This is a genomic window from Methylorubrum sp. GM97, assembly GCF_024347855.1.
GTDB classification, from domain to species: Bacteria; Pseudomonadota; Alphaproteobacteria; order Rhizobiales; family Beijerinckiaceae; genus Methylobacterium; species Methylobacterium extorquens.
Genome location: NZ_AP025942.1, coordinates 4,145,152 through 4,202,098 on the forward strand (window position 1 = coordinate 4,145,152; position 56,947 = coordinate 4,202,098).

General features: G+C 69.9%; 41 protein-coding genes, 2 tRNA genes and 6 pseudogenes (2 of these 49 running past the window's edge). 23 read left to right on the top strand and 26 right to left on the bottom strand.

The window, feature by feature from the left end; all coding sequences use genetic code 11:
- The 9 genes and pseudogenes from MSPGM_RS19410 to arsH all read right to left on the bottom strand — a co-directional run.
- A protein-coding gene (locus MSPGM_RS19410; RefSeq protein WP_050772682.1) for an efflux RND transporter periplasmic adaptor subunit crosses the window boundary here: on the bottom strand, positions 1–1,127 show its 5' portion. It extends 190 nt beyond the left edge of the window; 1,127 of the gene's 1,317 nt are visible here — the first part of the coding sequence; its start codon is at positions 1,125–1,127; its stop codon lies beyond the left edge, outside the window.
- Positions 1,120–4,349, bottom strand: a pseudogene (locus MSPGM_RS19415) (efflux RND transporter permease subunit). The gene MSPGM_RS19410 and the pseudogene MSPGM_RS19415 overlap by 8 nt, the downstream one beginning before the upstream one ends.
- 312 nt (positions 4,350–4,661) lie before the next feature.
- Positions 4,662–6,038 carry an NTP/NDP exchange transporter gene (locus MSPGM_RS19420; RefSeq protein WP_003605074.1) on the bottom strand — a complete coding sequence of 459 codons (1,377 nt, stop codon included), beginning with the start codon at positions 6,036–6,038 and terminating at the stop codon, positions 4,662–4,664.
- The gene (locus MSPGM_RS19425) at positions 6,035–6,772 is read right to left on the bottom strand and encodes an NADPH-dependent F420 reductase (protein WP_261925896.1); all 738 of its coding nucleotides are present in this window, start codon (positions 6,770–6,772) and stop codon (positions 6,035–6,037) included. Before MSPGM_RS19425 ends, MSPGM_RS19420 begins: the two co-directional genes overlap by 4 nt.
- Positions 6,762–7,691: an aldo/keto reductase gene (locus MSPGM_RS19430; protein WP_015857307.1), complete on the bottom strand. Its 930-nt coding sequence runs from the start codon at positions 7,689–7,691 to the stop codon at positions 6,762–6,764. Before MSPGM_RS19430 ends, MSPGM_RS19425 begins: the two co-directional genes overlap by 11 nt.
- A 72-nt stretch (positions 7,692–7,763) precedes the next feature.
- Complete coding sequence (gene rsmD / locus MSPGM_RS19435) at positions 7,764–8,318, bottom strand: 16S rRNA (guanine(966)-N(2))-methyltransferase RsmD (RefSeq protein ID WP_015857308.1); 555 nt, start codon at positions 8,316–8,318, stop codon at positions 7,764–7,766.
- A gap of 12 nt (positions 8,319–8,330) precedes the next feature.
- Positions 8,331–10,338, bottom strand: a pseudogene (locus MSPGM_RS25395) (pseudouridine synthase).
- Between the two features lie 90 nt (positions 10,339–10,428).
- Entirely contained in the window at positions 10,429–10,605 is a 177-nt protein-coding gene (locus MSPGM_RS19450; protein ID WP_003607421.1) for a DUF1328 domain-containing protein, read from the bottom strand.
- Between the two features lie 167 nt (positions 10,606–10,772).
- Positions 10,773–11,540, bottom strand: a complete 768-nt coding sequence (gene arsH, locus MSPGM_RS19455) for an arsenical resistance protein ArsH (RefSeq protein WP_209688324.1) — start codon at positions 11,538–11,540, stop codon at positions 10,773–10,775.
- Positions 11,541–11,590: 50 nt separating this feature from the next.
- Here arsH and MSPGM_RS19460 point away from each other — a divergent pair, with 50 nt between their 5' ends.
- From MSPGM_RS19460 to arsB, 3 genes are read left to right on the top strand one after another with little or no spacing between them, the layout of a single operon-like run.
- On the top strand, positions 11,591–11,950 hold the full coding sequence (locus MSPGM_RS19460) for an ArsR/SmtB family transcription factor (protein WP_003604271.1): 360 nt from the start codon (positions 11,591–11,593) through the stop codon (positions 11,948–11,950).
- On the top strand, positions 11,943–12,380 hold the full coding sequence (gene arsC, locus MSPGM_RS19465; protein ID WP_003604268.1) for an arsenate reductase (glutaredoxin): 438 nt from the start codon (positions 11,943–11,945) through the stop codon (positions 12,378–12,380). Before MSPGM_RS19460 ends, arsC begins: the two co-directional genes overlap by 8 nt.
- Positions 12,381–12,389: 9 nt before the next feature.
- Entirely contained in the window at positions 12,390–13,466 is a 1,077-nt protein-coding gene (gene arsB, locus MSPGM_RS19470) for an ACR3 family arsenite efflux transporter (protein WP_003604266.1), read from the top strand.
- Positions 13,467–13,655: 189 nt separating this feature from the next.
- On the opposite strand, the gene MSPGM_RS19475 is transcribed toward arsB, so the two are convergent.
- Positions 13,656–15,758, bottom strand: a complete 2,103-nt coding sequence (locus tag MSPGM_RS19475; protein WP_015857311.1) for a putative bifunctional diguanylate cyclase/phosphodiesterase — start codon at positions 15,756–15,758, stop codon at positions 13,656–13,658.
- A gap of 314 nt (positions 15,759–16,072) precedes the next feature.
- Between MSPGM_RS19475 and MSPGM_RS19480 the strand changes: the two genes are divergently transcribed.
- Positions 16,073–16,990 carry an alpha/beta fold hydrolase gene (locus tag MSPGM_RS19480; protein WP_003604262.1) on the top strand — a complete coding sequence of 306 codons (918 nt, stop codon included), beginning with the start codon at positions 16,073–16,075 and terminating at the stop codon, positions 16,988–16,990.
- Positions 16,991–16,994: 4 nt separating this feature from the next.
- Here the strand turns inward: MSPGM_RS19480 and MSPGM_RS19485 are convergent, their stop codons facing one another.
- The 3 genes from MSPGM_RS19485 to purD form a co-directional block, all read right to left on the bottom strand.
- Positions 16,995–17,696, bottom strand: a complete 702-nt coding sequence (locus MSPGM_RS19485; RefSeq protein WP_003604261.1) for an SDR family NAD(P)-dependent oxidoreductase — start codon at positions 17,694–17,696, stop codon at positions 16,995–16,997.
- 91 nt (positions 17,697–17,787) lie between these two features.
- The gene (locus tag MSPGM_RS19490) at positions 17,788–18,231 is read right to left on the bottom strand and encodes a nucleoside deaminase (RefSeq protein WP_003604259.1); all 444 of its coding nucleotides are present in this window, start codon (positions 18,229–18,231) and stop codon (positions 17,788–17,790) included.
- Positions 18,232–18,244: 13 nt separating this feature from the next.
- A complete protein-coding gene (gene purD / locus MSPGM_RS19495) occupies positions 18,245–19,552 on the bottom strand; it encodes a phosphoribosylamine--glycine ligase (protein WP_003604258.1) in 1,308 nt (435 codons plus the stop codon).
- A gap of 83 nt (positions 19,553–19,635) precedes the next feature.
- Here purD and MSPGM_RS19500 point away from each other — a divergent pair, with 83 nt between their 5' ends.
- From MSPGM_RS19500 to MSPGM_RS19520, 5 genes and pseudogenes are all read left to right on the top strand, one after another.
- The gene (locus MSPGM_RS19500; protein WP_003604256.1) at positions 19,636–20,373 is read left to right on the top strand and encodes a hypothetical protein; all 738 of its coding nucleotides are present in this window, start codon (positions 19,636–19,638) and stop codon (positions 20,371–20,373) included.
- Between the two features lie 77 nt (positions 20,374–20,450).
- On the top strand, positions 20,451–20,675 hold the full coding sequence (locus MSPGM_RS19505) for a hypothetical protein (RefSeq protein WP_003604254.1): 225 nt from the start codon (positions 20,451–20,453) through the stop codon (positions 20,673–20,675).
- 217 nt (positions 20,676–20,892) lie between these two features.
- Positions 20,893–22,463 (top strand): annotated as a pseudogene (gene xseA / locus MSPGM_RS19510) (exodeoxyribonuclease VII large subunit).
- Between the two features lie 145 nt (positions 22,464–22,608).
- Positions 22,609–22,836, top strand: coding sequence for a DUF4170 domain-containing protein (locus MSPGM_RS19515; protein WP_003599504.1), 228 nt, complete (start codon positions 22,609–22,611; stop codon positions 22,834–22,836).
- 167 nt (positions 22,837–23,003) lie between these two features.
- Positions 23,004–23,948: a ribose-phosphate pyrophosphokinase gene (locus MSPGM_RS19520; protein ID WP_003599505.1), complete on the top strand. Its 945-nt coding sequence runs from the start codon at positions 23,004–23,006 to the stop codon at positions 23,946–23,948.
- A 124-nt stretch (positions 23,949–24,072) separates the two neighbouring features.
- Here the strand turns inward: MSPGM_RS19520 and greA are convergent, their stop codons facing one another.
- From greA to MSPGM_RS19535, 3 genes and pseudogenes are all read right to left on the bottom strand, one after another.
- Complete coding sequence (greA, locus tag MSPGM_RS19525) at positions 24,073–24,537, bottom strand: transcription elongation factor GreA (RefSeq protein ID WP_003599506.1); 465 nt, start codon at positions 24,535–24,537, stop codon at positions 24,073–24,075.
- Positions 24,538–24,557: 20 nt separating this feature from the next.
- Positions 24,558–25,555 (bottom strand): annotated as a pseudogene (locus MSPGM_RS19530) (MDR family oxidoreductase).
- 105 nt (positions 25,556–25,660) lie between these two features.
- A complete protein-coding gene (locus tag MSPGM_RS19535) occupies positions 25,661–26,260 on the bottom strand; it encodes a hypothetical protein (protein WP_003599508.1) in 600 nt (199 codons plus the stop codon).
- Positions 26,261–26,738: 478 nt separating this feature from the next.
- Between MSPGM_RS19535 and fdxA the strand changes: the two genes are divergently transcribed.
- The 3 genes from fdxA to MSPGM_RS19550 all read left to right on the top strand — a co-directional run bounded on the left by fdxA (position 26,739) and on the right by MSPGM_RS19550 (position 29,342).
- Positions 26,739–27,077 (top strand): ferredoxin FdxA, encoded by a 339-nt coding sequence (fdxA, locus tag MSPGM_RS19540; RefSeq protein ID WP_003599509.1) that lies wholly within the window; start codon positions 26,739–26,741, stop codon positions 27,075–27,077.
- Between the two features lie 519 nt (positions 27,078–27,596).
- Positions 27,597–28,187, top strand: a complete 591-nt coding sequence (locus tag MSPGM_RS19545) for a CarD family transcriptional regulator (RefSeq protein ID WP_003599510.1) — start codon at positions 27,597–27,599, stop codon at positions 28,185–28,187.
- 282 nt (positions 28,188–28,469) lie between these two features.
- Positions 28,470–29,342, top strand: coding sequence for an RNA polymerase factor sigma-32 (locus MSPGM_RS19550; RefSeq protein WP_003599511.1), 873 nt, complete (start codon positions 28,470–28,472; stop codon positions 29,340–29,342).
- Between the two features lie 451 nt (positions 29,343–29,793).
- On the opposite strand, the pseudogene MSPGM_RS25540 reads toward MSPGM_RS19550, so the two are convergent.
- Positions 29,794–30,023 (bottom strand): annotated as a pseudogene (locus MSPGM_RS25540) (IS5/IS1182 family transposase); the annotation flags it as partial.
- Positions 30,024–30,424: 401 nt separating this feature from the next.
- Between MSPGM_RS25540 and MSPGM_RS19560 the strand changes: the two are divergent.
- The 4 genes from MSPGM_RS19560 (at position 30,425) to MSPGM_RS19575 (ending at position 31,696) form a co-directional block, all read left to right on the top strand.
- Positions 30,425–30,501 (top strand) — tRNA-Pro (locus tag MSPGM_RS19560).
- Positions 30,502–30,547: 46 nt separating this feature from the next.
- A tRNA-Arg gene (locus MSPGM_RS19565) sits at positions 30,548–30,624 on the top strand.
- Between the two features lie 575 nt (positions 30,625–31,199).
- Entirely contained in the window at positions 31,200–31,364 is a 165-nt protein-coding gene (locus tag MSPGM_RS19570; RefSeq protein ID WP_015857315.1) for a hypothetical protein, read from the top strand.
- Between the two features lie 80 nt (positions 31,365–31,444).
- Complete coding sequence (locus MSPGM_RS19575) at positions 31,445–31,696, top strand: UDP-N-acetyl glucosamine 2-epimerase (RefSeq protein WP_015857316.1); 252 nt, start codon at positions 31,445–31,447, stop codon at positions 31,694–31,696.
- A gap of 78 nt (positions 31,697–31,774) precedes the next feature.
- Here the strand turns inward: MSPGM_RS19575 and trmFO are convergent, their stop codons facing one another.
- Complete coding sequence (trmFO, locus tag MSPGM_RS19580; protein WP_043707097.1) at positions 31,775–33,199, bottom strand: methylenetetrahydrofolate--tRNA-(uracil(54)-C(5))-methyltransferase (FADH(2)-oxidizing) TrmFO; 1,425 nt, start codon at positions 33,197–33,199, stop codon at positions 31,775–31,777.
- 292 nt (positions 33,200–33,491) lie between these two features.
- On the opposite strand from trmFO, the gene MSPGM_RS19585 reads away from it, so the two are divergent.
- Positions 33,492–35,114 (top strand): calcium-binding protein, encoded by a 1,623-nt coding sequence (locus MSPGM_RS19585; protein WP_003599550.1) that lies wholly within the window; start codon positions 33,492–33,494, stop codon positions 35,112–35,114.
- 38 nt (positions 35,115–35,152) lie between these two features.
- Here the strand turns inward: MSPGM_RS19585 and MSPGM_RS19590 are convergent, their stop codons facing one another.
- Complete coding sequence (locus MSPGM_RS19590) at positions 35,153–36,127, bottom strand: S1C family serine protease (protein ID WP_003599551.1); 975 nt, start codon at positions 36,125–36,127, stop codon at positions 35,153–35,155.
- A 440-nt stretch (positions 36,128–36,567) separates the two neighbouring features.
- On the opposite strand from MSPGM_RS19590, the gene MSPGM_RS19595 reads away from it, so the two are divergent.
- Both MSPGM_RS19595 and MSPGM_RS19600 read left to right on the top strand, forming a co-directional pair.
- The gene (locus MSPGM_RS19595) at positions 36,568–37,122 is read left to right on the top strand and encodes a sigma-70 family RNA polymerase sigma factor (protein ID WP_003599554.1); all 555 of its coding nucleotides are present in this window, start codon (positions 36,568–36,570) and stop codon (positions 37,120–37,122) included.
- On the top strand, positions 37,119–37,898 hold the full coding sequence (locus tag MSPGM_RS19600; RefSeq protein ID WP_012255078.1) for an anti-sigma factor domain-containing protein: 780 nt from the start codon (positions 37,119–37,121) through the stop codon (positions 37,896–37,898). Before MSPGM_RS19595 ends, MSPGM_RS19600 begins: the two co-directional genes overlap by 4 nt.
- A 166-nt stretch (positions 37,899–38,064) precedes the next feature.
- Here the strand turns inward: MSPGM_RS19600 and MSPGM_RS19605 are convergent, their stop codons facing one another.
- Positions 38,065–39,006 carry a transporter gene (locus tag MSPGM_RS19605; protein ID WP_015952163.1) on the bottom strand — a complete coding sequence of 314 codons (942 nt, stop codon included), beginning with the start codon at positions 39,004–39,006 and terminating at the stop codon, positions 38,065–38,067.
- A gap of 553 nt (positions 39,007–39,559) precedes the next feature.
- Positions 39,560–42,649, bottom strand: coding sequence for an excinuclease ABC subunit UvrA (gene uvrA, locus MSPGM_RS19610; RefSeq protein ID WP_015857318.1), 3,090 nt, complete (start codon positions 42,647–42,649; stop codon positions 39,560–39,562).
- 420 nt (positions 42,650–43,069) lie between these two features.
- Here uvrA and MSPGM_RS19615 point away from each other — a divergent pair, with 420 nt between their 5' ends.
- Positions 43,070–44,128, top strand: a complete 1,059-nt coding sequence (locus tag MSPGM_RS19615) for a methyl-accepting chemotaxis protein (protein ID WP_015857319.1) — start codon at positions 43,070–43,072, stop codon at positions 44,126–44,128.
- Positions 44,129–44,290: 162 nt separating this feature from the next.
- A complete protein-coding gene (locus MSPGM_RS19620) occupies positions 44,291–46,330 on the top strand; it encodes a methyl-accepting chemotaxis protein (RefSeq protein ID WP_015857320.1) in 2,040 nt (679 codons plus the stop codon).
- 119 nt (positions 46,331–46,449) lie between these two features.
- Here the strand turns inward: MSPGM_RS19620 and MSPGM_RS19625 are convergent, their stop codons facing one another.
- Complete coding sequence (locus MSPGM_RS19625) at positions 46,450–47,655, bottom strand: efflux RND transporter periplasmic adaptor subunit (protein ID WP_003603778.1); 1,206 nt, start codon at positions 47,653–47,655, stop codon at positions 46,450–46,452.
- A 154-nt stretch (positions 47,656–47,809) separates the two neighbouring features.
- Here MSPGM_RS19625 and MSPGM_RS19630 point away from each other — a divergent pair, with 154 nt between their 5' ends.
- A complete protein-coding gene (locus MSPGM_RS19630) occupies positions 47,810–50,989 on the top strand; it encodes an efflux RND transporter permease subunit (protein WP_261925898.1) in 3,180 nt (1,059 codons plus the stop codon).
- Between the two features lie 10 nt (positions 50,990–50,999).
- Here the strand turns inward: MSPGM_RS19630 and MSPGM_RS19635 are convergent, their stop codons facing one another.
- The 4 genes and pseudogenes from MSPGM_RS19635 to MSPGM_RS19650 all read right to left on the bottom strand — a co-directional run bounded on the left by MSPGM_RS19635 (position 51,000) and on the right by MSPGM_RS19650 (position 56,390).
- A complete protein-coding gene (locus MSPGM_RS19635; RefSeq protein ID WP_015857322.1) occupies positions 51,000–51,401 on the bottom strand; it encodes a response regulator in 402 nt (133 codons plus the stop codon).
- Positions 51,402–51,505: 104 nt separating this feature from the next.
- Positions 51,506–54,298, bottom strand: a complete 2,793-nt coding sequence (locus MSPGM_RS19640; protein ID WP_209688322.1) for a PAS domain S-box protein — start codon at positions 54,296–54,298, stop codon at positions 51,506–51,508.
- Positions 54,299–54,523: 225 nt separating this feature from the next.
- Positions 54,524–55,284: pseudogene (locus MSPGM_RS19645) on the bottom strand (Crp/Fnr family transcriptional regulator).
- Positions 55,285–55,538: 254 nt separating this feature from the next.
- Positions 55,539–56,390, bottom strand: coding sequence for a GH25 family lysozyme (locus MSPGM_RS19650; protein WP_003603787.1), 852 nt, complete (start codon positions 56,388–56,390; stop codon positions 55,539–55,541).
- Positions 56,391–56,586: 196 nt separating this feature from the next.
- Between MSPGM_RS19650 and MSPGM_RS19655 the strand changes: the two genes are divergently transcribed.
- On the top strand, positions 56,587–56,947 hold the 5' portion of the coding sequence (locus MSPGM_RS19655; protein WP_015857324.1) for a DUF488 family protein. It continues 92 nt past the right edge of the window; the window shows 361 of its 453 coding nt (coding positions 1–361); its start codon is at positions 56,587–56,589; the stop codon falls past the right edge of the window.

Genomic DNA, 56,947 nt, shown 5'->3' on the forward strand with positions numbered 1-56,947 from the left:
CTGGCGACGGCCACGCGGGTGCCGGACTGGTTGAACACCAGGGCCTCGGCCGGAACCGCCACCGTGGCGCCGCCGGTGCGGGGGATCGCCAGGGTCACGTAGACGTAGAGGCCCGGCCGCAGGGTGAGGTCGGGGTTCGGCACATCGACCTGCGTCGTCAGGGTGCGCGAGGAGGCGAGCAACGCCACCGAACTGCGCTCGACCACGCCGGCGAAGCTGCGGTCGGGCATCTGCGGCACCTTGATCTGGGCCGCGATGCCGGGCTGTACGCCCACCGCCGCGTTCTGCGGCACGTTGACCGAGATGCGCAGCACGTCGTCCCGGTCCATCGACAGGAGCGGCGAGCCTGAGCCGGCATCGGCCTGGACGAGGTCGCCGACATCGACGTTGCGGGTGGTGATCACGCCGTCGAAGGGGGCGGTGACGACCTCGAAGCCGGTCAGCGCCTTGAGCCGCCCCACGGTCGCCTGCTGCGCCTTGATGTTGGCCTGAGCCACCTTCACGTCGGCCTCCGCCGAGGCGAGGTTCGCCTGCTGCGCCAGCACGCCGGCCTGGGTGTTGTCGGCGTTCTGCTTCGAGGCCCAGCCCTGGCCGGCAAGCGTCGAGGTACGCGAGTTGGTGGCCTGGGCGAGGTTCGTGTTGGCCTTGGCCTGATCGACCATGGCCCGGGCCCGCAGGAGCTGGGCCTCGAGCTGCCCGAGCTGCGCCTCGGCTTGCGCGAGTTGCTGGTCGAGATCCGGGGCGGCGATGCGCAGGAGCACGTCGCCCTTCTTCACCCGCGAACCGAGATCGACGTGGCGCTCGGCGATGTATCCGGTGGCGCGGGGATAGATCCGCGCGGTGGCGAAGGGCTCGGTCTGGCCCGGCAGGGTCAGCTCGATCGGCCCGTCGAGGCGCTTGGCCTCCTCGGTGCGCACTTTCGGCACGAACTCCATCTGCCGGGCCCGCGTCGACTCGGCCCGGGCCGCCCGCTGCCAGTGACTGTGGCCGCCATAGGCCAGCAGGCCGAGCGCGATCAGCCCGGCCCACACGAAGCCGCCCTTGCCCGGCGGCGGCGGGATTTTCTTGTCCTCGCCGTCGGTCACGGGCGAATCCTCCGGTCGGATCGGACGGGCGTCATCAGACATAATCCTCGAGCGGCTTGGCCTCGCCCCGCCGCAGCAGGCTGTACAGGAACGGCACGAACAGCAGGGTCGAGGGCGTGCCGAGCGCGATGCCGCCCATCACCGCGCGCGCCAGGGCCGCGTTCTGCTCGCCGCCCTCGCCGGTGCCGAGCGCCATCGGCACGAGGCCCAAGAACATTGCGCTCGCGGTCATCAGCACCGGCCGCAGCCGCGTCTCGCCCGCGACGATGGCCGCCTCACGGGCCGAACAGCCCGTCGCCTCCCGGTGTTCCTTGGCGAAGGTGACGAGCAGGATCGAGTTGGCCGAGGCGATGCCCACCGACATGATCGCCCCGAATAGCGAGGGGATCGAGAAGGCGGTGCCGGTGATGAACAGGCTCGCGACGATGCCGCAGAAGGCGACCGGCAGGGCGGCCAGCACCACGAAGGGGTCGCCCCAGCTCTGATAGTTCACCGCCATCAGGAGGTAGACGGCGACGACCGCGATGCCGAGGCCGATGCCGAGCCGGAAGAAGGCGGCGCGCATGTTCTCGATCTGCCCGCGCACGGAGATCTTGTCCGGCGCCGGCAGGGTCTTCTGCTCCTCGGCAACGATCCGATCGATATCCCGGGCGACCGCGCCGAGGTCGCGGTCCTGCACCGCGGCGTAGACGTTGAAGGTCGGCTGCGTGTTGACGTGGTTGATCACCGTCTGCGTCGGCTGGCGGGTGATCGTGGCGATGCTCGACAGCAGCGTCAGCGCGCCGGGCCCGCTGCCGGCATTGGCGCGGGCAAAGAGCGGGGTGTTCTGCAGGGCGGTGAGCGAGGCGTTGCGGTATTCCGGCGTCTGGACCCAGAGCTGGTAGGGGATGCCGGTCTTCGGGTCGGTCCAGAAGTTCGGGTTCACCTGGAAGGAGCCCGACAGCGAGACGTTGAGGCTTTGCGCCACCTGCTGCTGGGTCAGGCCGAGTTCGGAGGCGAGCCGCCGGTCGACATCGACGAAGAATTGCGGCTGATCGACGATCTGATGCAGGTGCACATCGACGAGGCCGGGCGTCTCCTTCAACCGCGCCTCGATGCGCCGGGCGGCGGCCAGATCCTTCACCGTGTTGCGGCCCGAGACCTGCACGTCGATCTGCGCGATCACGCCGAAATTGAGGATCTGCGTGATGATGTCGGAGGGCTGGAAATAGACGATCATGTCGGGGAAGCGCTCGCGCAAGCGTTCGCGCAGGCGGCGCTGGTACTCGGCGACCGGGCCGTGCTCGTCCTTCAGGTCGATGAGCATCTGCCCGTCGTTGTAGGAGACGAACGAGCCGTCGGAGAAGGCGAAGTTATAGTTGTTCGAGGGCAGGCCGATATTGTCGAGGATCTGGTCGATCTCGTCCTCGGGGATCACCTCGCGCACCACCTTTTCGACCTCGGCGAAGGTCTGCTCGGCGGTCTCGATGCGCATCCCCGGCCGGGTGCGCAGGTGCATCGTCATCTGGCTCGATTCGACCTGTGGGAAGTAGTCCTGCCCCGTGAAGACGAAGAGCCCGCCGGTGCCGGCAAACAGCAGGACGACGCCGGTCACCGTCGCGACCGGGTGGCGTAGAACCGCGTGGAGCAGCCCGACATAGCCGCGGTGGAACCGGTCGAACCGCGCCTCGAAGCCGCGGCGGAAGGCGCCGGCCAGCCGGAAGACGGGGGAGAGCAGCCAGACAAGCGCCCGCTCGATCCGGCCGCGGCGCGGGGCGTCCGCTTCGCCGCCGTGGTGCTGGAGGTATTCGCGCGCTACCAGCACGTCGATCATCACCGGCACGAGCGTGCGGGTGAGGAGGTAGGAGGTCAGCATTGCGAACACGACCGCGAGCGCCTGCGGCGTGAACAGATATTTCGGCGTGTCGGTGAGTGCGAAGACCGAGACGAAGGCGGCGCAGATCGACAGCGTCGAGATCAGCGCCGGCTTGGCGATGCCCGCGGCACCCTCGACCACGGCGTTGCGGAACGGCTTGCCCTCCTCGAACAGGCGGTAGGTGTTCTCGATCGCCACCGTCACGTCGTCGACGAGGATGCCGACCGCGAGCGCCAGCCCGCCCAGCGTCATCACGTTGATAGTGTGACCGAGTGCGGCCAGCAGCGCCAGCGAGGTCATCAGGCAGAGCGGGATCGAGACGAGCACGATCAGGGTCGAGCGCCACGAGCCGAGGAACAGCAGGATGGTCAGGCCCGTCAGCGCGGCGGCGATGACGGCTTCGTGCCAGACGCCCTCGATCGCGTTCGACACGAAGACCGACTGGTCGAAGAGCGGCTTGATCTCCATGCCCTCGGGGCCGCCGCGCGGATGTCGGGGAGCGCCGCCTTGACGTTGTTGACCACATCCAGCGTCGAGGCGGTGCCGTTCTTCAACACCCGCATCAGCACCGACGCGGCGCCGTCGGCCCGCACCACGTTGACCTGCGGCGGGCCGCCGTCGCGGACATAGGCCACGTCGCGCACCAGCACCGGCTGGCCGTTGACCACCTTGATCGGGATCTCGTTGAGCGCCGCGATCGCGTCCGGCGTCGCGTTCATCTGCACCGGGTATTGCTGCTCTCCGATCTTGGCGAGGCCCGAGGGGATCGTCAGGTTCTGCGAGGTCACCGCGTTGGTGACCTCCAGCGGCGTCATCCCGAGCGCTTGGAGCGCGTGCAGGTCGAGATCGACCATGACTTGGCGCGGCGCGCCACCGAAGGGGGAGGGCAGGGTCGAGCCCGGCACCTGGGTCAGGCGCTGGCGGATGCGGTACTGGGCGTAGTCGTAGACCTTGTTGAGGCTGTCCTTGGCCGAGGTCAGCGCGAGCTGGATCACCGGCACCGAGGAGGCGGAGAAGCGCACGATCACGGGCGGCTGCACGCCCGGCGGCATCAGCGCGCGGATCGAGTTCGTGGAGGAGACGACCTGGGCGATGGCCAGATCGATGCTGACGCTCTGGTCGAAGTAGATCTTCATCACCGACGTGCCCTGGAGGCTCGTCGATTCCATTCGGGCGATGTTGTTGACGTTGTTGGAGATTCCGAACTCGGAATAGGTCGTAATCCGCTTCTCCATCTCCGGCGCGGACAGGCCCGTATAGGTCCAGACCACGACGACGACGGGGATATCGACCGCCGGCAGCACGTCCTTGGGGGTGACGACGATGGCGCTGACGCCGCCGAGCATCATCAGCACCGCGAGGACATAGGTCGTGATGCGGAACTTGAGGGCGTACTGGACGAGTCCCATGAATCTCCGGTGAAGTTGGATCTCCGGTGGATGTCCGGTCAGAGTGCCTCACGAAACGCCCGGTCGCCGACGGCCCTTAGCCTGGCCATGCCGACGGGAATTTTGTGAGAGGCACGAAGCCTTGGCCCGAGCCATGGCGCGGGATGATCCCACGAATACCGCACGGCGACTGTTTCTGTTCTATGTCCGATTGTCGCCGACAACATGCGCGCGCTGCGATGCCGCATCGCCGCCTGTCCCCGTTGTCGAGGTGCACCGCATCCGCCCGAAGCGACAGGGTTAAACTGAAAACAACTTTTGCAACAATTGACCTCAGGCCGGGCGCGGTGGCGATGGCGCCGGATTGTCGTCTGCTTGTGCCGCCAGCTGTGCCGCCTCTTGCTGTGCCGTGTCTTGCCGCCGCGCCTGCGCCCGGCCGAGCCAGAGCGCGTTGAGGAGCCACGCCGCCGAGAGCGGCACCGCCACCACCGCTGCGGCGTGGCCGCCGAAGCCGAGCGCGGCCAGCCCCGCATGGGACCACGCGCCGACCTGATCGCCGAGGCGGTAGACCACGGTGTCGATGAAGCTCTTCGCCTTGTAGCGGTCCTCGCGCGGCACCACCGTGAACAGCACTTCGCGCACGGGCCGGGCGATGGCGAAGTTGCCGGCCCGGCGCAGCACGTAGATCACCACCACCGAGGCGACGCTCGGCGAGAGCGCGAGCGCGGCGAACCCGACGATGCTTGCCGCCGGCAGCAGCGCCAGCGTCACCCCGACGCCGAGCCAGCGCGTGATGCGCCCGGTGAGGAAGAGCTGCACGCCGAGCGTCAGGGCGTTCACGGCGAGATCGACATTGGCGAAGAAGGCCGTCTGCGCCCCCCGGCTGGGGAAGTTGTTCTTGGCCACCGCCGCCTGCTCGAAATACAGGAAGGTCGCGGTGATCGAGAACAGCGCCAGGAACAGCGCGATATTGAGGAGGTAGGGCGAGGCGAAGGTCCGCCGGATGCCGGCCCAGATGTCGCCGCCGATCACCTCGCCCGCCCGCGAATCCTCCGGCACCTCGTGGAGGCGCCCGATCAGGCGGGCGAGGCCGCGCATGGCGAAGACCGCCGCCTCCAGGAGCACGGCGGCGGCGATGAGCAGCGCCCAGGTCGGTACGTCGCGCGCGAGCGTCGCCGTCACCGCCGAGCCGCAGATCGCGCCGAGCGTGGCGCCGGCCGCGATGAACCCGAACAGGCGCTTGCCCTGTTCCGTCGAGAACACGTCCACCACCGTGGCCCAGAAGATCGAGACCACGAACAGATTGAAGATCGAGAGCCAGACGAAGAAGGCTCGGCCCACCCAGACCGCGGCTTCACCTTCCGTAAGCGCGATCAGGGCGGAAAAAATCAGGATGTTGAGGATGAAGAAGCGGTAGGTCAGGGGCACGAAGCGCGCCCGCGGCAGGCGCTTGACCAGCCAGGCGAAGGGCAGGTTCAGCGCCAGCATGCCGATCAGCGTCGCCAGGAAAAGCCAGGGCAGGTTTTCCAGGCCGCCCGCCACGCCCATCTGGTCGCGGATCGGGCGCAGCACGTAGTAGCTCGCGAGCAGCGCGAAGATGTAGGCCCAGGACCATGCCAGCGCCGGGCCCTCGCCCGGCCTCACATCGACGAGGCGGGCGAGGCGGTCAGAGAGCGAAAAGCCCGACGAAGAGGCCGGGGCCTCGCTCAAGGCTTCACCCCGAGCTTCTGCTTCAGCTCCGGCGCCGAGAGGTCGTGCCCGAAGCCGGGCGAGCCCATGGCGAAGGTATCGGCCGCCTTCAGCTCGCCGACCACGACGGGGTCGAAGCCGGCATCCGAGACCAGGGTGCGGGCGGTCTCCAGCGCCTTCGGGTCGTTGCCGGCGATCGGCACGGCCATGCGCGGCTCGGGCCGGCCGGCATTCTTCTGGAAGATCTTGTAGTTGGCCGCATTGAAGGCGCGCACCACGTGGGCGCCGGCCAGATACTTGGCCGAGACCGCACCGATGCCGTCGCGCTCGACCTCGTCGGCGACGGCCCCGTCGCGGGCCTTCACCGCGTTGCCGGCATCGATCACGACCTTGTTCTTGAGCGCCGCGGCGTTCTCACGCCCCAGCTCCGGATAGGCCTTGTAGGGCACCGCGATCAGCACGGCGTTGCCGAAGGCCATCGCCTCCGCCGGCGTGCCGGCCCGCGCCTTGGGCCCGAGTTCCTCGACGAGCGGCTTCAGCTCCTCGGGGTGGCGGGAGGCGAAGAACACCTCGTAGCCCGCCTTGATCCAGAGGCGGCCGAGCGTGCCGCCGATATTGCCCGCCCCGATGATGCCGATTTTCTTGGTCGTTTCGGACTGCGCGAAAGCGGGCAGGGCAGGAAGCAGAAGCATGCCGGCCAGCAGAGCCAGCACCCCACGCCGAACGGAAGAAATCTCAAAACAATCAGACCGCATCGATGAAGGCCTCCATCTTGCGCCGCTCGGCGGCGTCCGGCAGCCGCCCGGTCGCGGCGGCGAGGTTGTCCTCGACGTAACTCGCCTTGGCCATGCCCGGGATCGGGCAGGTCACGGCCTCGTTGGCGAGGACGTATTTGAGGAAGAACTGCGCCCAGCTCTTGCAGCCGAATTCGGCGGCGAACGCGGGCAGGGGCTTGTCCTTCACCGCCTTGAACAGGCGGTCGCGGCCGAAGGGCACGTTGACCATCACCGCCACGCCGCGCTCAACGGCCAGCGGCAGGACGCGTTCGGCCGCCGCCCGGCTGTCGAGGGCGTAGTTCACCTGCACGAAGTCGAGCTTTTCCCGCTTCATCACCGTCTCGAGCTCGGGGAACTGCTCGTCGCGCCAGACCGTGACGCCGACATAACGGATCCGGCCCTGCTCCTTGAGGGCGCGCAGGACCGCGAGGTTCACTTCCGTGTCGACGAGGTTGTGCACGGCGATGAGATCGATCTTGTCCGTGCGCAGGCGCTGGAACGAGCGCTCGGTCTCGGCCTGCGCCGCCTCCCGGCCGCGGGCCGCGACCTTGGTGGCGAGAAAGATCTTTTCGCGCAGGCCCTCAAGGATCAGGCCGAGCACGTCCTCGGCGGTGCCGTAGCTCGGGGCGGTGTCGATCACCCGGCCGCCGAGCGCGACGAAGCGCTCGACCGCCTCGCGCAAGGGCGCGGTCGCCTCGGGCGTCGGCGCCACCTCGTAGCGGCGCGAGGTGCCGATGCCCATGGCCGGCAACCGCTCACCGGAGGAGGGGATCGGCCGGGTGATCAGGGCGTCGGCGGCGCGGGCCGGGCGCAGCAGGGCCGGCGCGAAGCCCGCTCCGGCGGTGAGGGCTGCGCCCTGCAACAGGGTTCGGCGGGAAAGCGGCGGGACGGGCGGCATGGAGGCGGGCTCCTCTCGCGGACGGGCGTGGCCCGAGCGAGATAGGGCGACCTCACGGCGCGGGCGAAGGGCTCAACCCGCAAAGCGACCGAAGGTCACCGTCGTCTCGCCGTAGCTGCGCCGCTCCAGTTCCTCGAAACCCGGTGGCAGGACCGCGCCAGCCTCGGCGGCCTCCTCGACGAGGACCAGCGCGCCGGGGCTGAGCCAACCGCCCCCGGCCGCCGCCGTGAGAGCCGCGGGTGCAAGGTTCTTCCGGTAGGGCGGATCGCAGAAGACCAGCGTCGCGGGCCGGTCCAGGGCAGGTCCAAGCCGGGTCGCGTCGCGCGGGATCAGCCGGGCGCGGTCCTCGCAGCCAAGGGCGGCGATTGCGGCGCGGATCAGGGTGCCGGCCTGGCGCCCCTCGTCCACGAAGAGCGCGCGGGCCGCGCCACGGGACAGCGCCTCGAAGCCGAGGGCGCCGGTGCCCGCGAACAGGTCGAGCACCACCGCATCCTCGACCGCGTCGTCGTAGGCGTGGGCGAGCACGTTGAACAGGGCCTCGCGCAGGCGGTCGGAAGTCGGGCGGATGCCCTCCGCCTTCGGTCCGACCAGCCTGCGCCCGCGCCATTCGCCACCGACGATCCGCACGCGGGAAGCCCCTTAGCCCTCGCCGCGCGGCGGACGGCTCGGACGTCCGCCCCCGCGCGGTCCCGGCTTGCCGCCACCACCGGGACGTCCCCCGGGGCACCGCCGGGCTTGCCGCCGGGACGTCCGCCCGGGCGCCCACCGGGCCGGCCGCCGCCACCGGGCTTGAAGTCGCCCCGCGGGCCGCCTTTCGCGCCACCCTTGAAATCGCCCCTGGCGCCGTCGCGGTCACCGCCCTTGAAGCCGGGCTTGCCGCCAAAGCTCTTGCCTGCACCACCACCGGGCCCCTTGCCGGGGCCCTTGCGGAAGGCGGGACGATCGGACGCCTCGGCGCTGCGCGGGGGCGGGCCGGCCGCTCGCCCTCGGCGGCACGGGGCCGGTCGCGCGGGGGGCCGCGACGCTCGGGCGGGCGCCCTTCGCTCGGCCGCTCGCGGCGGGGTGCGCCCTCGCCGCGCTCACGGGAGTCACCATGGAAGTCACGCTGAGGCCGGCCCTCGCTCCGCTCGCGCGGTGGACGCCCCTCGAAATCGGACGGACGCTCGCGGGGCGGCCCGCGCCGCTCGGCCGGTGCGGCCTCCCCGGCCTCACGGCGGCGGGGACGGGCATCGCCCGCGGGTGCGCCGCGACGGAACTCGTCCCGGCCCGGCCGCTCGTCGCGGGCGCGGTTCTCGCGCGGTCCCTCGCTGCGCGGCCTGTCATCGCGCGGCCGATCTTGGCCTGGCCGATCCTGGCGCGGCCTGTCTTCGCGCGCCCTGTCGCGGGGCGCGGACCGCTCCTCCTCGTTGCGGAAGCGGACCCGGCGATGCGGCTCGGGTGCGGGCTTCTCGGGCGAGGGCTGAAGCCGCTCCACCAGCACCCGGCGCTCGCCGGCCGCCTGGATCGCGCCGACCCGCTCGCGGCCGCGCTCGGCCGCCGCCGCGCGGGCGGTCTTGGGGTCCATGCCCCGGCGCGGCACCTTCGAGGCGCGAGGCCGCGTCTCCTCGTCGGCGCGCCACACGGTCGGGGATGGGGGACGCGGGGCCGGGCGTGCCCCGGCGCGGGGGGCGGCAGGGCGGGCGGGATCGCGCGGCGGACGGCCGGCCGCGCCGCCGCGTGACCCCGAGCGGGCCTCCGAGGCGCCCTCGTCGCGCGCGCCTTGACGGCCCCGTCCTGCGGGCGCCGCCTGCGCGGCGCGGGTGGCCTTCTTCGGGCTGCCGAAGGGGGCGATCGTCTCGCGCACCGGGCTCTCGAAATCGACGCCGGCCTGCTCGGCGAGGTTCTTTCCGAGCTGGTCCTTCAGAACCTTGGTGCGGATCTCCTCGACGAGGCCGACTTCGAGGTCGCCGAGCTGGAACGGTCCGAACGAGAGCCGGATCAGCCGGTTCACCGACAGGCCGAGATGCTCGAGGATGCGCTTGACCTCGCGGTTCTTGCCCTCGCGCAGGCCGAGCGTCAGCCAGACGTTGTCGCCCTGCGCCCGGTCGAGGGTCGCCTCGATCGGGCCGTACTCCATGCCATCGACGGTCAGGCCCTTCTTGAGCTTGTCGAGATCGGGCTGGGTCACGTCACCGAAGGCGCGCACCCGGTAGCGGCGCAGCCAGCCGGTATCGGGATGGGCGATCACCTTGGCCAGCCCCCCGTCATTGGTGAGGAGCAGCAGCCCTTCGGTGTTGATGTCGAGCCGGCCGATGGCGACGACCCGCGGCAGCTCTTCGGGCAGGCCGTCGAAGACGGTCGGGCGGCCCTCCGGGTCGCGGGCGGTGGTGACGACGCCGCGCGGCTTGTGCAGCAGCCACAGCCGGGTCCGCTCGCGGGCGGGCAGGGGCTCGTCGTCCACCGTGATGCGATCGGAATCGGTGACGTTGATCGCCGGCGAGGTCAGAACCTTGCCGTTGAGGGTGACGCGGCCGGCCTCGATCAGGGCCTCCGCGTCGCGGCGGGAAGCGATGCCGGCGCGGGCGATGGCCTTGGCGATGCGCTCGCCCTCGGGCGTGGCGGGTTGGTCCGCGGGCACGGCCGGGGAGGGGTCTGGAATGTCGGTCATCCGCGCCCCTTATCAGAGCAGCGGGTTGCACAAAAGGAAAAGGCGGCCCGCGAGGGCCGCCCTTTCATCGAACCTTGCGGCTCAGGTCGGTCACAGTCGCGGCGAACGACCGCGCACCGCGCCCATCACCGCCGAGATCAGGAACAGCGCGATCGCGACGAAGAACACGATCTTGGCCGCTTCCACGGCGGTGCCGGCGATGCCGCCGAAGCCGAGCAGCGCAGCGATCAAAGCGACGACGAGAAAGGTAACAGCCCAACCGATCATGGTATCCTCCTGACGTCCGTCTCGGACGATGTCTTGCAGTGTCTTTCGAAGTCTGTCCTGGCTGAGAAATTGCCAAGCTGCCGGAATCGTTCCGTCGATGGCGCTGAAAACAGTTGCCGGGAGCGAAGCGTTCCGGGAAGCGCCCGGCCCCGCTGCATTCGGCCGGCCTACGATGCCCGCGCGGCGGATGGCGCCCGGACAAAGCCCACGTCGGCGGCGACCGCCTTGAGCCGGTCGGGGTCACGCTCCTTGCGCTCGGAGTAGCGGTCGACGAGGTAATCGGCCCGCCCGCGGGTCAGGAGCGTGAACTTCATCAACTCCTCGCACACGTCCACGACCCGGTCGTAGAGCGGTCCCGGCTTCATGCGGCCAGCCTCGTCGAACTCCTTGTAGGCCATCGGTACCGAGGACTGGTTCGGGATGGTGATCATCCGCATCCAGCGCCCGAGCACCCGCAGGCTGTTCACCGCATTGAAGCTCTGCGAACCGCCCGACACCTGCATCACCGCAAGCGTGCGCCCCTGCGTCGGGCGGACCGAGCCCTCGCTCAGCGGAAGCCAATCGATCTGGCTTTTCATCACCCCGGTCAGGTTGCCGTGCCGCTCGGGGCTCACCCAGACCTGCCCCTCGGACCAGACCGAGAGTTCGCGGAGCTCCCGCACCTTCGGGTGGTCGGCCGTCGCGTCGTCGGGGAGCGGCAGGCCGTGCGCATGGAAGATCCGCACCTCGCCGCCCATCGCCTCCAGCAGCCGGGCCGCCTCGTAGGCCAGGAACCGGCTGAAGGAGCGCTCCCGGAGCGAACCGTAGAGGATCAGGAAGCGCGGCGCGTGCGCGAGCGGCGTCGACGCCTGCACCCGCTCAGCGGTGGGCAGTTCGGCATGCGCCTCGGAGAGGTTCGGCAACCCGTCGGCGAACGGCTGCTGGGGCTTGTCCACGCGGCAATCTTTCCATACGCTTCAACAAACGTTGAATTGATGGACCAGACATGGACGAACGGCAAGCCCTCGCCGCCTTCGCCGCACTCGGCCAGGAGCACCGCCTCCGTGTCGTGCGCGCGCTCGTCATCGCCGGGCCCGAGGGCCTCGCCGCCGGGGCGCTGGCGGCCGAGGTCGGGGTCGCCAGCACCAACCTGTCCTTCCACCTGAAGGAGCTCTCGCATGCCGGGCTGATCACGTTCCGGCGCGAGGGCAAGTCGGTCATCTACAGCGCCGCATACGCTGGCCTGTCCGCCCTGATCGCCTTTCTGATGCGCGATTGCTGCCAGGGTCGGCCGGAGGTCTGCGCCCCGGCCGTCGCCGCCCTGTCCGCCTGCGACTGCCCTACCGGAGACACCGCCCATGCCTGAGGCGTTCGACGTCGTCATCTACCACAACCCTGCCTGCGGCACGTCCCGCAACACCCTGGCCATGATCCGCAACGCCGGCATCGAGCCGCACGTGGTCGAGTACCTCAAGACGCCGCCGAGCCGGGCGCTCCTGCGGCAGCTTCTCGCCCGCGCTGGCCTCTCGGTTCGAGATGTCCTGCGCGAGAAGGGCACGCCCTACGCCGAGCTCGGCCTCGACGACCCGGCCCTGACCGACGCGCAGCTCCTCGACGCGATCGAGGCCCACCCGGCCCTCCTCAATCGCCCGCTCGTGGTGAGCCCGAAGGGCGTACGCCTGTGCCGGCCGTCCGAGGCGGTGCTCGACCTTCTGCCGGCCCAGCGGGGCGCGTTCGTGAAGGAGGACGGCGAGCGCGTGGTGGACGAGCACGGTCGTCGCGTCAGCGCCGCCTGAGGAAGCCCGATGTCCCTGTTCGAACGCTTCCTCACCCTCTGGGTGGCCCTGTGCATCGTGGCCGGCATCGCGCTCGGCCACGTCATGCCCGGCGTCTTCCACGCTGTCGGCGCCGCCGAGGTCGCCAAGGTGAACCTGCCGGTGGCGGTGCTGATCTGGCTCATGGTCATCCCCATGCTGCTCAAGATCGACTTCGTCGCGCTGCGTCAGGTCGGGCGGCACTGGCGCGGCATCGGCGTGACGCTCTTCATCAACTGGGCGGTGAAGCCGTTCTCGATGGCGGCGCTGGGCTGGCTGTTCATCGGCACCCTGTTCCGGCCCTACCTGCCCGCGGAGCAGATCGACAGCTACATCGCCGGGCTCATCATCCTGGCCGCCGCGCCCTGCACGGCGATGGTGTTCGTCTGGTCGAACCTGACCCGCGGCGAGCCGCACTTCACGCTGAGCCAAGTGGCGCTCAACGACACCATCATGGTGGTGGCGTTCGCGCCCCTCGTCGGCCTTCTGCTCGGCCTCTCGGCCATCACCGTGCCCTGGGGAACGCTGGTGCTGTCGGTGGTGCTCTACATCGTCATCCCCGTCGTGATCGCGCAGGCGGTCCGCCGAATTCTGCTGGCATCCGGCGGCCAAGCCGCCCTCGACCGTCTGCTCGGCCAGCTCGGTCCGGTCTCGCTGGTGGCGTTGCTGGCCACCCTCGTGCTGCTATTCGGCTTCCAGGGCGAGCAGATCCTGGCCCAGCCGGCGGTCATCGGTCTGCTCGCGGTTCCGATCCTCATCCAGGTCTACCTGAACGCGGGGCTGGCCTACCTGCTCAACCGCGCTGCGGGCGAACAGCACTGCGTCGCCGGCCCCTCGGCGTTGATCGGCGCCTCGAACTTCTTCGAACTCGCAGTGGCGGCCGCCATCAGCCTGTTCGGCTTCAACTCGGGCGCGGCGCTCGCCACCGTGGTCGGCGTCCTCATCGAGGTGCCGGTTATGCTGTCGGTCGTGTGGATCGTGAACCGCTCGAAGGGCTGGTACGAGCGCGGCGCGTCAACACGAGGCACGGCGCTGCAATCCGTTTCCCCCGAGACCCGAGTCGGGTAGCCGCGCTCGTCTGATCGCAGCCTCCCTCTGAGCCGTGTAAGCGGCTCATACAACTCAAGAACCCGCTTCCCACCCTCAGCAGCCCCTCACACGGTCGAGCGGATTGGATTTCGCGCCTGGCGGGGCTGCGACGCGTAGAGGTGCCCGGAGCCTGTCCCCCGGGCGCTCGAAAGCTTGCGAAGAGATCCGTCAGGCTGCCAGCGTCCGCCCGGGCCGGCCCTCGGCCGTGGTCCCGGCTTCGAGCAGGACGGCGATCTCGTGGACCGGGCGGGGCGGGCTGAACAGGTAACCCTGCACCTCCTGCGCACCCTCGGCCCGGATCGTGGCGAGCTGCGGCTCGGTCTCGACGCCTTCGACCAGGGTGGTGATGCCGAGGCTCGCCCCCAGGCTCACGATGGCGCGGATGATCGCGCCGGCCTCCGACTGGGCGGCGCAGTCGCGCACGAAGGAACGGTCGATCTTGATCTTGTCGAAGGGGAAGCGGCGCAGGTAGCTGATTGAGGAATAGCCGGTGCCGAAATCGTCCATGGAGATGCGCACGCCGAGCTTGCGCAGGGTGTGGAGCGTTTCGAGGTTCGCCTCGGTGTCGTCGAGTAGCACGTTCTCGGTGATCTCCAGTTCGAGCCGGCTCGCCTTGAGGCCGCTGGCCGCGAGCGCGCCGAGCACGCTCTGGATGAAGCCGCGGTGGCGCAACTGCAGCGGCGAGACGTTGACGGCCACGCTGATCTCGCCCGGCCAGTCCACCGCGTCCCGGCAGGCCTGGCGCAGCACCCATTCGCCGATCGGCACGATCAGACCGGTCTCCTCGGCGAGCGGGATGAACACCGCCGGGCTCACGAGCCCGCGCTCGGGATGGTGCCAGCGGATCAGCGCCTCCATGCCGGTGATGCGGTTGTCGGACAGGTCCACGAGCGGCTGATAATGCAGTTCGAAGCGGTCCAGCGTGAGCGCCTCGCGCAGCTCGCGTTCGAGGCCGAGCCGCTCGCGCAGGGTCTCGTCCATCTGCGGCTCGAACAGGCGGACGGTGCCGCGTCCCTCGGTCTTCGCCTCGTAGAGGGCGAGGTCGGCCTCCTTGAGGAGGCGCTCGATGTCGTGCGGGACGTCGCCCTCGGCCAGGGCGATGCCGGCGCTCATCCCGATCTCGACGGTGATCCCGTCGAGGGTGTAGGGCGCGGCCACGGTCTCGATCAGGCGCTCGGCCAGGGCCGCGGCCGCGGCCGCATCCTCGACGCGGGAGAGCACTGCGAATTCGTCGCCGCCGAGCCGGGCCACGACGTCGTGGCTGCGCACGTGCCCGCGCAGCCGATCGGCCACCGCCCGCAGCAGGGCATCGCCCACCGCGTGGCCGAAGCTGTCGTTGACCGGCTTGAAGCGGTCGAGGTCGAGGCAGAGCACCGCGAGCGGCGCCTCCGCGGCGGTGCGCAACGCCGCGAGCCATTCGGCGCCGACCTCGCGCAGGTGGGTGCGGTTCGGCAGGTCGGTGAGCCCGTCGTGGCGGGCCATGTGGATGATGCGCGCCTCGTTGCGCCGCCGCTCGGTGATGTCCTCGAAGGTCGCCACCCAGCCGCCGCCATCGGCCATGGGCCGGTGGGTCACGGCGATGACCCGCCCGTCGGCGAGTTCGCGCAAAACCGATTTCGACCCGTCTCCGCTGAGCGAGGTGCGGGTGCCCTCGCTGATCGCATCGACCGTGGCGCCGCGCTTGTAGCACCCGCGCGCCACCAGCATCTCGATGATGGCGCGCTGGCCCATGCCGACATGGACTGCGTCGTCGGGCAGGCCGAAGATCCCCAGGTAGCGCCGGTTCCACACCAGGAGCCGCTGCTCCGCATCGAACATGCACAGGCCGTGCGTCATGTTCTCCAGGGCCGCGTCGAAGCGCCGGTTCTGCTCGCTGAGTTCGGCGTGCGCCTCGACCAGGGCGCACCGGGTCCGGTGCTGCTCGGTGACGTCGCTGCCGACGCCGTGATAGCCCAGGAAATCGCCCTCGGGCGAGAAATGCGGGCGGCCGCTGATCTCGAACCAGCGCGGCGTGCCGTCGGGATGGCGGTAGACGTAGGTCAGGTCGCGGTACGGGCGGCGGGCGGTGATCGTCTCGCGGTAGACGGCAAGGCTGTCACCCTCCCCCTCGCAGACCAAGGCCGACCGCGTGAGCCCGATCAGGTCCGCCGGAGAGCGGCCCAGCACACGCTCGGCGCCTGGGGAGACGTAGCTGAATCGATCCTCGGCATCGGTGGCCCAGAGCCAGTCGAAGGCGATTCGCGCGAGTTCTTCGAGGTCGTTCAGGGGCATGAGATCACCGCGGACGAGCCGAACTTTTACGCCTAAAAGTGAATATTTCCTCATGCCCGCGACTTGGACATTCTGCCCAAATTTTACCCGTTCCGTGGTGGACCAAGTGAGGCTCAAGTGAGCTCCAAGTGGCCCCCAAGTGCAGAGGGGCCCCATGACTGTCGCCTGAATTGCACGCACCTTAGAAAATTCCGTAAGGTTGCATCACCGCAATCTCAGGGCCCCAGGCCACCGTCGGGTCGGGTACGCCGGAGCCTTCGCCCCACCGAGCCGTTATCCGCGATACGGAAGCGGTGACGTGGGAAGGACGGCGGATGGCAGAGGGCGACGACCTGTTTCCCGGCTTCGCGCCGCTCTGGATCGAGGGGCCGGCGGGCCGCTGGTTCGGCCGGGCCGGCGGCCCCGAATCGGCGCCGCCGCTCCTGTTGCTGCACGGCTTTCCGCAGAGCCACGCGATGTGGCACCGGCTGGCGCCGGCGCTCGCCCAGACGCACCGCGTCATCGCCCTCGACCTGAAGGGCTACGGCTGGTCGGCCGCGCCGGATTCGGGGAGAGGGGAGAACGCCTACGCCAAGCGGCGGCTCGGGGCGGAGATCGTCGCGGTGATGGAGCGGCTCGGCCATATCCGCTTCGCGCTGGCCGGCCATGATCGCGGCGCCCGGATCGGCTACCGGCTCGCCCTCGACGAGCCGGGCCGGATCGAGCGCCTCGCGCTGCTCGACATCGTGCCGACCGACGTGCAGTGGGCCCGCATCGAGGCGAACCCTGAGGCGAACCCGCACTGGCCGTTCCTGTCGCGCCCCGCCCCGGAACCGGAAACGGTGATCCGCCGCGATCCGGACGGCTATTTCGAGGGGCTGTTGCGCGACTGGACCGCCGCACATGATTTGACTGCCTTCGACGCCCGCGCGCTCACCCTCTACCGGCAGGCCTGGGGCGTACCCGAGCGCATCCACGCGATGTGCGAGGATTACCGGGCCGGCGGCGCCGACGGGCCGGACCGCGCCGCCGACCGCGCCGACCTCGCCGCGGGCCGAACCCTGCCGATGCCAGTGCTCGTGCTCGCGAGCGAGGCCTATTTCGACCGGGACAAGCCCGAGACCGCGCTGGCGGCTTGGCAACGGACCTTTGCGCCACGGGCGCAGGGCGCCCGCATCGCCTCCGGCCACTTCATGGCCGAGGAGGCGCCGGAGCCGACGCTGCGAGCGTTGCAGGCTTTCCTGGCAGCGTGATTCCTCAAAAGCGCTCGACCCACGGCCGCAGGGTGATCTCGTCGGTCCAGGCGCTGCGATCCTGGCGCAGGAGGGCGAGATAGCTCTTCGCGATGGCGTCCGGATCGAGGGTCGCGTCGGGATGGTCCTGCGGATCGGGCCGGGCGGCGGAGCGGATGGCGCCGTCGATCACGACATGGGCGACATGGATGCCCTGGGGCTGAAGCTCCCGGGCAAGGCTCTGCGCGAGGCCGCGCAGGGCGAACTTGCCCATGGCGAAGGGGGCCGAGCCCGCAAATCCCTTCACGCTCGCCGAGGCACCGGTGAACAGGATCGCGCCGTGGCGGTGGGGCAGCATCCGCCGGGCGGCGGCCTGCGCCACGAGGAAGCCGCCATAGGCCGAGACCGAGAGGGCGCGGGCCACCGCCTCCGGATCGAGATCGACAGTGGCCCCGCGCAGCCGTCCGCTGGCATTGTAGACCACCACGTCCGGCGCACCGCCGAGCGCCGGTTCGAGCCGGGGGAACAGGGCCTCGACCGCACTCGGGTCGGTGGCATCGCAGGCATGGATGACGGCCCCCGTCTCCGCGGCGAGGTCGTTGAGTTTTTCGGTGTTGCGCGCGGCGAGCCCGACCTTCAGCCCCTCGGCCGTGAACAGGCGCGCCAGCGAGGCGCTCAGGCCGGGGCCGGCACCGACGATCAGGGCGCGCTGGTAGGTCGGGACCATGGGAGGAGGCTCCGCTGCATTGCGAGGACAAAGGGTCGAACGCGCCGCCCGCAGCCGCGGTTCGACGCTCCGCCCCGACGCCTCTCCCGGTTCACCCCCGCCGCTCGGCGAAAAACTCCCTGAGCAGGCCCGCCGCCTCGCTCTCGCGAAAGCCCGAATAGACCTCCGGCGCGTGGTGGCAGGTCGGCTGGTTGAACACGCGGGGGCCGTGCTCGACGCCGCCGCCCTTAGGGTCGGAGGCGGCGTAGTAGAGCCGGCGGATACGGGCGAACGCGATCGCACCCGCGCACATTGGGCAGGGCTCCAGAGTCACGTAGAGGTCACAGCCGGTGAGGCGTTCGTCGCGGAGCGCGGCGCAGGCGGCGCGGATCGCCAGGATCTCCGCATGGGCGGTGGGGTCGCACAGCGTGCGCGGCCGATTGCCCGCGACCGCAAGCACGGTCCCGTCCCGCACCACGGCCGCGCCGACCGGCACCTCGCCCAGAGCCGCGGCCTCGCGGGCGGCGGCGAAGGCGAGGTCGAGGAAATCGGGCATCAGTCGCCCTTCATCAGTCGCCCTTGGAAGCCGCTTCGCGAGCGACCTCCCGGCCGCCGATATCGCTGCGGAAGAACCCGTCCGGCCAGTCGATGCGCTTCACCGCCGCGTAGGCGCGGTCTTTCGCCTGCCCCACGCTGGCACCGAGCGCCGTGACCGCGAGCACCCGGCCGCCATCGGCGAGCAGCCGGTCGCCGTCACGGCGGGTGCCGGCCTGGAACACCAGAACCGTCGCGTCGCCCGCCTCGTCTTCGGCCGCCTCGACGCCGCGGATCTCCGTGCCGCGGGTCACCGCGCCGGGATAGCCCTGCGCCGCCATCACCACCGTGAGCGCGGCGCGGGAGGCATCAAAACCGATCGCGACGCCGGAGAGATCGCCTTGAGCCGCCGCCAGCAGCGCCGGCACGAGATCGCCGGTCAGGCGCGGCATCAGCACCTGCGCCTCCGGATCGCCGAAGCGGGTGTTGTACTCGATGAGCTTGGGGCCCTCTGCCGTCAGCATCAGCCCGGCATAGAGGATGCCGGAAAACGGCGTGCCGCGGGCGGCCATGCCGGCCAGCGTCGGCGCGATGATCCGCGTCATCACCGTCTCGGTGATCTCCGGCGTGACGATGGAGGCGGGGGAATAGGCGCCCATGCCCCCGGTATTCGGGCCGAGGTCGCCGTCATGGACACGCTTGTGGTCCTGCGCCGTGCCGATCGGAACCGCACGGGTGCCATCGCAGAGCGCGAAGAAGCTCGCCTCCTCGCCGAACAGGCATTCCTCGATGACGAGCGCCCCGCCTTCCGTTCCGTCGAGGATCGCCCGCACGGCGGCCTCGGCCTCAGGCAGCGTCTCGGCCACGGTCACGCCCTTGCCGGCGGCGAGCCCGTCGGCCTTGACCACGATCGGCGCACCGCGCTCGCGGAGATAGGCCAAAGCCGGCTCGAGGTCGGTGAAGCGGGCGAAGGCGGCGGTCGGGATGTCGTGCTCGGCGCACAGATCCTTGGTGAAGCCCTTCGAGCCTTCGAGCTGCGCTGCGGCCTTCGTCGGCCCGAAGGCGGGGATGCCGGCGGCCTGGAGGTCGTCGACGAGGCCCGCCACCAGCGGCGCCTCCGGCCCCACCACCACCAGCCCGACCCCTTCCGCCCGGCAGAACGCGACGACGGCGGCGTGATCGGACACCGCGAGGTCCGGCCGGTTCTCGCCGTGCTGCGCCGTCCCCGGATTGCCGGGGGCGATGCACAGCCGCGCGCAGAGCGGCGATTTCGCGATGGCCCAGGCCAGCGCGTGCTCGCGCCCGCCGGAGCCGATGAGCAGGATGGAGAAGGGCTCGGTCATGAGAAGAACCCTATCCAAAAAATTTTGGGCCGGGGAAAGGGCGTTTCGCGTTTGCCCTGGCAACGCACGGGAGAAGCCGCCGCATGGCGCCGACAGATCGTCAGCCGGATCGTCACGAGGGGCCGAGCCGAAAGCGCCGCGGGCTCGGCCTGGAGGGCGCCAGCACCCTGGTGCAGACGCTGGCGATCCTCGGGGCAGGGGCCTGGGGCGTCTACACCTTCGTCTACGAGGCGCGGATCAAGCCGGGGCTCGCCCCGCCCTCGGTCTCGGTGAAGACCGACCTCGCCCGGGTCGGCGAGCGCGGCGACCGGGTGGCGATCCGCTCCACCGTGACCCGCACCAATGTCGGCCAGGCGGGGGTGCGCGTGCTCGGGCTCACCTACACCGTGGTTGGCATCCGCACCCGCTTTTCCGAACCGGGCGACGACACGGCGGCGCGGGAGGCCGCCTTCCGGGCCTCGCTTTCCGGCACGGCGAGCGTCGATGCCGCCCGCGACTACATGCGCGAGAGCGGCGGGACGCCGATCCTGCGCCAGGGGTTGCTGTTCTCCGGCGCGACGCCGCTCCCGAGCGAGCTCTCCGACCTCAACCCGGGCGAATCCGTCTCCCGCGACGTGATCGTCTATGCCGACCGCAAGACCTTCGACGCGGTGCGCTTCGAGGTGCGGCTCGCTTACGCCAAGGAGGACGACCCGCCGGTGCGCCTGCGCTTCGAGGCGGGCGCGGACGGAGTGCTCGCGACCGTCCCGGCCGAGCCCTGCCCCGCGCCGAAATGCCCGCTGCGGACCACGGATTTCGCCACGGAATTCTCGCTGTGGTGAGCGCGTCGGCGCGGCCCTCCCTCGGGCTCGCTTTATCCCGCGCGCCGGACGGAACGGTTGGCCGGGCTCGCCTGTTGATGTCTGCCATGCCGATCTGTCGCCACTCGATCGCCCCCCCCGCCCGCACGCCCCGCGAGCAACCCGTCGTTCGGCTGTCGCACTACGTGGTGCAGCGCCGCTCGGCGCCACGAGCCGCCAACGATAACCGCCGTTCGCGGCTCGCACCGGTCTGGCCCTGGGCCATGGCGGCCGCCGCCGCCCCGGCCGTGACGGCGGCGCTGATCCTCACGCGCCTGATCTGACGCCGGGCGCACTCATCGCACCCGCTGTCCTGTTCGCTCGACGCCTTCCCTTGAGAACCCGGCGCAGCCAGCGTTCCGTGCGGCGCGCGTGCCCTCGCGGAACAAGCCGTCAGCAAGGGTAACCACGCGGCTCTGGCGCCACACCCGCAGGCCGTTCCCCAGCTGATCGCGCGGTCGGCCTTTACCTCACCCGGCCCGTTCCCTAGCGTCCGGCCCCATGCCGCTCGTGCCCCCGCCACGTCCTGCGACCTCTGCCGCCGCCGTGCCGCCGCCGGGGGAGCCGGCGCCCTCGGCGCTGCTCCAGGCCAACACCCCCGAATGGTCGGTCGGCGATCTCGCCGCCGCCCTGAAGCGCACCCTGGAGGACGCTTTCGGGCATGTGCGTCTGCGCGGCGAGATCACCGGCTATCGCGGGCCGCACGGCTCGGGCCACGCCTACTTCTCGCTGAAAGACGGCTCGGCGAAGATCGACGCGGTGGTGTGGAAGGGCGTGCTCGGGCGCCTGCGCCAGAAGCCCAAGGAAGGGCTTGAGGTCATCGCCACCGGCAAGATCACGACCTTTGCCGGAAAATCCTCCTACCAGATCGTCATCGACTCGATGGAGCCCGCCGGCATCGGCGCCTGGATGGCGCTGCTGGAGGAGCGCAAGCGCCAGCTCGCGGCCGAGGGGCTGTTCGAGACTGACCGGAAGCGGCCGATCCCGTTCCTGCCGCGGGTGATCGGCGTCGTCACCTCGCCGACCGGCGCGGTGATCCGCGACATCCTCCACCGGCTGGAGGACCGCTTTCCCCGCCCCGTGCTGGTCTGGCCGGTGCGGGTGCAGGGGGAGGGGCGGCCGAGGAGATCGCCGCGGCGATCCGGGGCTTCAACGCGCTGTCGCCCGATGGCCCGATCCCGCGGCCGGACGTGCTGATCGTCGCCCGCGGCGGCGGCTCGATCGAGGATCTCTGGGCCTTCAACGAGGAGGCGGTGGTGCGCGCCGCCGCCGAGTCCGAGATCCCGCTGATCTCGGCGGTCGGCCACGAGACCGATACGACGCTGATCGACTTCGCCTCGGACCGCCGCGCCCCGACACCCACGGGCGCGGCCGAGATGGCGGTGCCGGTGCGGGCCGAACTCGCCGCCCAGGTCCACGAGCTCGGCGCCCGGCAGGCGGGCACGATGCTGCGGCGGATCGAGCGCGAGCGGGCGGATTTCCGGGCGCTCGTGCGGGCGATCCCCGGCGCCGACGCCTTCCTCGCCGTCAAGCGCCAGCGCCTCGACCTCGCCGACGCGCGGCTGCGGCCGGCGCTCGCCGCCAACGCCCGCGATTCCCGCGAGCGCCTGAACCGCGTCGCCGACCGCCTCACCCGGCGCTCCCCGGCGATCGCACTGGCCGAGGCGCGGGCTCGGCTCGCCGCCATCGACCACCGCCCGCGCACCGCCATGAGCCGCATCGTCGAGCGCCGCCGCGACCGGCTCGACGCGCTCACCAGCCTGCTCGGAGCGCTCAGCTACAAGGCCGTGCTCGCCCGCGGCTACGCGCTCGTGCGCGACGCCGACGGCCTGCCGGTGCGCTCGGCCGACGCCGCCGCCCGCGCTGCGCGGTTCCAACTGCAATTTGCCGACGGCGCTCTCTTTGCGCGCCCGGAGGAGGCTCCGGACGACCCCGTTGCGCCCCCCCTTGTCGAAGCCCCGCGCTCGGCGCCGCGCCCGAAGCGCGCGCCCCGCCGGGCCGCGCCCGAGCCCGCACCGAAGCCTGAGAAGGCGGCGGCCGAACCGGCCGCGCGGCAAGGATCGCTGTTCTGATCGCACGCGGCCGGGCGCCGTCCCGCCCCCGCATCAGCCCCTCCTTGCGCGGCAAGCACCTTGACCGGCACGGCCGCCTCTGCGACCGAGCGGCACGGCTCCTGCCTCACCGGCGGCGGGCCCCGGCATCCCGCAGGAGAGACGCGTGACCACGACGATCGACTCGGACCAGAAGCTCCACCTCGTCTTCGGCGGCGAGCTGGAGGATGTCTCGGGGGTACGCTTCCGCGACGTGAAGGATCTCGACATCGTCGGCGTCTTTCCCGACTACGCCTCGGCCCAGACCGCGTGGCGCTCGAAGGCGCAGGCCACCGTCGACAACGCGCAGACCCGCTACTTCATCGTCCACCTGCACCGCCTGCTCGAGCCGTAAGCGGGCAGGGCGGGGCCTCGCGCAGTGAAGTCCTTCTCACGAAACCATTGTGAGGGCTCGGCCCCGCTGGTATGAGCCGCGCGGCCGGATGCTTGTGCGGTCTCGGACGTAATCGTTTCGCGCGCGTCCCGCGAATGACTTGCAGAGTGAGCCGAGAGACGCCCGGCATGACGTCGTCCATCAAGATCATCGCCGGCAACGCGAGCCGCCCGCTCGCGGAAGCAATCGCCGGCTACCTCGAATTGCCGCTCGCGAACTGCATGGTCCGGCGCTTCGCCGACATGGAGATCTTCGTCGAGCTGCAGGAGAACGTGCGCGGCGAGGACGTGTTCATCGTCCAATCGACCTCGTTCCCCGCCAACGACCACCTGATGGAACTGCTGATCATGATCGACGCGGCGCGTCGGTCGTCGGCGCGGCGCATCACGGCGGTGATCCCCTATTTCGGCTACGCCCGACAGGACCGGCGCACCTCGGGCCGCACGCCGATCTCGGCCAAGCTCGTCTGCAACCTCATCACCGAGGCCGGCGCCGACCGGGTGCTGACGCTCGATCTCCACGCCGGACAGATCCAGGGCTTCTTCGACATCCCCACCGACAACCTGTTTGCCGCGCCCGTGATGGTGCGCGACATCAAGGAGCGCCTGGCGCCCGGCGAGCGCATGGTGGTCTCGCCCGACGTCGGCGGCGTGGTGCGCGCCCGCGCGCTCGCCAAGCGCATCGACGCGTCGCTGGCCATCGTCGACAAGCGCCGCGAGCGGGCGGGTGAGTCGGAGGTGATGAACATCATCGGCGACGTCGAGGGCCAGTCCTGCATCCTCGTGGACGACATCGTCGATTCCGGCGGCACGCTGGTGAACGCAGCGGAAGCCCTGCTCAACGCGGGCGCCAAGGAGGTCTCCGCCTACATCACCCACGGGGTGCTGTCGGGCGGCGCGGTCTCGCGCATCGCCGCCTCACGGATGAAGGAACTCGTCATCACCGACTCGATCCTGCCGACGCAGGCGGTCAAGCTCGCCCGCAACATCCGCGTGATCTCGATCGCACCGCTGCTCGGCGAAGCGATCGGGCGCACGGCGACGGAATCGAGCGTGTCGAGCCTGTTCACCTGAACGAATAGCGGGATTCCAAAGGGATCATCCCTTTGGCGGGGTCTCGGGCAGCGCCCCGGTCTTCCTCCAGGGCTCTGCCCTGGACCCGCGAAAGGGCTTGCCCTTTCGCAACCCCTGACTTCGCTCAGCGGATCTCGGCGATCTCGAACTCGTGGTCGTTGACCGTCACGGTGTCGCCGACGCCCTTGCCGGTGAGCGATTGGGCCAGCGGCGCGACGTAGGAGATCGACCCGGCTGCCGGGTCAGCCTCGTCCTCGCCGACGATGCGGAAGGTCTGCCGTGTGTCGTCCTCGCGCAGCACGGTCACCGTCGCGCCGAAACGCACGGTATCGCCCTCGAACGCTTCGACCGGTTCGGCCGAGTTCTTTCGCGCGGTCCAATAGCGCAGATCGCGCGAGACACGGGTGTGGTCGGCCTTGTCCTGCTGCGGCGAGAGGCCGGACAGCTCCGCCTCCAAGCGCGCTACCTCGGTTTCGATCTGCGCAAGGCCCTCGGGCGTCACGAAGTTGGTGTGGGAGGAGATGGGCCGATCGGGAAGATCCTCGAAGGCCTCGCCACCTTCCGGCTCACGGACGAATGCTCTGCTCATAAAATACGAAATGCCCCTGCCTAAGCCGCGGTTCCACCGATGGCGACGACGGTCCGGCCCCGCACCTGACCGTCGAGCAGGGTTTCGGCGAGGCCGCCCACCTCTTCCAGGGAGACCGTACGCGTCATAGCCTTGAGCCGATCACGGTCGAGGTCGCGTGCGAGCCGGGCCCAGGCCTCGCGGCGGGGCCCTTGCGGCGTCGTCACGCTGTTGATGCCGAGCAGGGAGACCCCGCGCAGGATGAAGGGTGCGACCGAACTCGGCAGGTCCATGCCCCCGGCATTGCCGCAGGCGGCGATGGCACCGCCGCCCTTCGTCATGGACAGGACGTTGGCGAGCACCCGGCCGCCGACCGCATCGATACCCGCGGCCCAGCGCTCCTTGGCCAGAGGGCGCGGCTCGCCCGCAAGCGCCTCGCGCTCCAGGATCTCGGCCGCACCGAGACCTTTCAGGTAATCGGCCTCGCCGCCCCGGCCGGTCGCGGCGATGACGTGCCAGCCGGCGCGCTTCAAGAGCGCCACAGCCACCGATCCGACGCCGCCGGAGGCCCCCGTCACCAGCGCCGGCCCGGCCTCAGGTGTGAGCCCATGCCGCTCCAGCGCAAGAACCGAGAGCATCGCCGTGTAACCCGCGGTGCCGATCGCCATGGCCTCGGCCGGGCTCAGCCCCTCGGGCAGCGGCACCAGCCAGTCGCCGCGCACCCGGGCGCGCTCGGAGAGCCCCCGAGATGGGTCTCGCCGACGCCCCAGCCGGTGAGCACCACGGCGTCGCCGGCCTTGTAGTCGGGATGCGCCGAGCCCTCGACGGTGCCGGCAAAATCGATGCCGGGGATCATCGGGAAGCGGCGGACCACCGGCATCCGGCCGGTCATGGCGAGACCGTCCTTGTAGTTCAGGCCCGAATGCGAGACCCGCACGGTGACGTCGCCGTCCATCAGGTCGGCCTCGTCGAAGTCGCGCAGGGCGAGGCTCTGGCCGGCTTCGCCCTTCTCGATCACCCAGGCCCTGAACGCCGCCATGGTCCGCTCCTCCCGTCTCATGTCGGGAGGGGAGCTACGGCGGCCCGGCCCTGAATCAAGGCCGCCGGTCGAGACCGACGCTTGAGACCGACATAGCCGCGGGCCTCAATAGCCGTCGTAGATGCTGCCCCGCGAGAAGCCGAGGCCGACCGCCACGTCCGCGGAGGAGGCGCCGGCGATGCCGAGAGCGTCCGGAATCGACCCGACACCGACAGGGCCATAGCCGGGAGCAGGACCGAACTCGGGCCCGCCCGCCGGCACCCAGGCGGCGCGGGCGGGCTGCACCAGCACCCGGCGTTGCGTGGTGGTGTAGACCGGCGGCACGGTGTGCGGGATCACCTCCGGCGGTCGCACCAGCACGCGGCGGGTCTGCACCGCGTAGCGCGGCGGGGTGGTCACCCAGCAGCCGACGAGCTGGCCGTAGGCATCGGTGCTGGTCTCCCACCGGCGCGCGCCGGGGGCGACCAGCACCCGCTCGGACACCGTGTCGTAGATCGGCGGCGTGGTGCGGTAGACGGTGCGCGGCGGCTGGACCAGCACGCGCTCCGCGACGGTGTCGTAGACCGGCGGCGTCACGACGCGGCGGTAGCACTCGGCACTGACACAGCCGCCCCCGGCTTGCGCGGGCGCGGCCAGGGCGATCACCGAGACGGCAGCGACGGCAAGGGAGGGGAACAGGCTCGAGCGGGGCAGGGGGGTGGCCATAACAACCTCGGAACGCGACTTCGATACGATTTCGACGCCGCCGCGAGGCCCGCACGGGCCTCAGCGTGGCATAACATTCGACGTACAGAGTGCGGCCAAGGTTGCCCGCTGGACAAGCTCGATTGTCAAAGACAGTAAAATTAACCAACGACTAAGACTACGCAGATCTAAACATTCAGCTTCGACTTCACATTTCAGCCGCCAAGCGGGATTGCACCGGATCAAAGACGCAGGCGGAGGCGTTGCCGAAAAACCCTTCGCACCGCGCAGGGGAGGGCGGGCGACAAGGCGCGCTTGTCAGCCCATCGGCCAAGGGCTAGAGCGCTTCCAAATCGGGCGGCGGCGGCGCCCGGGACGCTTGAAACCGCCGCACGAGGGGATCGCATCCGCAAGCGGGCGACGGGCCGGTGAGGAGCGCGCCCGCCCCTGCCCAGGCAAGCCCCCACCCAGGCAAGCGGATTTAAGGACCGAACGGCCCATGACCTACGTCGTCACCGACAACTGCATCAAGTGCAAGTACATGGACTGCGTCGAGGTGTGCCCCGTGGATTGCTTCTACGAGGGCGAAAACATGCTCGTCATCCACCCCGACGAATGCATCGATTGCGGCGTCTGCGAACCGGAATGCCCCGCCGAGGCGATCAAGCCCGACACCGAGGGCGATCTGGAGAGCTGGCTGAAGCTCAACGCCGACTACGCCAAGACCTGGCCCAACATCACCCAGAAGAAGGACGCCCCCTCCGACGCCAAGCAGTGGGATGGCGTGAGCGGCAAGCTGGAGGCCCATTTCTCGCCCAATCCCGGCTCCGGCGACTGAGATCCTCCGCCGTGCGCCCACGGGCAGCACGGCGGGACAGGCCCTGGAACCGCGGCGGCGTCTCGTCGCAGGCGGTTCATCCGGGGCGATGACCCAAACGCACCACGGCCTCCCTCGAAAGATCCACCGGAAGCTCCGGCGACGCTCTTTTCGGCTGACGAAAAACCTTCGATCCTCCCCTGCGGAGACGCGCTCGCGCGCCGGCAATCCTTTGATTCGCCGGCCTGTTCGTGTTACATAAGGGCTCGCCGTCGCTCACGCCCGATGCGCCCCTCCTGATCGCCCTCAAAGCGAGTTCCATCTTCCTGGAAAAGAGGCTGGCTGCAATCGACCGCCGGAAGCATCTCGCTCCCGGTGGGTGCCTTCGTGTGGTGTGAGCAACGCGAGAGCCCGGGAACCGGCCAGCGCCTCAATGGCGCGCCGCCGGACAGAGGCATGCGCCGGGTGTCCCGCCCCGGAGGTGACGAGCGTGCGGGCGTGGACGCGCCCCGCGTGGATGACAGTGGAGGCTCATTCCGCATGACCACAGCCAAGAAGACGACGGTAGCAGGCCGCCAAGGCTTCAAGACCGGCGAGGCGGTCGTGTATCCGGCGCACGGCGTCGGGCGGATCACCGCGATCGAAGAGCAGGAGATCGCGGGCTACAAGCTCGAACTGTTCGTCGTCTCGTTCGAAAAGGACAAGATGGTCCTGCGCGTTCCCACCGCGAAGGCCAACAGCGTCGGCATGCGCAAGCTCGCCGAGCCGGAACTCGTCAAGAAGGCCCTCGACGTGCTGACCGGCCGCGCCCGCATCAAGCGCACGATGTGGTCGCGCCGCGCCCAGGAATACGAGGCCAAGATCAATTCCGGCGACCTGATCTCGGTCACCGAAGTGGTGCGCGACCTCTTCCGCTCCGAGGCCCAGCCCGAGCAGTCCTACAGCGAGCGTCAGCTCTACGAGGCCGCCCTGGACCGCGTCGTGCGCGAGATCTCCTCGGTGAACAAGATCACCGAGACCGAAGCGCTCAAACTGATCGAGCAGAGCCTCGCGAAATCGCCGCGCCGCGCCAAGGCCGATGCGGAAGCCGATGCCGAAGGCGAGGACGACGTGCAGGAAGAGGCCGCCTGAGACGGCTTCCGTCAGCGAATCAGATCGCTGCACGATTCGCATGTGTGAACCAGAGGGCTCGGCGCCACGCCGGGCCCTTTTTTCATGCGCCGCCCGTACAGCTCTTGACCCTTTCGCCTCCGACGCCACGCGCCCGTAGGGAACAAGCGTCGCACGGATGTGTTGTGCCTCTGCCACGGAGGGCTTGCCCCATGGTCCTGTCCGGCATGTCGCCGACCGACGGGACGGAGCGAGCGGATCCGAAACGCTCGAACCAAGAATGCTCGAACGAGAGAGGCGGGGATGGCAGAGATCGCGGGGATGCGGCGTCAGTTCATTCGAACAGCGATGGAGGCGCCGTTCCTTGCGAGGGATGAAGAGCGTGGTTTGGCGGTGGCCTGGAAGGAGGCGCGCGACGAGCGCGCCCTGCACCGTCTGATCTCCGCGCATATGCGCCTTGTGATCGCGCTTGCCGGCCGGTTCCGCCATTACGGCTTGCCGATGGCCGATCTCGTGCAAGAGGGCCATGTCGGCCTGATGGAGGCCGCCGCCCGGTTCGAGCCGGAACGCGAAGTCCGCTTCTCCACTTACGCCACGTGGTGGATCCGCGCCTCGATCCAGGACTACATCCTGCGCAACTGGTCGATCGTGCGCGGCGGAACGAGTTCCGCGCAGAAGGCCCTGTTCTTCAACCTGCGCCGCCTGCGCGCCCGGCTGATGCAATCGACCGAGGAGCAGGTCGGCTCTGAGATCCACGGACGGATCGCCACCGCAATCGGCGTCTCACGCGAGGACGTGGCGCTGATGGATGCGCGCCTCTCGGGCCCCGACATGTCGCTGAACGCCCCGGTCGGCGAGGAGAGCGAGGCGTCCTCCGAGCGCATGGACTTCCTGGTCGACAACGCTGCTCTGCCCGATGAAACGGTCTCGGCCCTGGTCGATGGCGAACGGCGTCTCATCTGGCTGCGGCAGGCCCTGACGGTGCTCTCCGAACGCGAGCTCCGGATCCTGCGGGAACGGCGCCTCGCCGAGGATCAGGCGACGCTGGAAGCGCTGGGCCACCGCCTCGGCATCTCGAAGGAGCGCGTCCGGCAGATCGAGAACCGCGCCCTGGAGAAGCTGCGTCGGGCGCTCGCCGAGAAGTTCCCGCAGGCACCGAGCAGCGTCTACGCCTGATTGATCGAGGCAGGTTTGCTCTAGGGCGGCACAGGCGTGCCGCCCTTTCGCGTTTCAGAATGCGATCAGAGGTAAGCGCCGACCGCTCGACGGACCAAGCCGTCCGGTTCCGCCGCATGGATCGCCGGAAATGCTGGCAGGCATGGCTGCGAGCCGCCTTGTCGTGACGAAGGAGATCCGGCGTCGCCGGCAGGCTCCAGTCCGGCTGCACGCGCCGGAGGCGGCCCGTGGAGGCGTTGCGACCGACGCCGAGCCCTCGGACAGCCCTCGCCCTGCCGCCGCACAGCGCTGGGCCAGGCTCGGCGATTTGCCAGCATCTACCTGGGTACTTTGAGGTCAGAGGGCAGCCGGACGCGCTTGTGGCAGCGGGGGGACATCGCACGGGCAGGACGAGGCCGGCGAACTGTCGGCCGATGATCGCCTGCCGCACGACGGCACGGCATCACGAGGGCGCCATCGGCGGGCCGTCATGCCGATTGGCGCCCGTCAGCCTCAGGCCGAGCGGCGCGCCGCACGCCTCGGTGGCGAGGTGGCGCTTCGTGCCCGGCATGCCCCAGTCCGTTGGGTTCGGGCGGCTGACAGGGCTGCCCCTCTTTGGCCGTGACGACGGGCTTCGACCCGACGCACCCGGCTCCGGTCGATCTTACCGGCCGCGTGCCAGTGGCGCAGACGGCGCCAGCAATCGTGCCGCAGGGCGAGACGCGGACGCTGTTCAGCCCCTGCCAAGCCGGCGACCCGCCTCAAGCTCGACGCGCCCATCACCGGTCACGGCAGGGCCGCGCAATGGGGTGTCACGCGATCGCGCAGATGCCAGCCGTCCCAACCATGGCGCCCAGGCTCGACAGGGAACCGGCTCGCGAGGAACGCGTCGGGCCACGACCCGGCCTTGGCGTGATGCCGCCGGGCAAAATGGGAATTTTTAAATATCCATGTTTGTCAGCATCTTACTCGGAAATTCGCCGAATCTTGAGCGCGAAAAGCCGTCCTATCTGCGCAATAAGGGCCATGAAGCGCCCCGACCCGCTTGCGACCACGAAAAGTGCCGGCTATAAGCCCGCTCGTCGGCCCTCGGGGGCCGGCATCGGAGTGTAGCGCAGTCTGGTAGCGCACCACGTTCGGGACGTGGGGGTCGCAGGTTCAAATCCTGCCACTCCGACCAAGCAAGAAGAGGAACGCCCCCTCAAGGGCGTCAAGAAGTAAAAAAGGCGCCCGTAGCTCAGCTGGATAGAGCACCAGACTACGAATCTGGGGGTCAGAGGTTCGAATCCTTTCGGGCGCGCCATCTACTCTTCTGCTAGACAAGAGTTTTCCTCTTTGATGCCTTCGGCGTCGGGGTTACGGCTTGCAGATGGTTTGCAAGTTCCGTTCGCGGTGAGTTCTCCCAATCGAAGTTTGTTTGGTCCGCTAGCGCTCTCGTGCGAGCGAGGTGGCGGTCCAAAATCACGGTCACCGTCTTGAGCGAGTGGCCTGTGATGGTCGCGATCGGCTGCGGGCTGCCTCCGGCCTCCGACAGCATCGTTACGGCCGTTCCGCACAGGTCGCGGACGTGCAGGGCGGCGGTCTCGTCGAGCCCTGGCAGGGCGATGCTCCCAACAACGGTCTCCGTCGCCTCCTCCCAGAGTCGGGCGAAGTTCCTTTACTGGAAGGCGCGATCGGTCTTCGTCGTCAGGATCAGCAGCGACCTGCGCTCCATACCATCCAGCATGCGCCGGAGCGCTCGCGTGCAGGGATCGTGACCATCGCGCCAATCGGCCGCCGCGGGCGCTCTTGCCCTGCCTGAGCGTGATTGCGCTGCCATCGTAGGCCGACCAGGGCAGGCGCAGGATGCCGGCCTGGCGCGGTCCGGTGTGGAGGGCAATGATCGGCGCGCTGCGGCTCGATCGTCGCCACGCGCATGAAGGCGTCGATTGGCTCGGGCAGCCGGACGATCCTGGCTCGGTCGGCACGGTACAGCCGCTTCAAACCGCGAATGTGGTTCGCCTGGATCCGGCCGTTCTACTGACCCTGAGTCAGCATAGCTGAAATGACGGACAGGCGATTGCCCGCCTCGTGCTCGCCTGACGAGCGCGCCAGTCGAGGCGGCCCTGCTCGACCTGCCGGCGGTGACCTTCCGCGACCCGCATGAGCGGCCCGAGGGCATGGATGCCGGCACGCTGATCGTGGCGCCGCTCGGCAAGGTCGATCTGGTCGAGGCGGTGCGGGCCGTGCGCGACGGTTATGGTGAGGGCCGCCGCTTCGCCGGCGCCGTGCCGGATTACCAGGGCGGCGCGGTTTCGACCAAGGTCGTGCGGATCGTCCTGTCCTACATCGATCAGGTCAACCACACCGTCTGGTCGAAGCCCGGCCCCTTCTGACATCCCAAGTTTCCAAAGGGCCTCACGGCCCTTTGGCGGGTGTTCAGGGCCGCGCCCTGAAGCCGGCGGAGCCGCTCTCTACTCCGCCGCGTGCGGAAGTCGCTCACCCGTCATCCAGGCAGCGAGGTCTTCCCGCGCCCGGTCAGTCAGCGCGCGCTTCTTGAGCGCCGCCTTCTCGGGCCCGCGCAGGCGCTTGCCGGTCTCGTTGCGGGGCATCTGCGCCAGTGGCGGAAACAGCCCGAAATTCACGTTCATCGGCTGGAACGAGCGCGGCGCGTTGCGCTCCGCCTCCTCGGGCGCCTCGACATGGCCGCCGGTGATGTGGCCGATGAGCGCCCCGAGCGCGGTCGTCGGGGGCAGGGGGGCGAGCGTCTGCCCCTCTGCTTCGGCGAGCGCGTAGCGGCCGGCCATCAGCCCGACCGCGGCGCTCTCGACGTAACCCTCGCATCCGGTGATCTGGCCGGCGAAGCGGAGCTGGGGCCGTGCCTTCAGCCGCAGGGTCGCGTCGAGCAGGCGCGGGCTGTCGAGATAGGTGTTGCGGTGCAGGCCGCCGAGCCGGGCGAACTCGGCATTCTCCAGCCCCGGAATCGTGCGGAAGACGCGGACCTGCTCGGCGTGGCGCAGCTTGGTCTGGAAGCCCACCATGTTGAATAGGGTGCCCAGCGCATTGTCCTGGCGCAGTTGGACGATGGCGTAGGCCTTCACCGTCGGGTTGTGCGGGTTGGTGAGCCCGACCGGCTTCATCGGCCCGTGGCGCAGGGTCTCGGGCCCGCGCTCGGCCATCACCTCGATCGGCAGGCAGCCGTCGAAATAGGGGGTCGAGGCCTCCCATTCCTTGAACGCCGTCTTCTCGCCCGCGATCAGCGCGGCGACGAAGGCCTCGTACTGCTCCCGGTCCATCGGGCAGTTGAGGTAGTCCGCCCCCGTGCCGCCGGGGCCGGCCTTGTCGTAGCGGGACTGGAACCACGCCTTGCCCATGTCGATCGAGTCGCGGTGGACGATCGGGGCGATGGCGTCGAAGAAGGCGAGCGATTCCCGGCCCGTCAGCGTGCCGACGGCCTCGGCCAGCGCCGGGGAGGTGAGGGGGCCGGTGGCGAGGATGGTCGAACCCCAGTCCTCGGGGGGAAGGCCGGCGACCTCCTCGCGGACGATGGTGATGTTGGGGTGTTCCTCCAGCGCCGCGGTGACGGCCCGCGAAAACCCCTCGCGATCGACGGCGAGCGCCCCGCCCGCGGGCACTTGGTGGGCGTCGGCCGTGCGCATGATCAGCGAGTCGAGGCTGCGCATCTCCTGATGCAGCAGGCCGACGGCGTTGCCGTTCGCGTCGTCCGAGCGGAAGGAATTGGAGCAGACCAGTTCGGCCAGCCCGTCGGTGTGGTGGGCATCGGTGGCGCGAACGGGCCGCATCTCATGCAGCACGACCGTGCGGCCGCCCTGGGCAACCTGCCAGGCCGCTTCGGAACCGGCGAGGCCACCGCCGACGATATGGATCGGGTTCGTCATCGCAACGGAATAGAACCCCGCGGCCGCGCGATCAATGCGGGCGGGCACCGCAGGCGAGGCGGGGCGCCGCCGGCGCGAAGGACAGGATGCGCGCCATCGCCGCGTCGGCCAAGCGCGCACCGGACGCGCTCAGTGAAACCGGCCCCTCTCCCGAACCGGCGCAACCGCTCCGGAAGACTTAAGCCGCAATTGCTCGCGGGTGCCACATCGCGGCCGAGACAGGCAAACCGCGCCGGCGGTACCGTGAGCCCCCATCCCCGATATCCGGGCCGGACAAGCGGAGCGGACGGCAATGGCGATCTCTCCCGACGGGGCGCTGCCCTACTTCGTGTATGACGGCTACCTCGTCTCGCTCTATCCGTGGCAGGGTCAGCACGTCGCGCTCCTGACATCGGCCAACGATCTCGACGGCGATGTCATGCAGGACATCCTGAACAGGATCGACGCCGCCTACGAGGTCTACCTCGCCATCACCGGGCAGGCTCCGGCCACGTACAGAGCCTATAACGGCCTGCTCACGATCGCCGAGGTGCCCACGGCGCTCGGAGGCGCGGCGAACGCGATCGGCTTTCTCGGAGCCACCGGCATCGAGCTCACGACCGGCGCGTTCGATCAGCTCTACGCCGGCGCGGCCGAAGGCGGCACCTTCGATCAGACGGTCTTCTACGAACTCGGGCGGAACTTCTGGTTCTACGGCCCGCAACTCGGGACCGTGGATGCCTTCGTCACGGGGTTCGCGATCGCCAACCGGTTCGTGTCGATGCAGGAGGCCGGCATCCCCGGCAGCGCGTTCGGTGCCCTGCCGTTCGACGAATTCAAGCAGTCCATCCTCGAAGACCTTGCGCAGACCTTCTTCGGGGAGGCGGGCACGACGCTCGCCAACACCCTCGGCGCGGCGACCGGCGTTCCGAACCCCAACAATTGGGGGGCGGCCGACCTCGCCGCCGCCCTGCTCACCCAAGTCTACGAGGATCTCGGCTTTGATGCCTATGCGCGCTTCTATCAGGAACTCGCCGGCCGTCCCGCCGCGGGCACGCCGGAAGCGGTTTTCGGCAATCTGGTCGCCGCCGCGAGCCAGGCCACCGGGATCGATTACGGCTTCCTGAACAAGCCCGAGGGCGTCGCCTACGTCGTCGGCGGCCGGGGCGACGACCGGCTCGAGGCCGACGGGAGCGGCAATCCGGTCCTGGGCTTTGCCGGCGACGACACGCTCATCGGCACGGCCGGCGCCGACCGGCTGTTCGGCGATGCGGGCGACGACGTCCTGCGCGGCGGCGGCGGCCGCGATCAGCTCGTGGGCGGGGCCGGTGACGACACCTACTTCGTCGACACGCCCGGCGACCAAGTGTTCGAGGGCAGGGGGCAGGGCACCGACCGGCTCGTCGCGACGAGCGCCTACACGCTGGCCGCCGGCCAGGAGATCGAGATCCTGCAGCTCGCCAAGAGTACCGGATGCGCGCCGCTGTCCCTCACCGGAAACGCCTTCGGCCAGCGCCTGATCGGCAATGCCGGCGACAACGGGCTCGACGGCGGCGGCGGTGACGACAGCCTCGCGGGCGGCCTCGGCGCCGACCGGCTCACGGGCGGAGCCGGTGCCGACACCTTCGTGTTCGATGCCCGGCTCGGCCGCGGCAACGTCGATCACGTCAGGGACTTCGCGTCACAGGACGACGTGTTCCACCTCGACCACGCGGTCTTCTCGGGCCTCGACACCGGGGCGCTGGCGCCTGAGCAGTTCAAGAACCTCGGTCCGGCTAAGGCGATCAAGGCGGATGCCGACGACCGCATCCTCTACAAGCAGAAGACGGGCGAGCTGTTCTACGACGCCGACGGCAGCGGCCGGAAAGAGGCCGTCCTGGTCGCGGTGCTCGATAATCACGCCGCCCTCGACCACACGGATTTCCTCATCGTGTGATCCAGGGGTGATCCCGTCTGCCGGGCACGAAGCACGGGTCAGTGCAGCTTCGGCCCGATCAGGAACCGCTCGCGATCGACCGAGGTCAGCGCGAGCCGGGTCAGGCGCCCGTCCCGGTTGACCGTGAGGGGGACGCGCACCCCCGCCTCCCCGAGGGCCCAGACCTGCCGGAAGAAGCCGGCGAGGTCGGCGACCGGCTCACCCGCCACTTCGGTCAGCACGTCGCCCGCGCGCAGGTCGGCGGCCTCCGCCGGGCCCCTGTCGGCGGTCCCCATCACCACGACGCCGTCCTCGGTCTCCGTGGCGTAGAGGCCGAGCCAGGGGCGGGGCGGGCGGTCGGCCCGGCCGCGGGTCTCGAGATCGGTCAGGATCGGCGGCAGGAGTTCGATCGGCACGACCATGTTGATCGCCCGGCCCGCCCCCGTGCCGCCCTGCTGGAGCTGAAGCGAGCCGATGCCGACCAGCGCGCCGTCGGGCCCGATCAGGGCGGTGCCGCCCCAATGCGGGTGGGCGGGGGTGGTAAACAGGGCGTCGTCGAGGACGTACTCCCAGTAGCCGGCGAATTCCTGCCGGGCGACGAGTTCGACCGCGAGGCTGTGCGAGCGTCCGCCCGCCCCCGCGATCACCGCCCGCTCGCCGACCTTCAGCGTATCCGAGCGCCCGAGCCTCAGAGCGGGCAGGCCGAGGCGACCGAGCGCCTGGACGAGGCCGAAGCCGGTCTCCCCGTCATAGCCGACGACGTGGGCCGGCACCGAGCGCCCGTCATGGGTGGTGAGCCAGACGCTCTCGGCCTCCAGCACGAGGTAGCCGATGGTGAGCACCAGCCCGTCCTCGCGGATCACCACGCCGTTGCCCGCCCGCTCGGTGCCGAGCGTCTCCGCCGTGAAGGCCTCTGCCGGCACCCGCGAGGAGAGGGACACGACCGAAGTCAGCGCCCGCTCCAGATCGTAGGCGTAGTCGCCGGCCTTCGGCTGCAGGGCGGCCGGAATCCTGAATTCGCCGTGCGCGGACATGTTCTGCGATTTCCCTGCGCCCCACTCCGCCGCCGCCCGTGGACCGACTTGTGCGGAAACGGCGGCCGCCGGGGCGGCCGCATCCGTCTCCCGTCCGCAAGGTTCGCCGGGCTGCGCTTCCGACACAGATAGGCGGCGCATCTCGCGCCGACACCCGCCCGACGCCGCGTCGAAAGGCACCGGCGCCGGGGCCCGGCACTGCGCCCTCCCGCTTTCGCCCCGAACGAGCGCTCTTGCCGCCGCGAAACCGCCGAAACGGCTTCGCGATTACCCTGCCGGGGCCGTAACGGCCTGTGGTGCGTCGGCAAAGCCTCCGATAGGGTGCCGCTCCCTGTCCTGCCGCGCTGAGCGCCCGGCGGACGCTTCCCATCCAGACGCCCCGGAACCATGCCGCGTCCTCCGACGACCTCCCTCCGCGCCGCGTCCGCCGGGAACGGGCCGTGACGCCGCACGACGGAGACCTGGCCGGGCTGCTGGACCGCGTCGCCCGCCGGGACGTGGCCGCCCTGCGGGCGCTCTACGACCGGACCGCGCCGAAACTTTTCGGGATCATCCTGCGTATCCAACGAGACCGGAGCCTCGCCGAGGACGTGCTTCAGGATGTCTACCTGAAGCTTTGGCAATCGGCGGGCTCCTACGCGCCCTCGGCCGGGGCCCCGCTTCCGTGGCTGTGTACGATCGCGCGCAACCGGGCCATCGACGGCCTGCGCCGCCGGAGCGAGGTTCCGATGCCGTCTGGTGACAGCGGGGAGGCCTGGATGGAGCGCCTCGTCGCCCCGACCGACGAGGAAGGCGCCTTCCTCGACCGCGAGGCGCTCGTCGCCTGCCTGTCCCGGCTCGATCCGACCCAGCGCGACTGCGTCGTGCTGGCTTATTGCGAGGGCTGGTCCCGCGAGGAACTCGCCGAACGCTTCGAGCGGCCCGTCAACACCGTGAAGACCTGGCTGCACCGGACGCTGGCCGCCCTGAAATCCTGCCTGGAGCATATCGCGTGAGCGGCGGGAGCGGCAGACCGGAACCGGCGGAACGCGACCTGCGGGCGGCCGAGTACGTGCTCGGCACCCTCGATGCGGGGGAGCGCGCCGCGTTCGAATTGGAGCGGGCGGTCGATCCGGCCACCGAGGCGGCCGTGAGCGCCTGGGAGCGGCGTCTCGCCCCGCTCGCGCGCGCCGTGCCCGCAATCGAGCCGCCGGCCCATATCTGGCAGGAGATCGCCCGAGAGATCGCTCAAGAGAGGGAGCACGGCACCGCCGCGGGCGATCCCGCCCCCCGGCCGGACCAGGCCGGCGCCGCCAACGACAACCGCCTGCGCGACCTGCGGCGGCAACTCCGGCTCTGGCGCTTCACCGCGGCGGGGGCGGGGCTCGTCGCCGCCGGCCTCGCGCTGGTCGTGCTCACCGGCGCGCCGCGGCCCGGCGGGGAGCGAGCGGGCGGCGCGGGGGAGGGCCGCTACGTCGCCGTGGTCACGAGCGCGGGCGACCTGCCGGCCCTGATCGTCAGCGTCGACACCGAAGCCGCCACCGCCCGGGTCCGGCCGGTGGCGGCGCAGGCGCCGGCCGGCCGCAGCCTGGAACTCTGGTATGTCGGGCCGGGCGCCGCCCCGAAGCCGATCGGCCTCGTCGAAGGCGAGGCCACCCGCATCCGCCTGCCGCCGGAGGCCGGTCGCGGCGGGGACGGCGTCATCGCCGTATCGGTCGAGCCGCCGGGCGGCTCACCCACCGGCAAGCCCACCGGGCAGGTGATCTACACCGGCAAGCTGATCCGGGAATAGGACGCGCGGGCCCCCCACCGGGGCCGCGCCGTTCCGGTATCCGGGCGATTCTCACGCTCAAGCATCGTCCCGAAACGGACGAAGCCGCCCAGCCTTGCGGCGGGACGGCTTCGTGACCTTGAACAGACCGGGGACGCGATGGGCGCCCCCGATCGGATCGATCAGCTCAGTACTTGCGAACGAGCGGGGCCGGAGCCGGGGCCGGAGCGGCCGCCGGGGTGTAGAGCGGGGCCACGATGCGGAACCAGCCATCGGTGCTCTCGCGCACGCCAGCCGTGGTCACGACGTCGCGGGCGACGTAGGCCTGAACCGAGAACGGTCCGAAGTCGTAGCCGATGAGGCCGCCGAGGGCGAACCGGCCACCGCGACCGATGCGGCTGGTCGGGTCGTTCACGAAGGCGAGCAGGTTCGGGTCGAGGTTGACCGTGCCGTAGCCGATGGCGCCGATCTCGAACTTGCCGAACTTCTTGGTCGCGGTCAGGTCGAGGTTGAACGCGTCCGAGATCTGCACCGGGCCGAAGAAGCCGGGGATGCCGTTGCGGCCATCGAAGCGGCTGGGCGAGTCGTAGAAGTTGTAGGTCAGGTTGGCGGTCAGGTTCCAGCCGTCGCCGGTGTAGCTGACGGCACCGCCGACACGGTAGGTGTTGGAGGCCAGGATGTTCAGACCACCGCCGCGACCGGCGTTGAGCTCGTTGAGGTACGAACCGCCGAGCAAGCTGACGCCGATGTTGCCGCCGAGATCGAACGCCCAGATCGCGCCGACGAAGGTGCCGACGTTGATCGAGGTGTCACGGCCGCCGGCAGCGCGGCTGAAGGTGAACACCGTCGGGGGGGCCACGACGAACTCGAGGCGGCCGCCGAAGGGCACGTAGGGGGTCGCCCACACGAGGATCGGGATGTTGACGGCGGTGTCGACCGCGGTCGCGTTCGGGCCATCCGGGCTGCGGTAGGTGAAGGTGTTGATGGCGTAGATGCCCTCGGGGAGCGGCGCGCCAACGGCCAGACCGACCTGCTCACCGGGAACCGTGGTCGTCTGCGCCTGGGCGACGGTCGTCGTCATTCCGGCCGTGAGCGCAATGGCGCCCGCAGCGAGCCAGTTCTTCATCATTTTTCTCGTTCCTTCCCAAGGATTCAGGCGTCCGCCCCGTAGCGCCTGCATCGCCGCTCGCCTCCCTCTCTCCCCGGAGTGGATGGCTGGTGTGATGCCGGTGCCCCCTACGGCCGCACCTCAAGTCTCGACGTCGGGAACTATTCTACAGACCGACCGCGAAAGACAGGGGATTGCCTCCAATCTCGGCAGTTCGGACCCTACCGTTGCGCAAAAGCCGCATTTTTGCTGCGGAGCAACCAAGGGCTTAACGATCTCTTAACGCTGTCCATCTTGGACGAACGCGATCCCGCGAACCGGATTCAGGCGAAATAGTACATTATCGTCAAGTCATTGGCCGGGGCATCCGGCCGGGATTTTCCGGCAGAAGGGGCCGGGCAGTTGCGCAAGTGCGAAGGCGGGTTTCGGGCTCGCCCGGCACCGACGGCGCCGTCCCCGGAGAGCGGACGGCCCGGCTCCGCCGACCGAATCGCCCGCTCGGCCCGGCCCCCCGGCCGCGCAGGAACCCGTCGCTATCAGGTTGCGCCGGCCCGCCCGCTTCGGCCGGCGCGCCCTATTCGGCAGCCTGCCGGCCCGCGGCGTTGCTGCGGCGGCCCGATGCGGCGCCCGCCTTCGCCTTGGCCGCATCCTTGCCCGCGTCCTTGCCGGAGTCTTTGGCCGCGTCCTTGACGGCCTTCCCGGCCGGGCGGCGCGCCAGCACCTCGCGCAGGAAGCGCCCGGTATGGCTCGCCGTGCTCGCGGCGATCTCCTCAGGCGTGCCCTGCGCCACGACGCGGCCGCCGCCGTCGCCGCCCTCGGGGCCCATGTCGATCACCCAATCGGCGGTCTTGATGACCTCCAGATTGTGCTCGATCACCACGACGGTGTTGCCCTGATCGACCAGCTCGTGGAGCACCTCCATCAGCTTGGCGACATCGTGGAAGTGCAGGCCGGTGGTCGGCTCGTCGAGGATGTAGAGGGTGCGGCCGGTGGCGCGCTTCGACAGCTCCTTGGAGAGCTTCACCCTTTGCGCCTCGCCGCCCGAAAGCGTGGTCGCCTGCTGGCCGACGCGGACGTAGTGCAGGCCGACGCGGGCCAGCGTCTCCATCTTTTCGCGGATCGACGGCACGGCCTTGAACAGGTCGGCGGCCTCCTCGACGGTCATGTCGAGTACGTCGGCGATGGACTTGTTGCGGTAGCGCACCTCCAGCGTCTCGCGGTCGTAGCGCTTGCCCTTGCACACGTCGCAGGTGACGTAGACGTCGGGCAGGAAGTGCATCTCGATCTTGATGACGCCGTCGCCCGAGCAGGCCTCGCAGCGCCCGCCCTTCACGTTGAACGAGAAGCGCCCGGCCTGGTAGCCGCGGGCCTTGGCCTCGGGCAGGCCGGCGAACCAGTCGCGGATCGGGGTGAAGGCGCCGGTATAGGTCGCCGGGTTCGAGCGCGGGGTGCGGCCGATCGGCGACTGGTCGATGTCGATGACCTTGTCGAGATGCTCCAATCCCTCGATCCGCTCGAACGGGGCCGGGTGCTCCAGGGCGCCGTTGAGGCGCTTGGCCGCCGCCTTGTAGAGCGTGTCGATGATCAGCGTGGACTTGCCGCCGCCGGAGACACCGCTGATGCAGGTGAAGGTGCCGAGCGGGATCTCCGCCGTCACGTTCTTCAGGTTGTGGCCGCGCGCGCCGACCAGCCGCAGCATCCCGCGTCCGGGCTTGCGCCGGGCTTTCGGCGTCCGCACCGAGAGTTCGCCGGTGAGGTACTTCGCGGTCAGCGAAGCCGGATCCTTGAGAAGCTCCTCCGGCGTGCCCTGCGCGACGATCTCGCCGCCATGGATGCCGGCGCCCGGGCCGACATCGACCACGTAGTCGGCCTGGAGGATCGCGTCCTCGTCGTGCTCGACCACGATGACCGAGTTGCCCAGATCCCGCAGGCGCTTGAGCGTGCCGAGCAGCCGCTCGTTGTCGCGCTGGTGCAGGCCGATCGACGGCTCATCGAGCACGTAGAGCACGCCGGTCAGGCCCGAACCGATCTGCGAGGCCAACCGGATGCGCTGGCTCTCGCCGCCCGAGAGCGAGCCCGAGCCGCGGGCGAGCGTCAGGTATTCGAGGCCGACATCGACGAGGAAGGTCAGGCGGTCGCGGATCTCCTTGAGGATGCGGACCGCGATCTCGTTCTGCTTGTCCGTCAGCTTGCCCGAGATCTCCGAGAACCAGCGATGCGCCTCGCGCACCGACAGGGCGGTGACTTGGCCGATGTCCTGCCGGTCGATCTTGACCGCAAGCGCCTCGGGCTTGAGCCTTTTGCCGTCGCAGGCGGCGCAAGGGGTGGCGCTCATGAAGCGGCCGATTTCTTCACGAGAGGCGTCGCTCTCGGTCTCCTTGTAGCGCCGCTCCAGGTTCGGGATCACGCCCTCGAACGGCTTGTTGACCGAGTAGGAGCGCAGGCCGTCGTTGTAGTCGAAGCGCACCGACTCCTTGCCCGTGCCGAACAGGATCACCTCGCGGGCCTGTTCCGGCAGCGCCGACCACGCCACGGAGGTCTTGAAGCCGAAATGCTTGGCCAGGGCGTCGAGCGTCTGGTCGTAATAGGGTGAGGTCGATTTCGCCCAGGGGCCCACCGCGCCGCGCTTCAGGGTCAGCGCGGAATCGGAGATCACCAGCTCGGGGTCGATCCGCATCTCGTGGCCGATGCCGCCGCAGGTCGGGCAGGCGCCGAACGGGTTGTTGAACGAGAACAGCCGCGGCTCGATCTCGGGGATGGTGAAGCCGGAGACCGGGCAGGCGAAGCGCGACGAGAACGTGATCTTCTTCGGCGCCTCGCCCTCCGGCGCGTCGGCGAACTCGATGTCGGCGATACCGTCGGCGAGTTCGAGCGCGGTCTCGAAGGAGTCGGCCAGCCGCGCGGCGATGTCGTCGCGCACGACGATGCGGTCCACCACCACGTCGATGTCGTGCTTGAGCTTCTTGTCGAGCTTCGGCACGTCGTCGATCGCGTAGTACTCGCCGTCGATGCGAAGGCGCTGGAAGCCCTTCTTCTGGAACTCGGCGATCTCCTTGCGATACTCGCCCTTCCGCCCGCGGACCACGGGAGCGAGGAGATACAGCCGGGTCTTCTCCGGCAGTTCCAGCACCCGATCGACCATCTGGGAGACGGTCTGGCTCTCGATCGGCTCGCCGGTGGCGGGCGAGTAGGGGATGCCGACCCGCGCCCAGAGCAGGCGCATGTAATCGTAGATTTCGGTGACCGTGCCGACGGTGGAGCGCGGGTTCTTCGAGGTGGTCTTCTGCTCGATGGAGATGGCCGGCGAGAGCCCGTCGATCTGATCGACGTCGGGCTTGCTCATCATCTCCAGGAACTGGCGGGCATAGGCCGAGAGCGATTCGACGTAGCGGCGCTGGCCCTCCGCGTAGATCGTGTCGAAGGCGAGCGACGACTTGCCCGAACCCGACAGGCCGGTGAACACCACGAACCGGTCGCGGGGAATCGTCAGATCGACGTTCTTGAGATTGTGCTCGCGGGCGCCGCGCACCGAGATGACGCGGGTGTCGCGCGCGGCCGGGGCCGCCGCGTCGAACAGGGCCGAGAGCTGTGCGTCGGTCCGTTCCTCGGCCCTTCCCTTGGACTTGGCTGCGGTCTCAGGCTTGCGGGCTTTGGCTTTGGCCATGGACGACAAATTCTCTGCGACGATCCGGGCGCCCCGGTTGCGGCGCCCTCGCTCTCTGCTCGGGCGGGCAACGGGTGTGCCGCGCAGGAACAGTATCCGGGGACGGAGATGGGTTCCGGGCGGCGCGAAACCACTAGAACGGAACGGGTACGGCGGCAATGCCGGCCTATTGCGGCCGGTTTGCGGCCGCAACCTCCCCCTCGAACCGGCCGGACCGGCTCCCCTCCGACGGCCGTCGAAGCGCGGGTTCGTCTGCGCACATTCCGCTCCGATCGGCGCCCAAAAACACGCCATCCGCCGAAATAAGCATCAAGCAACGCGATCGATACGTTAGGATCAACTTAAGGTGAAGCTCGCTAGAGTTCAGCACAGTCTTAACAAAGCAAAGTAGCTCGACCGTAGAGTTCCCCTGAGGGTTGCATGAACGACTTGTCCCTTGCCGACGTCGTCGGTGCGTCGGCGCAGGCCCTGAAGTCCAGGGCCTCTTCCAACCTCGGCGCCATCCAGTTGATTGCCAACCGCATGAAGCTGCTGGCCCTGAATGCGCTGATCGAGGCGGCCCATGCCGGCGAGAAGGGTGCGGGATTCTCGGTCGTTGCGCAGGAAGTCCGAACCGTTTCGACCGAAGTCGAGACGCTGGCCGCAGCCCTGGGGACGGGCCTCAGCACCGGCGTGGACAACCTCACCGAGGCCGTCGCACGGCTTACGGGCGAGGCGCGCGCGGCCCGCTGCGTGGACCTCGCCTTGAACGCCGTCGAACTGATCGACCGGAACCTCTACGAGCGCACCTGCGACGTGCGCTGGTGGGCGACCGACGCCGCTTTGGTCGCCTGCGGCCGGGATCCTTCGCCGGAGAATGCGGCTTATGCCGGCGAGCGGCTCGGGGTGATCCTGTCGGCCTACACGGTCTATCTCGATCTCTGGCTGTGCGATCTTCAGGGCCGGGTGATCGCCCATGGCCGCCCCGATACCTATCCGGACATCCTCGGCGCGCAGATCGATTCCGAGACCTGGTTCCGGGACGCACGCGCCTTGCCGAGCGGCGACGACTACACGGCGGTCGATGTCCGGACCGAGGCGCGCCTGCGCGGCGCACAGGTCGCCACCTACTGCGCGAGCGTGCGGGAGGGCGGTCGCCCGGACGGGGCGCCGCTGGGCATCCTCGCCATCCATTTCGACTGGCAGCCGCAGGCCCGCGCCATCGTCCAGGGCGTCCGGCTGGGCGCGGGCGAGCGGGAGCGCACCCGCGTGATGCTGCTCGATGCCCGCAACCGCGTGATCGCCTGCTCCCGAAACGAGGGGGTGCTGAGCGAGACCTACCGACTCCGCACCGACGGCCGGTCCCAGGGTCACTACCGGGATGGGGACCGCCTCGTGGCCTTCCACGACACCCCCGGCTACGAAACCTATGGGGGCCTAGGCTGGCGCGGCGTGATCGAGCAGCGGAGCGTCGAAGGCGGCACGAATAGCCTTCCGTGACGGCATAGAAGCTGTTCGACCCGCAGGATGTGTTCGGGTCACGGGTGGGATGATGAAATCGTAGCGTATATGCCCCAAATTTAGGCAACTTCCCCTCGGCGAAATCTTTACTTTACGTTCGCCTTTCATGGTCCGGCCGCAACTCGTCCGGACCGTTCCATCATGAAGCTGCCCTCTTCCCTGCGCGCCCGTATCGTCACGGTGGCGCTGATCCCCTGCCTCGCCTTCGGCGCGGTCGCGGGGGTGGCGGTCGCGGAGCGGGCGGGGCAGGGCCGGGCGATGGCGCGGATGGAGAAGCAGGTCGGGCTCTCGGTCCGGATCGGCGCCTTCGTCCACGAAGCCCAGAAGGAGCGCGGCGCCTCCAGCCTCTATCTCGCCTCGAAGGGCACCCAGTTCGCTCCGGAACTCGCGGCCCAGCGCAAGCTGACGGATGCGGCCCGCGTCGCCCTGATCGCGGATCTCGGGGCCGCCGGAGCGGATGCGGAGTTCGCGCGCAAGGCAGCGGCTCTGCGTGAGAAGCTCGGCGGGATCGAGCGCCACCGCAGCGCGGTGGACCGGCTGGAGGCCAGCGTGCCGGCCAATCTCGCCGTCTATACCGGCCTCATCGCCGAGGCCCTCGGGGCCGTGCGCGGGGTGGCGCAGATCGCGGCGGACCCGGCCATCGGCGCCCGCGTTTCTGCCCTGTCCGCCTTTCTCTCGCTCAAGGAATTCGCCGGCCAGGAGCGGGCGGCGGCCTCCGCCGTGTTCGCCGCGGGCGCGATCGACCTCGCGGGCCTGCGCCGGCTCGCCGGGCTGGCCTCGGATCAAACGACCTTCGAGGGGCTGTTCCGCGCCGCGGGCCCCACGGAGGAGATCGCCGCGCTCGATGCCGCGAACACCTCGGACGCCGCGCGCGAGGTCGCCCGGCTCCGCGGCCTCGCGCTGGGCACGGCCCCCGGCCAGGCGCTCGCCTTCACCGACGCCAAGGGCTGGTTCGGGCTCGCGACCCAGCGCATCGACGGGCTGAAGGGGATCGAGGACCGGCTGACGGCCGGCCTGGCACGGGCGGCCGGGACGGCCCGGTCGCAGGCCGAGCGCACGGTGCTGCTCTGGGCCGGGGCGGCGCTGGCGACCCTGCTGCTCTCGGTGACGCTCGCCTTCGGCCTCGGCTCGGCGATCGCGCGCCCCTTGAGCCGGATGGCGCGGGCGCTGACCGCGATCGGGCGGGGCGAGACCGAGGTCGAGATCCCGGTGAAGGGTCCGGGCGAGCTGCGCGCCATCGCCGCCGCGGCTCTGGCCTTCCGCGACAGCGTGGCCGAGCGCGCCCGCATCCGCGCGGCTCAGGAGCGCGGCGCCGAGGAGGAGGCCGTCCGGCGCCACGCGGCGATGATGGCGGTGGCCGACGGCTTCGAAGCCCGGGTCGGCGGCATCGTCGAGGCGGTCTCGGCGGCGGCCCATCAACTGGAGGACGCCGCCCGGGCGATGAGCGATGCGGCGGGCCAGACCTCCGCCCTGAGCGCGTCGGCTGCCCAGGCCTCGGCTCAGGCAGCGCGCTCCTCCGACGGCATTGCCGCGGCGACGGAAGAACTCTCGGCCTCGATCCGCGAGATCTCCGCCCAGGTCGGCTCGTCGGCGCTGGCGGCGAACGCCGCCGAGGAGGAGGCGGCCCGCACCGCCGGGGAGGTCGAGCGCCTCGCGACAGCCGCCAACAATGTCGGCCGGATCGTCGGGCTGATCTCGGAGATCGCCGGGCAGACCAACCTGCTGGCGCTGAACGCCACCATCGAGGCGGCCCGCGCGGGCGAGGCGGGCCGGGGCTTTGCCGTGGTCGCGGCGGAGGTGAAGGGCCTCGCCGCCCAGACCGCCCGCGCCACCGACGAGATCGCCGGGCGGATGGCGGAGATCGAGGCCGCGACCGGCGCCTCGGTCTCGGGGATCACCGGCATCGCCCGCACCATCCGCGACCTGTCGCGGATCTCCAACGACATCGCCGCCGCGGTCGAGGAGCAGGGCGCGGCCACCGCCGAGATCGCCCGCACCACGGTCGAGACCTCGCAGGGCACGCGCCGCGCCTCGGAGGACGTGGCCGGCGTGGCCCACACGGCCGACGACGCCAGCACCGGCTCGGCCCAGGTGCTCGGCGCCGCCAGCGACCTCGCCCGTCAGGCCGCGGCGCTGCGCACGGAAGTCGGCGGCTTCCTGAATCAGGTCCGCGCAGCCTGAAACCGGGGATCCCAAAGGGATCATCCCTTTGGCGGGGTGCCGGGGCAGTGCCCCGGCTTCCCTCCACCAGGGCTCCGCCCTGGACCCGCGAAAGGGCTTGCCCTTTCGAAACCCCGAATTCAGTGCCGCGCCTCGCCCTGGGCGGGGGTGTTGCCCACGGCGCTGACCTCGTCGCCGATGCGTGGCTCGACCTTGAGGTTCTGGCGCAGGCTCTGGAGGTGGTCGGTCACGACCAGCGTGTCGGGCTTGAGGCCTTTGAGCACGGCGGTGTTGTCGCCGTAGACGTCGCCGACCTCGATCGCGGTCATGTGGACCGTGCCGGTGTCGTCCACGGTCCAGACCACCTGCTGGTCGAGCTGGGCCGAGAGCGCGACCGTCGGCACCAGGAGCCGATCCTGCCGGCCGACCTCGATGCGGGCGCGCACGAACCGGCCGGGCAGGTAGCGCTCGTCCGCATTGTCGAGCCAGGCCTGGATCAGGCGGCGGCCGGTGCGGGGATCGAAGCGGTTGTCGAGGCGGTAGATCGTGGCCTCGCGCACGGGCTCGCGCCCGACGTCGAGGAGCTGGACCTTCACCCGCCCCTCTCCTTGAGCGACCCGCACCGCCTCCGCATCCTCGGAGGAGAGCGCCATCTGCACGTCGATCGGGTTCACCTGCACCACGGAGACGAGGCTGGTCTGATTCTCAATCACCATGTCGCCGATATTGGCCATGGACAGGCTGGAGCGCCCGTCGAAGGGCGCGCGGATCACCGCGTATTCGAGGTTCAGCCGCTGGCGGGCGATGGCGGCCTCCGCCTCTTCGAGCTTGGCGGTGGCGGTGGCGAGGTTCGATTGGTTCTGCTGGGCGCGCTGCTCGGTGGCGAAGCCCTTGTCGGCGAGCTGCTCGGTACGGTTCACCTCGGCCTGGGCGAAGGAGACGGTGGCCTTGGCTTGGTCGCGCAGGGCCTCGGCCGATTTGCGGGCGACCTCGAACGGGCGCGGGTCGATGCGGAACAGCACCTGACCCTTCTTCACGTGGCCGCCGGGCTCGAACGGGCGCTCCATCACGAAGCCGGTCACCCGAGCCTGCAGCGCGGCGTCACGGGGCGAGACGATCGTGCCGGTATATTCGAAGGCGACCGGCACATCCTGGCGGCTGGCGCGCACCGCCTTCACCGCCAGCCGCGGCTCTTCCTTCTTCTTGGGTCCGGCCCGGCCCGCCACCTTGAGGTGATGGGCGAGAAAGCCGGGGATCGGGTGCCCGGCTCCCCACCACGCCCCTCCGGCGATTCCGAGCGCGCCGACGACGAGGCCGGTGATGACGAAGCCGACGCCTGACCGCACGAAATCCACTCTCCAACAGCAGGACGGGGGCGCCCGCCGGACGTGTTCCGGGCGCGACACGGGAGGGAACACGCGGAGTCCCAACACGTTGCACGCGGGTCCTTCACGGCCACGTTGAATTTCGCACGCTGCATTTCGGGAGCCGGCCCACCGAATGTTCTCCACGTTCGTCGACCGGCCGATCCTCGCGGGCGTGATCTCCGTCATCATCACGGTGATCGGCATCGTCGCCGGGCTGACGCTGCCGGTGGCGCAGTATCCCGAGATCGCGCCGCCGATCATCAACGTCCAGGCGACCTATCCCGGCGCCTCGGCCCAGCAGGCCTACGAGTCGATCGCGATCCCGCTGGAGCAGGAGATCAACGGCGCGCCGAACCTGATCTACATCCAATCGACCTCCTCGACCGACGGCAGCGTCTCGATCGACGCGACCTTCGCCGTCGGCTCGAACCTCGATGCGGCCGCAGCGGAAGTGCTCACCCGGTCGAGCCGCGCCGAGGCGAAGCTACCCGAGGCGGTGCGCGCGCAGGGGCTGGAGATCCAGAAGTCGTCGCGCCAGCGGCTCGGCAACGTCGTGCTCTACGCCGATCCGAGCACTGGTTTCGACGAGCTGTTCCTGGCCAACTACGCCGAGACCCAGGTCACAAAGCCTCTGCGCCGGGTCACCGGCATGGGCCGGATCGTGAACTTCTCCAACATGCGCTACGCCATGCGCATCTGGCTCGATCCGGCCAGGATGGAGGCGCTGGCGCTCTCGACCGAGACCGTGCTTCAGTCGATTCAGGCGCAGAACGCACAGATCACGACCGGCTCCCTCGGCAAGCTGCCGATGGACCGGGCGACACCGTTCGAGCTGCAGCTCGTCACCAAGGGCCGGCTGACGCGGCCCGAGGAGTTCGGCAACATCGTCCTGCGGGCCAATCCCGACGGCTCGGTGGTGCGCGTCTCGGATGTGGGCCGGGTGGAGCTCGGCTCCGAGCAGTACGGCGTCACCTCGAACTTCGACGGCAAACCCTCGGCGACGCTCGGCATCTTCCAGAACCCCGACGCCAACGCGGTCGAGGTGATGAACGGGACGCGCGCCACGATGGCGGATCTCGCCGAGCGCTTTCCCCCCGGCCTGCACTACTCCATCGCCCTCGATTCCACCGAGTTCGTGAAGGAGGCGATCTACGAGGTGGTGCGGACCCTGTTCGAGGCGATCCTGATCGTCACGGTCGTCACCTACCTCTTTCTGCAAAACTGGCGCGCCACGCTGATTCCGACCATCGCCGTGCCGATCGCGCTGATCGGCACCTTCGGGCCGATGGCGCTGCTCGGCTTCTCCTTCAACACCCTGAGCCTGCTCGGCCTCGTGCTCGCCGTCGGCCTCGTGGTGGACGACGCGATCATCGTCGTGGAGAACACCGAGCGCCTGATGGCCGAGGGCATGGCGCCGAAGCCCGCCTCCCGCGAGGCGGTCAACGAGATCGGCGGCCCCGTCATCGCCACGACGCTGGTGCTCGCCGCCCTGTTCGTGCCGGTGGCCTTCATCCCCGGACTGACGGGCCAGCTCTACAACCAGTTCGCGCTCACCATCGCCATCTCGGTGCTGATCTCGGCGATCGTCTCGTTGACCCTGACGCCGGCCCTGTGCGGCCTGCTGCTGAAGCCCCACGCGAAGGACGGGCCTCGGAAGACGCGCTGGTGGCGCAAGCCGCTGGACGGGTTCAACGTCGCCCTGGAGCGCTCGGCCGACTTCGTGGCCCGCACGATCGGATGGCTCTCCCGCCACATCATCCTGACGCTGGCCGTGTTTGCGCTGTTCGCCGGCGCCACCGTGCTGCTGGTGATGCAGCGTCCCACCGGCTTCGTGCCGGACGAGGACCAGGGCTATCTCTACGCCGAAGTGGCGATGCCGCTCGGCGCCTCGGTGCAGCGCACGGAGGCGATGAATGCCCGCTTCGGCGAAGTGCTACGCGCCCGCGACGACGTCGATCACACCATCGGCGTCAGCGGGCGCAGCTTCCTCGCCGACACCGTGGCCCCGTTCTACGGCTTCAACATCCCCGTCATGAAGCCCTGGGACGAGCGCACCACCACGGTCGACGACCTGATCCGCGACATGGAGGAGCGCTTCAAGCACGATCCCGACGGGCAGGTGCGCATCGCCGCACCGTCGCCGCTACCGGGGCTCGGCTCCCGCGGCGGCCTGACGCTGGAGATCCAGGATCGCTCGGGCAATGGCGGCCTCGGTCTGGCGCAGACGGCCAGTACCTTCATCGAGAAGATCCGCGCCCTGCCGGGGGTGGCGAACGCGACGCCGACCACCGATTGGGGCGTGCCGCAGATCCGCCTCGACATCGACCGGGCCAAGGCCGAGCAGCTCGGCGTGCCGCTGGCGCGATTGTTCGAAGCGCTCGGCACCTATGTCGGGTCGAGCTTCGTCAACCTCTTCAACCGCTTCGGCTTCGTCTACCAAGTCTATGTCCAGAGCGACGCATCTGGGCGGCGCCTGTTCCAGGATCTCGAGGCGCTGACCGTCCTCAACGCGCAGGGCGAGCCGGTGCGCCTCGGATCACTCGTCCAGGCGAAGTTCAGCACCGGGCCGACGGCGGTCCTGTCCTACAACACCTACCCGGCGATCGAGGTGGCGGTGACGGTCGCCCCCGGTTCCAGTTCCGGCACGGTGATCGAGGCGATCGAGGCCCTAGCCGAGGATCTGCCGCGCAACAGCTCCATCGAGTGGTCCGAGATCGCCTATCAGGAGAAGATCGCCGGCAACGTCGCGCCGCTGATCTTCGGCCTCGGCGTGTTCATGATCTTCTGCTTCCTGGCCGGGCAGTACGAGAGCCTGCGCATGCCGCTGGTGATCCTGCTCGCCACGCCGCTGGCGATCTTCGGGGCGGTCGGGTTCCTGGCCTTGCGCGGCATGCCGCTCGACGTGTTCGGACAGATCGGCCTGCTGCTTCTCGTCGGCCTGGCGGCCAAGAACGCGATCCTGCTGGTCTCCTTCGCCGAGGATCTGCGCCGACAGGGCAAGGACGCGCTTGAGGCGGCCCAGCACGCCACGCGGATGCGGATGCGCCCGATCCTGATGACCTCGTTCGCTTTCATCCTCGGCTCGGTGCCGCTCGCCATCGCCAGCGGCGCGGGGGCGGGCGCCCGGCTCTCCATGGGTACGGTGGTGATCGGCGGCCTGCTGGTGGCCACGATCCTGACCCTGTTCGTCACCCCGGTCTTCTACGTCGCCGCCGAGCGGCTGCGGGGGGAGGGCGCGATGGCGAGCGAGCCGGGCCAGGGGGAGTCGGGCAAAGGGGAGACAGGCAAGGAGGAGCGGGGCGCGACGGCGTAAGGGCCGACGCTCACGCGCAAAAAAGCTGCGCCAGCGCCTCCCGGGCGAAGGCCGGCGTGAGGGGCTTGGCCGCGAAGCGAACGCCCGCGGGCAGCGTGCCGGCGTCGGGGGAAGGACCGGCCGAGAGGGCGATGAGGGCGAGATCCGGCCTGCGCCGGGCGATCTCGCAGGTCAGGCCGAACCGGTCCTCGGGCAAGGTCAAGGGCAGGTCGGCATCGACGACGACGAGGCGCAGCCCCGCATGGCGCTCGATCTGGAGGAGCGCGCTCTGCGCACTCCAGGCCTCCAGCACCTCGAAGCCCGCCTCCGCCAGACGATCCGCCGTTTCGATACGCGCGGCGGTTTCGCTTTCCACGACGAGTGCCAGCGGCCGCCCGTCACCGTCCGGGGCAGGGGGAACGGGCAGATCCATGAGGCGTCCCGGATGTCCTTGGAGCGCGCCTGGGAGCATGCCTGGGCGTCCTGCCGACAAGCGGCGAGCGGGCGGGTTCGTTGCCCCCTACGTCGCTTTTCGCGCTATTCTTTTTCGAGAAGCCCCTTCAGGGGCGCCCTGATCCGGCACGTCACCCCTTCTCGGGCGTAGATCATCTGCGTCTCGCCGCCGACCGCCCCGGAGAACCCGCGTTCGATCAGCCGCGAGCCGAAACCCTTGCGGGTGGGCGCGGCGACCGGCGGCCCGCCGGTCTCGGCCCAGGTCATCGTGATGACCGGCTCGGCCTCCCCCGCATCCTCCGCATCCTCCGGCCAACGGGCCCGCGCGACGTGCCAGTTCACCCCGACGCGCCCGCCCGGCACCGAGAAGGCGCCGTACTTGGCGGCATTGGTGGCGAGTTCGTGGATCATCAGCGCCAGCGACAGGGCGGCTTTCGGCCCGACCTCCAGGTCCGGGCCGGACAGGTGGATGCGGCCGGGCTCGCCGTCGTCGTGGATGGTGAGCGCGCCGGCGATCACCGCCTCCAGCGCCGCCCCCTCGCCCTCGCCCGAGAGCAGGATGTCGTGCGCCTTGCCGAGCGCCACCAGCCGGGCCACCAGCGCCTCCTTCACCGAGGCGATGTCGGTGGCGTTGCGCAGTGTCTGCGAAGCGATGGCCTGGGCCATGGTCAGGGTGTTCTTCAACCGGTGGCTCAGTTCGCGGTTGAGGAAGCGCTGCTGCTCCTCGGCCTGGATGCGGGCGAGCGCCACGGAGATTCGTCCGGCCACCTCGCGGACGAAATCGACCTCGCCCGCGTCCCAGGCCCGGGGTTCGGCGGCGTGGGCATAGACGAGGCCGACGAGGGCGCCCCGCCGGGTCAAGGGCACGCCGATCAGTGCACGGGCGCCGGCCGCCGCGTAGCCGCCCGCATCCGGCGCGAGGTCCGGTTCGGCGGTCAGATCGGGCACGGCCAGGATCTCGCCGCGGCGCAGCCGCGCGAGCATGGCCGGAAACGGCGCGGGGCTCATCGTCCCGTCCGGTCTCGCGCGCCCGATCGCGAAGCCGCCGACGGTGGCATCGATGGCCGCGTAGCCCGCCTCCGAGAGGTCGAGGCTGCGCCTGAGGATCCGGGCCGCGATCCCACGGATCTCGTTGGGGCCGGCGGCGTCGCGCAAGGTGTCGCCGAGTTCGATCAGCGCCATCTGGCGTGCCTCGGTCGCCTTCTCCGCGGTGATGTCCTCGATCATCGCCGTGGCCTGGAGCGCCTCGCCGCGCGCCTGCGAGACGAGGTTGACCCGGCCCCAGATCAGGCGCCCGTCCTTGCGGCGGTAGCGCTTCTCCAGGGTCTCGCGCACGATCTCGCCCGCAGCGAGCCGGCGGTGGAGCTGGTCGCGCTCCGCCGCATCCGCCTCCGGCGTCCACTTGGCAATGGAATGCCCGACGATGTCGGATTCCTCCGCCCCCCAGATCGCGCAGAGCTTCGGGTTGGCCTCCAGCGCGATCATGGTGCGCGGATCGATCTGCACGATGCCGATATTCGCGCCCTCGACCACCGCCCGGAGCTGGGCGGCGACGCGGTTGCGCTCGGTCAGATCCAGCATGGCGCCGATCATGCGCAGCGGCCTGCCGTCGGCCCCGCGCACCATCGAACCGCGATCGAGCACGTCGGCGTAGGCGCCGTCGGCGCGGCAGAAGCGGTATTCGTGGTGCCAATCGTGGCCGCCGCCGCCGATGACGCGGCGGATGCCCGCCTCGACGCGGGGGCGATCCTCGGCGTGGATGTGGTCGAGCCACCACCGGCCGGTCGGCTCGACCGTCTCCGGTGCCCAGCCATAGGCGGCCTGAAGGGCCTCGTTCCACAGCACGTGGTCGGCGGCGAGGTCCCAGTCCCAGATCGCGTCGTTGGTGGCGCGGGTGACGAGGCGGTAGCGCTCCTCGGTGGCGGCGACGGCGACCTGCGCCGTGCGCTCGGCGGTAACATCGCGCACCGTGCCGACGAAGCGCCGCGCCCGTTTGATCCCCTCATCCGTTTCGACGACGAGGGTGCCGCGGGCCGCGACCCAGGCGATCACCGTGCCGTCCTCCGTCACCGTGCGGTAGGTGGCATCGAACAGGCCGGGCCCGGCCGGGTCGAGGGCCGCCTGCACGGCGGCATCGGTGCGCGCCCGGTCCTCGGGATGGAGGCGGGCGAGGAACGTGCCGGCATAGCTCACGGCCTCGTCCGGCCCGACCCCGAACAGGGCGCGGGTCCGCCCGTCCCAGGCGAGGGTGCCCGCCACGAGGTCGTAGTCGAAGATGCCGGCACCGGCCGCCTCGATCGCGAGCCGCAGACGGAACTCGCTGTCGGCCAGGGCCGCGGCCTCGGTCTTCCGGGCCGCGATGCCCCGGCGCAGTTCGAGCTGCGTCATCACCGTGCGGGCGAGCGCTTCGAGACCTGCGCCTTGGGCCGCGCTCAGACCCTCCGGCCGAGGCTTGGTGTCGAGCACGCACAGGGTGCCGATCGCCCGATCCTCAGGCGTCACCAGGGGCGCGCCGGCATAGAAGCGGATGCCGGGCTCCGCCGTGACCAGCGGGTTGGTGCGAGTGCGCGGGTCGGCCGCGAGATCGGGGATGACTAGCAGGCCGCGCCCGGCCAGGGCGTGAACGCAGACCGAGCGGTCGAGCCCGGTCTCGCCGGGGGCGAAGCCGAGCCGCGCCTTGAACCATTGCCGGTCGCCGGTCACCAGGCTGACGAGGGCGGTCGGCGTGGCGCAGAGCTGGGCGGCCAAAGCCACGGCATCGTCGAACGCGGCCTCGGCGGGCGTGTCGAGGATGCCGTAGCAGGCCAGCGCGGCCAGCCTCTCGGCCTCTGCGCCGGCCTCACCGGATGCTGGGAAATCGTCGGGCGGTCGGCTCATGGACGGACCCGGCAAGGACGAACCCGGCGCCCTTCTTCCGGAGCCGCCTGAAGCGGCCCGCCATCCGGACGGGCGCGATGGTGCCCCGGTGACGTGTCGGGCACAAGACACCTGCCGGAATCGCCGTGCTCCCGGATGGATAATCCGAGGTGTCCGGCTGGCTCGGGGGCGACCGAGAGCATCGTCTTTGTCCGAAAGCCGGAATCCACCTTGCGGAACGATGCTCTACTCGGGCGGCTCGATGGCGATGAGGCGCCCGCTCGGGCTGTAGACCGCGCCGAGCACGGTCTCGTAATGGCGCTTGACGCAGGCATGGCACTCGCAGGCGACCTCCTCGATCGCCGCCCGGTTGACGACGGTGATGCGCCCGCGCCCGACCTCGATCAGTCCCTGCTGCTGCAGCATCCGCAGGATGCGGGTGAGATAGGTGCGCTGCACGCCGAGCATCGCGGCGAGCGATTCCTGGGTGATCGGCAGAACGTTGTTGTCGAGGCGGTCCTGAAGCGTCAGGAGCCAGCGCAGGCAGCGCTCCTCGATCGGATGGAGGGCGTTGCAGGCGACCGATTGCAGCACCTGCGCGAGCAGGCAGTCGGAGTAGCGGGTGAACAGGTTGCGCAGGGATTCCGAGCGGCGCTTGGCCTCTTGAAGCCGGACCGAGTCCATCCGCAGAACCGGACCGGCGATCTGGATCAGGGCATGGGTCGAGGCGGGCAGGCCGCCATTGCTGACCACGCCTCCCACCGCGCCCTCGCGGCCGATCGTGGCGGTCTCGGCGCTGCGCCCGTCGATCATCGAGATCAGCAGGGTGACGACGGTCTGCTCGAGGGGAAGGTGATGAAATCCACCTCGCGGCCGGCGGCGAACAGCGTCTCGCCGCGCTGGTATTCCAGCCGCTCCAGATCGGGCAGAAGCAGGCCGCGATCCTCAGGGCTCAGACAGTTCAGGAGCAGATTGCCTTCAAAGCAGCGCTCTGTGGCCGAAGGCATGTACAACTCGAAGTCCGTCTGGTCGCCGAGCCGGCTCCTAGCGCAACGGTTGCCGCTCAGTCTGTCTACAAGTAGACATATCGCACGTTGAACACAAAAAAAATCAGGTCACGGCCAAGGTCACGGCCAAGTCGTATCGCGCGCCTGGAAGCAAGCGCGAAGAACGGTCACACCACAGAGGATGCGTTGATCTGAGGACGGAAGCCGCGACCAGCGGCTCCTTCCTTTCCCCGCTTACTCGCCTGCTTGCCCGCCTACTTGCCGGTGCAGAGGCCCTGGCTCGACAGGCGCCGATGCTCCCGCGGGTCGCAATCGGTGGCCAGGAACGAGGCCCACTCGGTCGGGCTGCCGTAGAAGGCGTTGCGATCGACGTCGCCGCGCACGCCGGGCACGCGCCCGGTCGAGGTGAACTGCCAGAGCATCCACTTGCGGTTGGCGTAGCGCTGCTCGGGCTCGGCCGCCGTGGAACGGACCCAGTGGGGATAGTCGGGCAGCTCGTCTTCCAGCACGTCCTTGTGGAAGGTGATGTCCGTGTAGATGATCGGCCGCTTGCCGGTATAGGCTTCCATCTCGTCCAGCATGTAGCGGATCATCGACAGCGCCTGGGCCTTGGGCAGCTTCTTCGGGCACTTGGCCGAGTGGCCGTTCCACTCCACGTCGAGCACCGGGGGCAGGGCGGTCGGGTCGTTCGGCACGTTGCGCTTGAACCACGCCATCTGGTCCTCGGCCGAGCGGCACCAGAACACGAAGTGGTAGGCGCCCCGCGGCACGCCGGCGCGGCCCGCGCCATCCCAGTTCTCGAGGAACCGCTCGTCGACGTGGTCGCCGCCCTCCGTCGCCTTGATGTAGGCGAACTGCGTGCCCGCGCTCTTGACCGAGGCCCAGTTGATCGGCCCCTGCCATTTCGAGATGTCGATGCCCTGGATCGGGTGGCCCTTGGCCCGCGCGACGCCGGGATGGGGCTTGGCATCACCCTTGGTGGGATAGAAGTCGTTCTGCGCGGCGCAGGCCGCGAGCCCGGAGAGCATCAGCGCGGCGAGCCCGCGCTTGAGCCATCCGCGCGGAGCCGGTGCGAGCCTCGAGGAAATTTCGGTGTCCAGCGACATCGACGGCCCGCCACTTCTTGCGTGCGACTTCAATGGGTATTCGATGCCCTTGATCCGGTTAACAGAACTTTGCTGGCATTGCGGCGGATTTCCGGAAGGCGTTGCGCCGCAGGCACATACGCGCCGCCGACGCTGTCCGGCGGACGGGCGGCCCCATCTAAAACGTTGTCGATCCTGAATTTTCCCTGAGCCGGCGATGCGCAAGATTCTGTTTACCATCGGATACGAAGGCCTGACGCCGGAGCGCCTGCACGCGGCCCTGAAGGCGGCGGACGTGTCCCTGCTCGCCGACGTGCGGGCGGTGGCCAACTCGCGCAAGCGCGGTTTCTCGAAAGGCGCGCTGAAGGCGGGTTTGCTGGAAGCCGGACTCGGCTACGCGCATTTCCGGGGTCTCGGCACGCCGAAATCCGGCCGCGAGGCGGCTCGCGCCGACGATGCCGGGCTGATGCGCCGGATCTATTGCGAAGAGGTGCTCGACACCGCCGATGGCGGGCTCGCCCTCGACGCCCTGGCCGAACTCGCCGCGGAGCGACCGATCTGCCTGCTCTGCTTCGAGC

What these genes read in the sequence shown, in the direction of transcription:
- MSPGM_RS19535 (WP_003599508.1), bottom strand. Translation starts at nt 26,260, where the DNA reads ATGGCCACCCCCCTGCCCCGCTCGAGCCTGTTCCCCTCCCTTGCCGTC.
- MSPGM_RS19425 (WP_261925896.1), bottom strand. Translation starts at nt 6,772, where the DNA reads ATGCGGTCTGATTGTTTTGAGATTTCTTCCGTTCGGCGTGGGGTGCTG.
- MSPGM_RS19605 (WP_015952163.1), bottom strand. Translation starts at nt 39,006, where the DNA reads ATGATGAAGAACTGGCTCGCTGCGGGCGCCATTGCGCTCACGGCCGGA.
- MSPGM_RS19460 (WP_003604271.1), top strand. Translation starts at nt 11,591, where the DNA reads ATGGACGAACGGCAAGCCCTCGCCGCCTTCGCCGCACTCGGCCAGGAG.
- MSPGM_RS19430 (WP_015857307.1), bottom strand. Translation starts at nt 7,691, where the DNA reads ATGCCGCCCGTCCCGCCGCTTTCCCGCCGAACCCTGTTGCAGGGCGCA.
- purD (WP_003604258.1), bottom strand. Translation starts at nt 19,552, where the DNA reads ATGACCGAGCCCTTCTCCATCCTGCTCATCGGCTCCGGCGGGCGCGAG.
- MSPGM_RS19550 (WP_003599511.1), top strand. Translation starts at nt 28,470, where the DNA reads ATGGCAGAGATCGCGGGGATGCGGCGTCAGTTCATTCGAACAGCGATG.
- MSPGM_RS19620 (WP_015857320.1), top strand. Translation starts at nt 44,291, where the DNA reads ATGAAGCTGCCCTCTTCCCTGCGCGCCCGTATCGTCACGGTGGCGCTG.
- MSPGM_RS19590 (WP_003599551.1), bottom strand. Translation starts at nt 36,127, where the DNA reads ATGTCCGCGCACGGCGAATTCAGGATTCCGGCCGCCCTGCAGCCGAAG.
- MSPGM_RS19490 (WP_003604259.1), bottom strand. Translation starts at nt 18,231, where the DNA reads ATGCCCGATTTCCTCGACCTCGCCTTCGCCGCCGCCCGCGAGGCCGCG.
- MSPGM_RS19475 (WP_015857311.1), bottom strand. Translation starts at nt 15,758, where the DNA reads ATGCCCCTGAACGACCTCGAAGAACTCGCGCGAATCGCCTTCGACTGG.
- MSPGM_RS19485 (WP_003604261.1), bottom strand. Translation starts at nt 17,696, where the DNA reads ATGGTCCCGACCTACCAGCGCGCCCTGATCGTCGGTGCCGGCCCCGGC.
- arsC (WP_003604268.1), top strand. Translation starts at nt 11,943, where the DNA reads ATGCCTGAGGCGTTCGACGTCGTCATCTACCACAACCCTGCCTGCGGC.
- MSPGM_RS19635 (WP_015857322.1), bottom strand. Translation starts at nt 51,401, where the DNA reads ATGGATCTGCCCGTTCCCCCTGCCCCGGACGGTGACGGGCGGCCGCTG.
- MSPGM_RS19500 (WP_003604256.1), top strand. Translation starts at nt 19,636, where the DNA reads ATGGCGCCGACAGATCGTCAGCCGGATCGTCACGAGGGGCCGAGCCGA.
- MSPGM_RS19630 (WP_261925898.1), top strand. Translation starts at nt 47,810, where the DNA reads ATGTTCTCCACGTTCGTCGACCGGCCGATCCTCGCGGGCGTGATCTCC.
- uvrA (WP_015857318.1), bottom strand. Translation starts at nt 42,649, where the DNA reads ATGGCCAAAGCCAAAGCCCGCAAGCCTGAGACCGCAGCCAAGTCCAAG.
- fdxA (WP_003599509.1), top strand. Translation starts at nt 26,739, where the DNA reads ATGACCTACGTCGTCACCGACAACTGCATCAAGTGCAAGTACATGGAC.
- arsB (WP_003604266.1), top strand. Translation starts at nt 12,390, where the DNA reads ATGTCCCTGTTCGAACGCTTCCTCACCCTCTGGGTGGCCCTGTGCATC.
- MSPGM_RS19585 (WP_003599550.1), top strand. Translation starts at nt 33,492, where the DNA reads ATGGCGATCTCTCCCGACGGGGCGCTGCCCTACTTCGTGTATGACGGC.
- MSPGM_RS19505 (WP_003604254.1), top strand. Translation starts at nt 20,451, where the DNA reads ATGTCTGCCATGCCGATCTGTCGCCACTCGATCGCCCCCCCCGCCCGC.
- MSPGM_RS19545 (WP_003599510.1), top strand. Translation starts at nt 27,597, where the DNA reads ATGACCACAGCCAAGAAGACGACGGTAGCAGGCCGCCAAGGCTTCAAG.
- MSPGM_RS19450 (WP_003607421.1), bottom strand. Translation starts at nt 10,605, where the DNA reads ATGATCGGTTGGGCTGTTACCTTTCTCGTCGTCGCTTTGATCGCTGCG.
- greA (WP_003599506.1), bottom strand. Translation starts at nt 24,537, where the DNA reads ATGAGCAGAGCATTCGTCCGTGAGCCGGAAGGTGGCGAGGCCTTCGAG.
- MSPGM_RS19520 (WP_003599505.1), top strand. Translation starts at nt 23,004, where the DNA reads ATGACGTCGTCCATCAAGATCATCGCCGGCAACGCGAGCCGCCCGCTC.
- trmFO (WP_043707097.1), bottom strand. Translation starts at nt 33,199, where the DNA reads ATGACGAACCCGATCCATATCGTCGGCGGTGGCCTCGCCGGTTCCGAA.
- MSPGM_RS19615 (WP_015857319.1), top strand. Translation starts at nt 43,070, where the DNA reads ATGAACGACTTGTCCCTTGCCGACGTCGTCGGTGCGTCGGCGCAGGCC.
- MSPGM_RS19570 (WP_015857315.1), top strand. Translation starts at nt 31,200, where the DNA reads ATGATCGGCGCGCTGCGGCTCGATCGTCGCCACGCGCATGAAGGCGTC.
- MSPGM_RS19640 (WP_209688322.1), bottom strand. Translation starts at nt 54,298, where the DNA reads ATGAGCCGACCGCCCGACGATTTCCCAGCATCCGGTGAGGCCGGCGCA.
- MSPGM_RS19650 (WP_003603787.1), bottom strand. Translation starts at nt 56,390, where the DNA reads ATGTCGCTGGACACCGAAATTTCCTCGAGGCTCGCACCGGCTCCGCGC.
- MSPGM_RS19480 (WP_003604262.1), top strand. Translation starts at nt 16,073, where the DNA reads ATGGCAGAGGGCGACGACCTGTTTCCCGGCTTCGCGCCGCTCTGGATC.